Genomic DNA, 57,671 nt, shown 5'->3' on the forward strand with positions numbered 1-57,671 from the left:
ACGATTAGTTTCCCTGGGAGTCCGCCGTTTTCGCCTGACAACCCACACCCCCCCTCGATCTGGCTCGCCAGCCGACAGTGTCGACCCAGGTGCATCGAGTTGGAGTGCGCGGCGGCGAGGGCGTCGGCGGGGCGAGCGAAGCGCCCGAGCCCGGGAAACCCGATCGGATCGGTGTGATGGCCCCGTGGAACGATGGTTGCGGCCGCCCCCTGCCGCCCCCGACGATCCCGAGGAGCCTCCGTGACCCCGCCTCCTGACGCCACCGCACCTCAGGACCCCGCCGTGCCGTCGGACCCCGCGGCACCTCAGGACCCTGCCGCGCCCGCCCCCGCCGGCGCGCCCGCCCCCGTCGACCGCCGCTTCCCCGCCTCGGTCTACCGCCAGGGCGCGGAGCCCGACCCCCGCTTCAGCCTGGCCAACGAGCGCACCTTCCTCGCCTGGCTGCGCACCTCCCTCGCGATGTACGCCGGTGCATTCGCCCTCGAGGCCCTCGCCCTGCCCGCGGCGACCGGCTGGCGCCTCGCCGCGGCCGGCGTGTTCCTGGTTCTCGGCACCCTCTGCGCCCTGCAGGCTTGGTGGGGCTGGCGCGCGACCGAGCGTTCGCTGCGTCGGGCCGCCCCGCTGCCGGGACTCGGCGCGGGCGCCGTGATCGTCGTCGGCGTTGTGGTCGCGGCGGCGCTGGTGAGCATCGGGATGTGGATGTGAGCGCCCCCGCCCCGCCTCCGGCCGGCACTCCGCCGCCCGCCGCCCTGCCCTCGCCGCCCGCCGCCCGGCCCCCGTCGCCCGCCGTCTTCGACCCCGGCCTGCAGCCCGAACGGACCCTCCTCGCCTGGCGCCGCACCTGCCTCTCCTTCGCCGTCGCGAGCCTCCTGGCCATGCGTTTCACGGTCTCGCACCTGGGGCCGGTGGCCGTCGTCGGCGGGATCCTCTGCGCGGGACTGGCCGTGCTCGCCTACGTCCTCGCCGCGACGGGCTACCGCCGCACCCACGACGACCTGCACACCGCGGGCGTGCTGCTCCGCGGTGGTCTGCCGATGCTCGCCGCGACCCTCGGCGTGCTCGCCATCGGTGCGCTCTGCGCTGCCTTCCTGGTCGTGGGAGCGGTGTCCGCCGGGACCCCCTGACCCCGTCCGCCGCACCCCCGTGACCCAGCGGACACGCTGTGAGCCGCGACCTCATCTGCCCCGCCCAGGTGTCCCCGCCCCGCGCGAGTGGGTAGCATCGGCGAGGACTCGGACGGCGCCCCGGCGCCCCCGTCCCCGGCGTCGGGCCCGACCCACGGGACCGTCCCCTTGGGGGCCACCTCGTCGCCGCCCGCAGACCGCACGCTCCGCCGTCTCATCTCCCCGACGACCCGGCCCCGAGCTCCCGCCGCCCGTGGCCGACCGTCCCCCGAAGGAGTCCGCACTCATGGTCATGCCGTTCCTCAGCCGTCGTCCGATCGTCCCCGCGAAGGACGGCGCGAGCTGGCCCCACGTGATCATCCTGGGCGGCGGCTTCGCCGGGGCGCACGCCGTCGGCGCCCTGCGCGACGCCCGCGTGCGCGTGACCCTGATCGACCGCAACGTCTACAAGACCTTCCAGCCGCTGCTGTACCAGGTCGCGACCGCGGGCCTGAACCCGGGCGACGTCACCATGTTCCTGCGCGGCCTGTCGCTGAAGATCCCCAACATGCGCTACCGCCAGGGCGAGGTCGTGGGCGTGGACCCGGAGCGGAAGGTCGTCTCCCTCGACGAGGGCACCAAGGGCACCCAGGAGCTCGAGTACGACTACCTGATCGTGGCCAACGGCTGCACCACCACCTACTTCGGCACCCCGGGCGCCGAGGAGCACGCGATGCCGATGTACACCCGCTCGCAGGCCCTCGCGATCCGCGACCGTCTCTTCTCCGAGCTCGAGCGGGCCACCCGCGAGGTCACCTCGCACCACGACAAGCTGCACGTGTGCGTGGTCGGCGGCGGGCCGACGGGGGTCGAGATCGCAGGGGCGCTCGCGGACTTCCGCATGCAGGAGCTGGACATCCTCTACCCGGAGATGGACCCCGGGACGCTGCAGGTGACGATCATCCAGCGTGGCACCGAGCTGATCAAGGAGTTCCGTCCCGACTTCCGCGAGTACGCCGCGGAGGAGCTCGCCGACCGCGGCGTCGTGCTGCGCCTCGGCCACGGCGTGAAGTCCGTGGGCTACGACCATGTGATCCTCGACGACGACACGGTGCTCGAGTCCGACGTGACCATCTGGGCGGCCGGCGTCGGCGTGCCCGAGGTCGTCTCGCAGTGGGGCCTGCCCCAGGACAAGCGCGGCCGCATCCAGGTCGACGACTACCTGCAGGTCAAGGGTGTTCCGGGGGTCTACGCCGCGGGCGACATCGCCGCGCAGGACGAGGCGCTGCCGCAGCTCGCGCAGCCCGCGGTGCAGATGGGCCGCGCCGCCGCGAAGGCGATCGCCGCGGAGGTCGCCGGCACGCCGCGCCAGAAGTTCCACTACACGGACCTCGGCACGATGGCCACGATCGGCCGCCACGCCGCGATCGCCGAGATCCCGCACCTGCCGGGCCTGACGGGTTCGCTGGGCTGGGCCGCCTGGCTGGGCGTCCACGTCACCAAGATGCTCGGCCACCGCAATCAGCGCGCCGTCGCGATGAACCTGCTCTCGCTGTACGGCGGCACACGCGCCACCCACCAGCCGAACCCGGTCGTCGGCGAGGTGAACTCGCTGCGCGCCGCGCGGATGTTCGAGGAGCAGGCCGACCACCGCAAGTTCGGCCGCGGCGCCGAGGGCTGACCGCCACGGCACGCTGACCGCCACAGCGGGCAGCGCCCGATATCGGGGCCCCGGCCGGCCGTCCAGACCTCGCTCGGTCAAGGATTCTCCAAGGCCGGGTCAAGGGATCGGGGCCGATGAACAAGAACCGTCATGCCTGGTGAACTCAAGGTGACAGAACGGTCCCAGCTCGGAGACTTCCGGGCGTGTCCTGCGAGACATGGGATGGAATGACGAAGCGCACTCCGTGTGCTCCCATCTCGCTCCCAGGAGACCTCCATGTTCGAACACTCCGTCCGGCGCGTCCCGCGCCGCGCGGCCGTCGGCCTCGGTGCCGCCGCCCTCGCCCTCTCCGGCGCCCTGATCCCACTCGGCGCCGTCGCCGCCGAGCCCGGTCAGCAGGTCACGCTGATGGGCTTCAACGACTTCCACGGCGCCCTCGGCGGCGCCTCGGCCCTCGCCTGCCAGGTGGAGAGCGTGCGCGCCGAGAGCGCGACCTCTTTCCTACTCTCCGCGGGCGACAACGTCGGCGGCTCCTCCTTCGAGTCCGCCGTGCAGAACGACGAGCCGACGATCGACGTGCTCAACGCCCTCGGCGTCGACGCCTCCGCGATCGGCAACCACGAGTACGACCAGGGCCAGGACGACCTGTTCGAGCGCATCGAGCCGCGCACCGAGTTCCCGGACCTCGCCGCGAACGTCTACGACGCCTCGGGGGAGCGCGTCCACGAGGCGTACACCATCATCGAGCGCGACGGCGTGAAGGTCGCCGTGATCGGCGCCGTCACCACCAAGACCGTCGGCAAGGTCAGCCCCGCCGCGATCGAGGGCCTCACCTTCGGTGACCCGGTCGACGCGGTCAACGACGTGATCGACGAGCTGCAGGCCGAGGGGATCGAGTACGACCTCGCCGTCGCCGTCTACCACGAGGGCGCGAGCGCCGACGCCGAGTCCGGTGCCGCCCCGGCGAACACCGACCCGATCTTCGACAAGATCGTCACCGAGACCGACGCCGAGGTCGACGCGATCTTCAACGGCGACTCGCACCGCACTTACGCCTACCAGGCCGCCGTGCCCGGCGAGGACGGCGAGACCCGCGCGATCATCCAGACCGGCGCGAGCGCCGCGAACCTCGGCACCGTCACCCTCGAGCGCGACGCCGAGGGCGACTGGGACGCCGTGGCCGATCCCGAGCTGCGCTCGACCGAGGCCGAGTGCGCCACCGACACCGCCGTGACCCAGGAGGTCACCTCGATCGCCGATACCGCGATCGCGGACGCCGCCGAGGTGGGCGCCGAGCCCGTCGGCTCCGTCGCCGGGGACATCACCACCTCCTGGGACGACTCCAAGGCCGGCTACGTCGACGGCGTGCGCGTCCCGCTCGAGGAGGTCGGCAACCAGGCCACCACCAAGGGCGACAACCGCTACCGCCACTCCGCGGCCGGCAACATGCTCGCCGACTCCATGAAGTGGTACCTCGAGGACGCGGGCCTCGCCGGCGAGAACGAGGTCATCGGCTTCATGAACCCGGGCGGCATCCGCGCCGAGCTGTGGGACGCCGAGTCGACCCGCGGCGAGGGCGAGGGCGTGGTCACCTACGCCGAGGCCAACAGCATGGTGCCCTTCGGCAACACCCTGAACTCCGGTGAGGTCACCGGCGCCCAGTTCAAGCAGATGCTCGAGGAGCAGTGGCAGCGCACGGCCGACGGCGGCGGCGTCGACGAGGGCGACGAGTCCTTCCTCGCCTTCTCGGTCTCCGAGAACGTCGAGTACGTCTTCGACAGCACCCGCGGCACCGACGACCGGATCCTCGACATCCGCATCAACGGCGAGCCGATCGACCCCGACGCGACCTACACCATCGTCACCGCGAGCTTCCTCTTCGAGGGCGGCGACAACATGTGGGCCCTCTCCGAGGCGCAGAACGTCCGCGACTCCGGCGTGCTGGACCGCGACGCGTTCATCTCCTACCTCGAGGCGAACCCCGACCTCGCCCCCGACTACTCGCAGCGCCAGATCGACCTGCAGATCGTCGACGGCGGCGAGTACGACTCCGAGGCCGGCGTGGATCGCGATCCGGTGCTGCGCCTCGCGGGTCTCGAGTCGCAGAGCCTCGGCGCCCCCGAGATCACCTCGGTCACCGTCGATGCCGGCGAGTACGGCACCTTCGAGGCGCCCTACGGCGCGATCGACGGGGTGGACGGCCTCGCGGCCGACGTCACCCTCGCCGACTGGCTGTGCGTCCCCGAGGGCACCGTCGTCCCGCTGACCATCACCGCGGTCCCCGAGACCGGCACCGAGATCGTCTTCGAGATCCCGTCCTTCACCTGGACCTCGGGCGGCGCGCCGACCGACATCTGCGGCGACGATGACGACGACACCACCCCGCCCCCGAGCGACGGCGGCGACGATGACACCCCGGCCCCGAGCGATGGCGGCGACGATGACACCCCCGCCCCGAGCGACGGCGGCTCGTCGGACGACGACGCGACCGACGGCGGCTCCACCGCCGGCGGCAGCTCGACCGGCGGCTCCTCCTCGACCGGCGGCTCGTCCAACGGCCGCTCGGACCTGCCCCGCACCGGTGCGACCGTCGCCCCGCTGCTGGCGGTCGCCGGCTCCCTGTCCCTCGCGGGACTCGGCGCCCTCGGCCTGCGTCACCGGCTCTCCCGCCGCTGACCCGACCTGACGACGGAGGGGTCGCGCCCCTGCGGCGCGGCCCCTCCGTCGTGCACGGTCCCCTGTCTCCTCCCTCGACTCGCCCGCGTCGCTTCTCCCGTTCCCCAGGAGCTCTCCCCATGCCTCCCACTGTCTTCACGGCCTCCGGTCTGCGCCCGCGCCTGCTGCGCGTCGGCGCCGCGGCGGCCGCGCTCGCGCTCGGCCTCTCCCTCGCCCCGTCCCTCACCCCCGCCGCCCAGGCCGCCGTGGTCACCCCCGGCGCCGTCCAGATCCAGGAGGTGTACGGCGGCGGCGGCAACTCCGGCGCGACCTACACCCATGACTTCGTCGAGCTGGTGAACACCTCCGGCGCCGACGTCGACGTGACCGGCTGGACCCTGCAGTACTCCTCCGCTGCGGGGAGCTTCGGAGTGAACAACTCCCTGACGCTCACCGGCACCGTCCCCGCGGGCGGCACCTTTCTGATCCAGCTCGCGCAGGGCAGCGGCGGCACCGAGGCGCTGCCCGCCCCGGACGCCACCGGCACCATCGCCGCGTCCGGCACCAACGGCGCCTTCGCCCTCACCGACGCGAGCGGCACCCTCGCCTGCTCCGGCGTCACCTGCGCCGAGAACCCCGCGGTGGTCGACCTCGTCGGCTACGGCACCGCCGTGAGCTTCTCCGGCGAGGCCGCCGCCCCGGGCCTGTCCAACAGCACCTCCGCCTCGCGCATCGCCGCGACCGGCGAGAACTCCACCGACTTCGTCGCGGGCGAGCCCACCCCCACCAACTCCGGCGGCACCGGCGGCGGGGACGACGACGAGGAGGAGCCCCCCGGCGAGGCCGTCGCGGCGACGATCGCCGAGATCCAGGGCACCGGGGCGACCTCCCCGCTGGTCGGGCAGCAGGTCACCACCGAGGGCGTCGTCACCGCCGTCTACGCGACCGGCGGCCTGAACGGCTACGTGATCCAGACCGCCGGCACCGGCGGGGCGCTGGATTTCTCCACCCACACCGGCTCCACCGCCGTGTTCGTCTACTCCCGCGACACCGCCGGCCAGGTCGCGATCGGCGACTCGGTGCGGGTCACCGGCGAGGTCTCCGAGTACTACGAGTCCACGCAGGTCACCGTCGGCGCCGACGGGCTCGAGATCCTCCCCGAGAGCCTCGGCACCGTCGAGCCGCTGACCCTCGAGAGCGGCTTCCCGACCGCCGCCGAGGAGCGCGAGTCCCTCGAGCACATGCTGTACCTGCCCGGCGCCGGCGACTTCACCGTCACCGACGTCTACAACACGGGCCGCTACGGCGAGGTGGGCCTCGCGATCGGCGGCGAGCCGCTGCAGCAGGCCGGCGACATCATGCGCCCCGGCGCGGAGGCCACCGCCTACTTCGACGCGCAGGCCGACAACCTGGTGCTGCTCGACGACGGCAAGTCCACTGACTTCTCCGCGAACCCGACCCAGCCGATGAGCTGGCTGAGCACCGAGGAGCCGATCCGCGTCGGCGCCGCCATCGACTTCACCGAGCCGGTCGTCGTCGCCTACTCCTTCGACCAGTGGCGGCTGAACACCACCACCCCGTGGGAGTCCGCGGAGACCGACGGGGTCGACGTCGAGAACACCCGCCAGGACGCGCCCGAGGAGGTGGGCGGCGACCTGCAGCTCGCCACCTTCAACGTGCTGAATTACTTCACCACGCTCGGCGAGGACACCCCCGGCTGCGAGCCGTACACCAACATGCACGGCGACGGCACCAACGTGCGCGGCGGCTGCGACCTGCGCGGCGCCTGGGGCGCCGATGACCTCGAGCGCCAGCAGTCCAAGATCGTCGCGGCGATCTCCGGCACCGGCGCCGACGTGGTGGGCCTGACCGAGATCGAGAACTCGGCCCGCCTCGGCGAGGAGGCCGACGAGGCGACCGCGACCCTCGTCGCCGCCCTCAACGCGCAGGACGGCGAGGGAACCTGGGCCTACATCCCGACCGGGGAGGCTTACGCCGCCCTCGGACTGGACGGCGGCCAGGACGCCATCACGAACGCCATCATCTACAAGCCCGCGGAGGTCACCCCCGTCGGCGGCGTGCAGATCCTCGCCGACGACCCGGCCTTCGACAACGCCCGCGAGCCGATCGGCCAGGTGTTCGCCCCGCTGAGCGAGAGCGACGAGGCGGAGGGGACCGAGGAGTCCGGCGAGCCGGTGCAGGGCGAGCCCTTCTTCTTCACCATCAACCACTTCAAGTCCAAGGGCTCGGCCGACGCCGAGGATGCCGGGCTCGAGGCGGACCCGGTCCAGGGCAACTCCCGCACCTCCCGACTCCAGCAGGCCGAGGCGCTGCTGGCCTGGGGCGAGCAGACCGCGGCCGCGGCGGGCGTCGAGGACGTCTTCCACGGCGGCGACTTCAACTCCTACACCCAGGAGGAGCCGCTGCAGCTCTTCTACGCCGAGGGCTTCGTGAACCTCGGCGAGACCCACCACCCCGAAGGCTGGTCCTACAGCTACTCCGGGATGGTCGGCTCCCTCGACCACGTGCTCGCGAGCCCGTCCGCCGCCGAGCGCGTCAGCGGTGCGACCGACTGGCAGATCAACGGCGCCGAGTCCGTGATGACCCAGTACGCGCGCTACCAGAACAACGCCACCGACCTCTTCGAGTCCGGTCCGTTCGGGTCCTCTGACCACGATCCGATCATCGTGGGCATCGGCGGCGAGTTCCCCGAGGTCGAGGAGCCGGGTGAGCCGGGTGAGTGCCGCGAGAACGGCGTCGGCACCGGCAAGGGCCGCGGCCAGGAGAACGGCAAGGGCCACGGCGTCCAGAAGTGCGACCCTGACTCCGAGCACCCGGGTAAGGGCCACGGCCACGGGAACGGCCATGGGACGGGCCACGACAAGGGCAAGGGTCAGGGCCACGGGAAGGGCCGGGACCGCTCGGCCGCCTGATCCCCGGCTGATCCCCACCGGGTTCCTGTCCACCGACGGGACGTGAGCGGCCTGTGCCCTGCATATCGCAGGTCTCGGGCCGCTCACGTCCCGTTCATGGACACGGTTCCACCGCCGCCCCTCAAGACCCCTAACCCCCCACACACCCCAGGAGCCCCATGTCCGCCGCACCCGCCCTCTCCCGCCGACTCCGTCTCGGGGACGCCGTGGTGATCGGACTCGCCTCGATGATCGGGGCGGGGGCCTTCGTGTCCGTCGGCGCCGCACAGGACCTCGCGGGCGCCCTGGCTCCGCTCGCGGTGCTGATCGCCGCTGTCGTCGCCCTGTGCAATGCCACCTCGACCGCGCAGCTCGCCGCCCAGCACCCCAGCTCGGGCGGCACCTACCACTACGGCCGACTGCAGCTCGGGCCCTGGTGGGGCTTCCTCGCCGGCTGGTGCTTCGTGATCGGCAAGATCGCCTCCTGTGCAGCGATGGCCCTGGTCATCGCCGCGTACCTGGTGCCGGAGCCGTTCCAGCGACCGGTCGCGGCGGCCGTGGTGGTGCTGCTGACGGCCGTGAACCTCGTCGGCATCACCCGCACGGCCGCCCTCGCCCGGGTGCTCGTCACCGTCGCGATCGCTGCCCTGCTGCTCACCGCGGGACGACTGATCGCCGGGGTGCTCGGCCGCGGGGCAGTCGGGACGGGCGGCACGGGCGCCGAGGGCGCGGGCGAGCCGACGGGCGGCTTCCCGGAGCTCTCCGCCGTGCCGGGCCCGCTCGCGGGGCAGGCGACCGGACTGTGGGACGGCGGCCTCGCGGCCCTCGCCGGGGCGGGCTCCGGCGGGACCGTCGGCCTGCTCCTCGCACTCGCCCAGGCGGCGGCGCTGATGTTCTTCGCCTTCGCCGGGTACGCGCGCGTCGCGACCCTCGGCGAGGAGGTCGTGGATCCGCGTCGCACGATCCCGCGCGCGATCCTCGTGGCCCTCGCCGCGGTGTGTGCGCTCTACCTCGCGCTGTCGATCGTGCTGGTCCTGGTGGGGCTGGACCCCGACGGCGCCGGGTGGGGCCCCGCGCCGTTCCGGGCGGCCCTCGCCGCGGTCGGCGCGGGCGGGGTGTGGATCGTGGTCGTCACGGTCGGGGCGGTCGCCGCGGCGTCCGGTGCCCTGCTCGCCCTCGTCGCGGGGGTGTCGCGGACCGTCCTCGCGATGGCCCGGGAGCGGGACCTGCCCGCGCCGCTCGCCGCTGTCGATGCGAAGCGCTCCGTCCCGCAGCGGGCGGAGATCGTCGCGGCCGTCGTGATCCTGCTGCTCGTGCTGCTCGCCGACAGCGTCCTGGTCGCGATTGCCGCGTCCTCCTTCGGGGTGCTGCTCTACTACGCAGTCGCGAACCTCGCGGCGCTGACGCAGGAGGGGGAGTGGCGGCTGTTCCCGAAGGCGATGCAGGTCATCGGCCTGGTCGGCTGCGTGCTCCTGGTCGCCGCCCTGCCCGGCAGCACGATCGTCGCGGGTCTCGCCCTGCTCGCGGCCGGCATCGCCTACCGAGCCATCCTCCTCGCCCGCCGCTGACCCCGCCCCGGCTGCACACCCCACCGGCCCCGCCCCACTGGCCCGGCCCACTGGTCCCGCCCGCCCCGCCCCTCCACCCGACCCGCCCTCCACCCGCCCCTCCACCCGCCCCGCCCTTCCAGCTGCCCCGCCCCTCCGCCCCTCCAGCTGCCACCCGCCGCCACCCCCGCTGCTGAAACTCCGCGACAGGCGTGACCTCGACGCCGCCGGAGCCTTGAGGTCACGCCTGACGCGGTATTCCAGCAGGGCGACCGGGAGAGGGCGGGGGTGGCCGGGAAGTGGGGGGGGAGGGAGCTGAGCACCGTCCCCGCCGCCGCCCCGCACCCCGCCCACTGACCGCCCCGCACCCCGCCCACTGACCGCCCCTCCACCTGCCGCCCTCCGCCACCCCCGCTGCTGAAACTCCGCGCCAGGCGTGACCTCGACGCCGCTGGAGCCTTGAGGTCACGCCTGACGCGGTATTCCAGCAGGGCGGCCGGGAGAGGGCGGGCAGGGCGGCTGGGTGAGGGCGGGCAGGGCGGCCGGGAGAGGGCGGGCAGGTCGACCGGGTGAGGGCGGGCAGGACGGCTGGGTGAGGAGCGGAGGTGGCTGAGTGACATCCCCGCTCCGCCGGTCCGACCCAGCCCTGCCCCTCACATAAGTCTTGACTTATATGTGCTGTGTGGGGGAGCATGGCCGCATGCACGCGCTCGACGTCCTCGGCGACCCGGTGCGGCGACGGACCCTCGAGCTCCTCGCCGAGTCCGGGGAGCGCAGCGCAGGAGAGATCGGCGAAGTGGTGCAGGGGGAGTTCGGCATCAGCCAGCCGGCCGTCTCCCAGCACCTGAAGGTCCTGCGCGACCACGGCTTCGTCGAGGTCCGGGCGGAGGGCCGCCGTCGGATGTACTCGGTCGGCGCCCGCGGCCCCCGCGAGGCGAGCGACTGGCTCACCCCCTTCGAGCGCTTCTGGCTCCCGAAGCTGGACGCGCTCGGCACCGAGCTCGCCCGAGGGAAGCGCCGACGGCGCCTCGACGCGGAGCAGCCCTCCGCCGCCTCCGCCCCCGACCTTGCCCCCGCCACGAACTCCGCCCCAGCCGCCGCGGACCCGCCCGACGCCCGCAGCGCCTGACCCGCCCGACGCCCGCAGCGCCTGACCCGCCCGACGCCCGCAGCGCCTGACCGCGCCCCTGACCCCGCCCCGCCCCCAGGTCCCCGACCCGCCCCAGCCCGCCCCCCCGCCGAACCATCCCACCCACCCCCGCGGCCCTGCCGCCCACCCGAAGGAGATCCCCATGGTCGACGTCCCCGCTCAGCTCCGCTCCGTCACCCGCAGCTACCGCGTCGAGGAGCGCGACGGCGAGGAGATGCACGTCCAGTCGCTCGAGCAGACCTATCCCGCCGAGCTCGCCGACGTGTGGGAGGCGGTCACCAGCGCCGAGCGCATCCAGCGCTGGTTCCTGCCGGTCAGCGGCGACCTCCGCCTCGGCGGCCGCTACCAGTTCGAGGGCAACGCGGGCGGGGAGATCACCGTCTGCGAGCCGCCCGCCGAAGGGGCCGCCGAGTTCTCCGCGACCTGGGAGGCGATGGGCGGCGTCTCGTGGGTGACCGTGCGCCTGCAGGAGGTCGACGCCGAGCGCACCGCCTTCGAGCTCGAGCACTCCAGCCGCACCGCCGACGTCCCCGCCGAGATGTGGGAGACCTTCGGCCCGGGCGCGACGGGCGTGGGCTGGGACGGCGGCCTGCTGGGCCTGTCCCTGCACCTCGGCGGGGTCGAGGGCTCGCTCAGCCCCGCCGAGGCCGAGGCCTGGGCCGGCACCGACGAGGGCCGCTCCTTCTACCGCGGCGCGGCGGACGGCTGGGCCGTCGCCCACATCGCCTCCGGTGCCGAGGCCCCGCTCGCCGAGCGCAATGCCGACGCGACCTACGGCTTCTACACCGGGACGACTCCCGAGGCCTGAGCCCCGCGCTCCTCTCAGACCGCCCGGGCGATCACCACGTACTCGCGGCCCGGGCGGTCCGGCGCCTCGCGGATCTCCTCGACGTCGAAGCCGGTCGCCGCGAGCGTGTCCCGCAGCTCGGCCTCGTCCCGCCACCGCAGCGTGGAGGTCGAGGTGAGCACCGTGCCGTCCGCGAAGCGGAACTCGTCGGAGAAGGTCACGAGCGGCAGCGCGACCTCGACCCCCGTCGGCCGCTGGCGCACCGGGCCGATGCCCGGCACGTCGTGGAGCGTCTCCGCGGTGTCGGCCTGCCACTCCTCCCAGGCCCGGCGCCCGGGCCGACGGGTCTCGAAGACCAGCACCCCGCCCGGCCGCAGCGCACCGCGGATACCGCGCAGCGTCGCCGCCCAGGCCTCGTCGGTGACGAACACCTGCGCGACGTTCCCGGTCATCACCGCCGCATCCGCACCGAGGGGCGGCAGATCCTCGGCGGTGCCGTGCCGCCAGGTCACGGCCTCGGCATGGGGCTTCCGCCGGGCGACGTCGAGGGAGGCGAGGGCCGGGTCGACTCCCGTCACCGTGAGGCCGTCGGCGGCGAGCAGCGTGGCGAGGGCTCCGGTGCCGCAGCCGACGTCGATCACGGTGCGGGCCGAGTGCTCGGCGAGGATCGCCCGGTACGGGGGCAGGTCGTCGCGTTCGCCGTCGAACGTGTCGTAGCACGCGGCCAGGCGCGGGTCGGCGAAGATCGGGTCGGGGGAGCTCGGGGTCATGGCGCCTTTCTCAGACGAAGGAGGTCCAGGTGGTCTCGGCGTCGATCAGCCAGTGATTGCGCAGCGTGAGCGCCCGTTCGGTCGCCGCGAGCACGCCCGCGATGAGCAGGGAGATGTTCAGCCACCCCGGCAGGCTGATCGGGGACGTGAAGGTGCCGATCCGGTCCGCGACGGGCGGGATGCTCGTGATCAGCTCCGCCGCCTGGGGCAGCATCAGCACCACCCCGATCAGCAGGATCACGATCGCGAGCGCTCCGATCAGGCGGCTCGCCGCGGGATGCCGCCGCCCGAAGCGGGCGCGGCGTCCCTCGAGGGAGCGCGGATGCGGCACGAGCGTGGTCGCCTCCGCGCCGTCCTCGGGCACGAGGTGCATCCGGGTGAGGCCGTAGCCGCCCACCGCCGCTTCGATCACCCCGCCGGGCACCTCGAAGGCGACGGGGGAGTCGGCGATGTGGGTGCGGCGGCCGTCGCGATAGAGGGCGATCTTCGGATGCCGGGTGCCCTCGGCGAGCCTCCCGCCCTCGAGCTCGCTCGCGAGATGGTGCACGTCGACGACGTACAGCTCAGTACGCCCCGCCGCGGCCGAGGACGGCAACGCGAACTGGGTGCGGGTGAGGATCTGCCACCAGCGCAGTCGGCTGAGCTCGCGGCCGTCACCAGGCTTCGCGCGGCGGAGCTGTCGGGTGCGCTGCAGTCGGCGGAACATGATCCTCCTGGCATGCCTCGGAGCGGACGACGGATCGGGTCGGTCCCCTCCATCACAGCCGATCCCCGCCGCCTATACCAGTGCCATCTGTCATCGGGCGCCCGGAGCTCACCCCGCCCGGAGCTCCCGCGGCAGCTCCTCGAGCAGGCGGAGCCACAGCTCCGAGGCGGCGGGATAGCTGGGCACGGCGTGGCGGAGCACGTGCACCGGCACGCGGCCGACGATCGCGACTGTCGCCGCGTGCACCAGCTCGGCCGCCTCGGGGCCGACGAAGGTCGCTCCGCACAGCACGCCCGTGCGGGCGTCGACGACGATCTTCGCCGTGCCCGTCACGTCGTCGCGCAGCAGCGCGGTGCCGGCCGCCGCGCCATAGGGCACCTCAGCCGTGACCACGTCGACCCCCTGCCCCCGGGCCTCGCGCTCGGTGAGCCCGACGGCCGCAACCTGCGGATCCGTGAACACCACCTGCGGCACGGGCACCGCCGTCGGCCGCGGCTCGACCGCCTCGCCCGTCGCCGCCGCGCGGATCTCCTGCCCGATCACGCGGGCGCGGTACTTGCCCCAGTGCGTCAGCGGCGCCTCCCCGCTCGCGTCGCCGACGGCGTGCAGCCACGCGGGCAGCAGTCCGGCGAGCACGTTCGCGGGGGCGAGGCCGACCGCCTCGAGGCCGACGTCGTCCAGGCGCGGCCGCCGCCCGGTCGCCACCAGGATCTCGTCGGCCGTGACCTCGCGCGTCGCGTCGGCGTCCCGCACCTGCACGGCGACCCCGCCGCCGTGGATCCGGCCGAGCCCGGTGTCCTCCGCCGCCTCGCGGGAGGCGGAGACGACCTCCGCCCCGAGCTCGACCCCGATCCCGAGCGACCGCAGCGCCTCGAGGACGTGCCGTCCCGCGGCGGGCTCGAGACCGGTGAGCAGCGCCTCCCCGCGCACCAGCATCCGCACCTGCGCGCCGAGGGCGGCCATCCACGTCGCGGCCTCGACGGCGACCACGCCGCCGCCCACGATCAGCAGCTGCGCGGGCACCTCCTGCACCCCGGTGGCATCGCGCGAGGTCCAGGGCGCGAGGTCGCGCAGCGGCTCCGGCACGACGGGCACCGAGCCGGTCGCGAGGACCACCGCCCGCCGCGCCCGTACGCGCGTGCTCGTCCCGTCGGCCGTCTCGACCTCGACCTCGCGCTCGCCGACGAGCCGGCCGTGACCGCGCAGCACGCGCAGCCCGGCGCCCTCCGCCCAGGAGACCTGGCCGGCGTCGTCGTAGTGGGACACCCAGTCGTCGCGCCGGGCCAGCAGCGCCTCCGGCTCGACGTGCGGGGTGCTGATCCCCGGCAGCTGCGCGGCGGCGCGGGCGACGTCGATCGGGCGCAGCAGCGCCTTCGACGGCATGCACGCGTAGTAGGAGCATTCGCCGCCGAGCAGTTCGCGCTCGAGGATCGCGCAGGTCAGGTCGGTGCCCTCGACGGCGTACTGGGCGACGTTCTCGCCGACGGGTCCACCGCCGATCACGAGCACGTCGACGGTCGTGTCGGCAGTTTCAGGAGTCATGGCTCGACGCTACGCCCGCAGCACCTCCCGCACCACCGCCGCGGGGTCCGCGGCGTCCATCACCGCCCGCACGAGCGCCACCCCGGCCACCCCGGTCGCCGTGAGGGCGGGGACGTCGGCGGGGGTGACGTCGCCTATCGCGACGATCGGCAGGCTGGTCGCGGCGACCAGCGCCGGATAGCCGGCGACCCCCAGCGGCTCCCGGCCCGAGTCCTTCGTGGGGGTGCGGCGGAAGGGGCCCGCGCCGAGATAGTCGAGGCGGCGGGCGTCCGGCTCCGCCGCCCGCACCAGCTCGAGGGTCCCCGTGGTCAGGCCGATGATCGCGTCCTCGCCGAGCAGCGCCCGGGCGTCGGCGACGGGCAGGTCGTCCTGCCCCAGGTGCACCCCGTGGACGTGCGCGCCGCGGGCCCGGGCGGCCGCGGCGACGTCCGCCCGGTCATCGACCAGCACCCGCGTCGCCGGGCGCGCGACCTCCACGGCCTCCGCGACGGCGAGGACCAGCTCGAGCAGCGCCGCGGTGCTCGCCTGCTTCGCCCGCACCTGCACTACGCCGGCCCCCGCCGCGGCGGCCCGCGCGGCGACGTCGACGGTGCGGCGGCCTAAGCCGGAGGTGACCAGGTAGCAGCGCAGATCGAGGGGGAGGGGAGTGCGGGTCATGTCAGCGTCCGATCTCGTCGAGGGCGTCGAGCAGGTGCATCCGGAAGGAGCCGGGACCGGTGGCGCGGGTCGCCGCGACCTCCCCGGCGAGGTCCAGCCAGACGGTCGCGGCGCGGGCGGCGACGAGGGCGTCCTCGGCGACGGCGGTGCAGGCCGCAGTGAGGGCACCGAGCAGGCAGCCGGTGCCCGTGACCCGCGCGAGCAGGGCGGAGCCGCGCGCGACCCGCTCCCGTCGGCCGACGCCGGCCAGCAGGTCCACCGGCCCGGAGACGGCGACCGCGCCGCCGGTGCGCTCCGCGATCCGTGCCGCGGCCCGCTCGGCGGTCTCCGCGGCGTCGGTCGCGTCGGCGCCGCGACCCCCGGATCCCTCCCCGACCAGGGCGAGGATCTCCGAGGCGTTGCCGCGCACCACCGTCGGCCGCTCGCCGAGGAGCCGCCGCGCGAGCGGGGTGCGGACCGGCGCGATCCCGATCGCCGTCGGATCCAGCACCCAGGGTCGGGCGTCCGAGCGCGCGACCCGGACCGTCGCGGGGATCCCGTCCATCGCATCGGTCGAGAGAGTGCCGAGGTTGATGAGCAGGGCGTCGGCGAGGGTGGTGACGACGGGCGCCTCGGCGAGCGTCTCGGTCATCATCGGCCGGGCGCCCGCGGCGAGCAGACCGTCCGCGACCAGGCCCATCGACACGGTCGCCGTCAGGCAGTGCACGAGCGGCACCCGCTCGCGGACCGCCGCGAGCACCGGCCGGACGGACTCCAGCAGCGGGTCGGGAGGAGGGACCGCGCTCATCGCCGACCCCGCTCCGCGACCGTGTCGAGATCGGCGTCGAGGTCGCGCGGGGACAGTCGCGGCCCGAGCAGCGCGCCGAGCACCACGAGCGCCCCGCCGAGCACGACCATGCCGATCACCGTCCCGTCCCGGCCGAGCAGCGGCTCGAGCGCCGGCACGTAGAAGGGGTACAGCGCCGGCAGCACGAGCGAGAGGCTGTAGGCGGAGCCGTAGCCCGTCGACCGGACCGCCGCGGGGAACCGCTCGGAGAGGTACGCGGCGATCGGTCCGTAGGCGGAGACCGTCGCGACCTGCAGCAGCGCGGCGAGGAGGGCCGCCGCGGCGAGGGTCGGGGCGTGCACCGCCGCCCACCACAGCACCGGACCGAGCACGGCGGCCACCGCTCCCCAGACCACCAGCAGCCGGCGTCGGCCGACGAGGCTCGACACGTGCCCCGCGGCCGCCATCGCGAGCGCCTGCGCGATCGCGGCGACGCCCATCGCGAGCGGCACCGCCTCCGGGGAGAGGCTCGAGTCGGTCGCGAGCCGCGCCGTGAGCAGCAGCACCGTCGAGTCGGTGAGCAGCCACAGCCCCGTCATCAGCACGAACGCCTGCCAGAAGGCCGGCGCCCAGCCTCCGGCGAGCAGGCTGCGCAGGCCCGGGCGCGGGGCCGACGGGGCAGGGGCGGTGGGCGCGGGGGCCGTGGTCGTGCGGTGCAGGATCGGCGCGTCCACCACGTGCCGCCGGTAGTAGAGCATCATCCCGATCGACAGCGCGGCGCCGAGGACGAACAGCGCCCGCCAGCCCCAGACCGCGTAGTGGTCCGGTCCGAGCGCGGCGAGCAGCAGCGCGACCGCGAAGGCGATCGATGCCTGCGCCCACGGCGCCATCGACAGGATCAGCCCGCTCATCAGCCCCCGCCGGCGCGGCGCGGACCACTCCATGGCCAGCGGGATCGCCGCCGAGTACTCGCCGGCGACGAAGATCCCGCCGAGGAAGCGCAGGATCAGCACCAGGGCGACGGTGCCGGGACCGAGCAGCTCGTGCGTCGGGACGGCGGCGATCGCGAGCGCGCACGCGGCGGTCCCGGCGATCGCGACCTTCGTGGTGCGGGTGCGGCCCAGCCGGTCTGCGATCCGCCCGAACACCACCCCGCCGACGGGCCGGCCCAGCAGCATCGCGACGATGATCAGCGCCCCCGTCGACGCGGTCGCCGACGGTCCAGCGAGCACCAGCATCGCCGGGGCCAGCGCCGTGACCGGCAGGAACACGTGGATGTTGTCGATCCAGTTGCCGACCACCCCCGCTCGCAGCGCGGCCCGTCCCTCCGCGGGGAGCGTGGGGGCGGTGGGGACCGTGGCCGCGCTCATCGGCGCGCCTGCTCGAAGAACTCGAGCTCGTGCCGGCAGGCGAGGAGGAAGTCCCTCGCCGCGTCTGCCCGCACCTCGGGGCTCGCCACGGCGAGCTCCCGCTCGACGATGACGAGGGCCCCGCGCACCCCCTCGACGAAGTCCGGATCGCGGTAGGTCAGTAGCCAGTCCCGGTAGGGATGATCCGCCGGGACCTCCGGCAGTCCCGCGCCCACCTGCGCGTACAGCCAGAAGCAGGGCAGGGCCGCCGCCGCGCCGACCACGTGCGGGGAGCCGAGCGCCCGGGCGAGCAGGAAGTCGGTGTAGGCGCTGGTCACGGGGCCGACGGGGAGCGTCGCCGCCTCCGGTCGGGGGGCGAGCCAGCTGTGGTGTAACTCCATCTCGGTCTCGACGCAGGTCCGCGAGGAGGCCGACCAGAACGCACGCGCCTCGTCGTCCGGGGCGGAGGCGGCCAGTGCCGCCAGCGCCCGCGAGTACCGCTGCAGGTAGTGGGCGTCCTGCGCGAGATAGACGCTGAACTGCTCCTCCGGCAGGCTGCCGTCGACGAGGGCGGCGACGAAGCCCGAGTCGTCGATCGCGGCGGCGAGCGGCGCGCCCGCCTCCCAGAGCGCGGCGGTCCAGGGGCCGACGGGGGCGACGGCCGGGGCGGACCCGTGGGTGGGGGCGGGCCCGTCGGCTGGGGCAGGGTGGAGGTCTGCCGGCGCCTCGAGCCGGGCCGGCACCGCGTCAGGGCCGAGCCATGGTGCCGCGGATCCCGCCGCGGCGAGCCGGCGGCCGAGATGCCCGTGGTCCACGGGCCCGTTCCCGCCGCCCACCTGCAGCGCCGCGCCGTGCTGGATCGCTTCGTGCAGCCAGCGGCTCGCCCAGGCGAGCGCCGTCCGGGGGTCGTCGCCGGCGCCCAGCCGCGTGGCGAGCGCGGCGGCGAGGGAGCAGCCGGTGCCGTGCGTGCTGGTGGTGTCGACGCGGGTGGTCCGCACCGCGTGGCCCGTGCCGCCGCCGGCGGGGACCCAGGTCGTGGTGATCGCGCGGGTGTCGAGGTGTCCGGTCTTCACGACGACGGCGACACCGGTCTCGGCGGCGAAGCGCTCGGCCTGGGCGAGGGCCTCGGACTCGGTGCGCGCGGGGGCCTCGCCGGTGAGGACGGCGAGCTCGTCGAGGTTCGGGGTGATGGCGGTCGCGAGGCGGCACAGGCGCCGCATCGCCTGCTCGGCCTCGCCGGCGAGGAGGCGATCACCGCTGGTCGCGACCATGACCGGGTCGATGACGAGCACTCGCGGCGGATGCGCGCGGAGCCAGGTCTCGACGGCGTCGATGATCTCGGCGGTGCCAAGCATGCCGGTCTTGACGGCCTCGAGCTCGACATCGTCGGAGACCGCCTCGAGCTGCGCGGTGAGGACGGTGGCGGGCGGGAGGTGGATGTCGCGCACGCCGTGCGTGTTCTGCGCGACGACGGCGGTGACCGCGGCCATGCCGTAACCGCCCGCGGCGGTGATCGACTTGAGGTCCGCGGCGGTGCCGGCTCCGCCCGTCGGGTCCGTCCCGGCGATCGAGAGGACCCGGGGGAGGGCGGGTGCGGGGCGGGGGTCGGGCTGGGCCGTGCGGGCGGGCTGGGCCGTGCGGGCGTGCGGAAAGAGGGTGCGAGAATCCGAGCTCATGCGGACATCCCTTCGCTAGTACGAACTAGATCAGGTTCCACGGGTGTGATCTCAGCGCCTCGGGCGCACCCCGTGTCCAGCGGCCGAGTGTAGGGGAACGGCGCGGAGCCGCGCGGCGGCGTCTGGCTCAGGAGGCGTGCCGGACCGTCGCTCGGCCCGCCCGCCACCGCTCGTGCCGCCCACTGACCGGCCGGCTGTCGCTCCTGGCCCCCTGTACACCCGGGGTCCGACACACGAAACCCTGTCCGCCGCGACATGGGGAAAAACCCTGTGGATAACCCTGTTCTGGGGAGGAACGATTCGGCCCCCGTGGTGTTTCTCGTCGATCACCCGCCGTGGCGACGAAGTTATCCACAAATGCGAGAGCAGGGATTTCCCAGGTGGGTGATGAGGATTAGGGTGGAGGTGTTCGAGGGGGAGTTCTCGGCGCGGGTCCCGCGCCCTCCCCGACGGGGATGCAGAGGGGGTGGACGTGGTGAGCATCGTGCCGATCGACGGCTCCTCGTCGGGTTCCTCCTCCCGCGCCCCGAAGGCTGACGATGGGGCCGCGGTCGCGCCCTCGGCCGCCGGTCTGGCGCCCGTCGATCCTGACCTGCTCGCCTCTCTCCCGCTGCGCTTGCGCGCCGTCTCCGGTCGCACTCCCGGCACTCGCGAGGCCCTCCCGGCTCGCGGTGGCTGCGCAGATGATCCCCAGCTCAGCGCGGCATCACAGCGCGTCTGGGATGCCGAGCGGGCTGCCGCCCGAGCTCTCGTCAGCCAGTACCGCGCCCTCGCCGCGCTCCACGAGCTCGAGGGAGAGTACGAGGAGTGCGAGGAGGTGAACGAGGTCGACACCCTGCGCGCCGCCCTCGCCCTCCGCGTGACCCGCGGTGCCGCGGGATGGCGTCTCCGGGACGCGCACCAGGCCGTCCATCTGCTCCCGCGAGCGCTCGCTCGGCTCGACTCCGGGGAGATCTCCGCCGCCTGGTTCGAGCGGATCCTGAAAGGATCTCGAAGCCTGTCGGACGATTCCCGTCGACAGCTCGACGAGATCCTCTCCACCTGGTTCGCGGATATCACCTCGGAACGATTCTTCACCCTGCTGAAAGGTCTCATCGAGCTGCTCCGTCAGCGGGAGGATCGCCCCGATCCGGAATCCTGTCTCGAGCGGTCCGTCGAGCTGCTCCCGTCGCCGCAGCCGGGCGTCGGGATCCTGCAGATCACCGGTCCGATCCCCGACATCCTCGCCTGTTTCACGGAGCTCGACGAGACGGCCCGCGCCCTCCAGGCCGCCCAGCGCGCCGCCCTCCGCGAGGGTGCCCCGATCCCGCATGACCCGGAGGGGACGGTCCTCGAGAGCGGTCGCGCCCTGTCGCTCACGCGCCTGCGCTTCGCTCTGCTCACCTCCGCACAGCTGGACCCCGACGGTGTCGACGTGCCTGCCCCGCGCTTCCGCCTCAACATCACGATCCCGGCGCTCACGCTCCTCGGCGCGTCGGACGAGCCGGGCATGCTCGAGGGCACGACCCCGTTGCCGCCGTCGATGGCCCGCAGCCTCGCCGGCTCGGCGGATGTCTGGTACCGCGTGTTGACCGATCCCTGCAGCGGGGCCTTCCTGCCCCTGCCCGCCGAGCGGTACACGCCCACCCCGGCGATGCTCGAGCACCTGCGCTTGCGCAGCGCCCAGTGCGCTGTGCCGGGCTGCACCCGCCCCAGCTCGTGGGCGTCCGAGTGCGACCACCTCGAGGAGTGCCGCCGCGGCACCCCCGGCGCGGGCGGGCCCACCGACCTCGAGAACCTGCACCTCCTGTGCTGGCAGCACCACCTCGACAAGACCACCGGACTCCTCGACCCCGTCCGGATCCCCACCGGCCCCACCGAACCGGGCCGCACCCGCTGGCGGATCGGCGGCGCCGGAGACGCGGTGACCGTGATCGACGACCTGGACGTGGCGAGCCTGCGCATGGTCGAGGGGCTCACCGCCGCCTGGTCCAGCTTCCTCCGCGGCACTTACGCCGGGGAGCCGGCGCCGAATCCCGGGGGAGGGGAGGACGAGACACCCCCCGACTGGGACATCGCCGAGCTGCTCGACCCGCGCCCGTCGGCCGACGCTTCTCCCTGCCCCCCGCTCGAGCCCCCGCCCTACCCGCCGCTCGAGCCCCCGCTCGGGGGATGGGGCGACGCCGGGCCGCCGCCCTTCTGATCGCGCGACCCCGCGCGCCCGCGCGCGCCCGCCCTCGCTCGTCGCACCTCGCCCCTAGGCTCGGAGACATGAAGATCCTGCACACCTCGGACTGGCACCTGGGCCGCACCCTGCACAAGGTCGACCTGCACGAGCACCAGGCCGCCTTCCTCGACTGGCTCGTCGAGCTGGTCGAGGCCGAAGAGGTCGACGTGGTCGTCGTCCCCGGCGACGTCTACGACCGGGCGGTGCCCGCGGTGAGCAGCGTGACCCTCCTGGACCGGGCCCTCGCCCGCCTCGCCGCGACGGGCGCGACCGTGATCCTCACCAGCGGCAACCACGACTCGCCCGAGCGGCTCGGCTTCGGTCGCTCGCTCATGCGCGGCGGCATCCACCTCCTCACCGACCTCCCCGGCCTCGAACACCCCGTGAGTGTCGAGGACGAGCACGGCGAGGTCCTCGTCTTCGGACTGCCCTATCTCGAGCCGGACCGCGCCCGCGCCGAGCTCGCCGGCCCCGGCGGCGAGCCCCTCGCCCGCAGCCACGAGGCCGTCACCCGCGCCGCGCTCGACCGCGTCCGCGAGCGTGCCGCGACCCGCCCCGGCGCCCGCACCGTCGTCCTCGCCCACACCTTCGTCACCGGCGGCGAGGGCTCCGACTCCGAGCGAGACCTCTCCGTGGGCGGCGTCGATTCCGTGCCCGCAGGGGTCCTGGCCGGGCTCGACTACCTCGCGCTCGGCCACCTCCACGGCTGCCAGGACCTCACCGCCCTCGTCGGCGCGCCCGCCTGGTACTCCGGCTCCCCGCTCGCCTTCTCCTTCTCCGAGCGGAGCCACCGCAAGTCCGTGCTGCTCGTCGAGCTCGGCGCCCCCGGCACCACCGCCCAGGTGCGCCGGGTCGAGACCCCCGTCCCGCGCCGACTCACCGAACTGCGCGGCACCCTCGAGGAGATCCTCGCCCACCGCACCGAGCACGCCGGCGACTGGCTCAAGGCCGTCGTCACCGACCCCGCCCGCCCCGCCCACCTGCAGGAGCAGCTGCGCGAGGCCTTCCCGCACCTGCTGCTCACCGAGTACGCCCCCGAGGGCCGCGCCGCCCGCGAGGGCACCCCGGTGGTGCGCCGAGAACAGAACCCCCTCGAAGTGATGGACGAGTTCCTCGCCCATGTCACCGGCGGCGACCCCACCGACGCCGAGCACGCCGTGCTCGAGCGCGCCTACGCCGCCGTCCGCCGCGAGCAGGAGGCCTCGTGAAGCTCCACTACCTGCGCCTGACCGGCATCGGCCCCTTCGCGGGGACCGTCGAGATCGACTTCGCGGCCCTCGGCGCGAGCGGCACCTTCCTCCTCGAGGGCCCCACCGGCTCCGGCAAGTCCACCATCCTCGACGCGATCGTCTACGCGCTCTACGGGCAGGTCGCCGGCAGCGCCACGAGCGCCGACCGGATCCGCTCCCAGTTCGCCGCGCCCACCGCACCGAGCGTCGTCGACCTCGTCTTCGAGACCAGCTCCGGCCTGCACCGCGTGCGCCGCCAGCCCGAGTTCCAGCGTCCCAAGCTGCGCGGCAGCGGCACCACGAAGGAGCAGGCCAAGGCCGTCCTGTGGCGGATCGGCTCCCCGCAGGCGCTGCCCGCGGCGATCGCCGACGCCGCGGGCTCCGGGTCGGGCTCCGAGGTGATCGCGAGCCGCCTCGACGAGGTGGGACGCGAGGTGCAGCGCGCCGTCGGTCTCACCCGCGAGCAGTTCACGCAGACCGTCCTGCTCCCGCAGAACGAGTTCGCGCGCTTCCTCCGCGCCGGCACCGGGGACCGTCAGCAGGTCCTCCAGCGCGTGTTCGGCACCGAGACCTACGCGGCCGTCGAGAAGCAGCTCGAGGGCATGCGCCAGCAGGCCAAGCGCCAGGTCGAGGCCGCCCAGCAGACCCTCTCCACCGCCGTCGCCCGCTTCACCGAGGCAGCGGCCCTCGAGGACGAGGAGAGCACCGCCCTCGTCGAGCACGCCGCGGCGCTGCGGCTCGACCCCCTCGCCGAGTCGGCCGACGCGCAGCTCGCGTCCGTCGACGCCCGCGCGGAGTCCGCCCGCACCGCGGCCGATGCCGCCACCACCGCCGAGCAGACCGCGCGCATCGCGGCCGACGAGGCCGGCACCGTCCGCACCCGCCTCGAACGCCGCTACCGGCTCGACCAGCTCGCCGCCCGCCTCGAGCAGGAATCCCCCCAGGTCGAACGGGCCCGCACCGCGCTCGCGGCCGACGAGACCGCCCGCCCCGTGGTCGACCTGCTGCGCCGCCGCGACACCGCCTCCGCGGCCGCCTCCCGCGCGATCGAATCCCTCGCCGAGCTGGTCACGCGCACCCGCCCGGACCACCCCGACCTCGTCGACCTCCCCGCCGAGCAGCTCGCCGACGCCGCCTCGGAGGCGACCGCGTCCGCCGGTGCCCTGAAGGATCTCATCGACCTCGAGACCGCCCTGCCCGCGCGGGAGGAGCGGCTGGTCGCGCGGCGCGAGGACCTCGCCGGCCGGGGGGAGAAACTCGCCGCGCTCACCGCCGCGCTGGAGGAGCGCCCCGCGGCCCGCGCCGTGCTCGTCGAGCAGCGGGACACCGCGCGCGCCGCCGGGGCCACGCTGCCCGAGGCGACGCAGGCGCTCACCGTCGCCCTCGCCGTGCAGGAGGCGACCACCGCCCGCACCGCCCAGGAGCAGGCGGTCGCCGCCGCTGAGCGCTCCGCCGCGGCCTCTCTCCGGGCCGCTCGGGACACGGCCTGGACGGAGACCGATCTGCGCCGCCGCCGCTTCGCCGGGATCGCCGCCGAGCTCGCCGTCGACCTCGAGGACGGAGCCCCCTGCCCCGTCTGCGGCGCTGCCGAGCACCCCCGCCCTGCCGACCCCGCCGAGGACGCCGTCAGTCCCGAGCAGGTCGACGCCGCCGAGGCCGCCCGGCAGCGTGCCGAGCAGGAGCAGGCCCGCGACGCCCGCGACCTCGCCGTCGCCCGCGAGAAGCTCGACCGACTCCGGGAGCAGGCCGGCGAGAACACCGTCGAGACCGCCACGGCGGTCGTCGCGGCGGCGCGCACCGCCCTCGACGGGGCGACAGCCGCGAGCCGCCGCGCCGAGCAGATCGAGGCCCGGCTCACCGCCTTCGACGCCGAGACCGAGACGTCCGCCGCTGCCCGGCAGCGGGAGGCCCTCGAGGTCGAGCGGGAGGACGCCGCGATCCGCGAGGTCGCCCAAGTGCTCGCGGCCGACCGCGACCGTCTCGCGGCCGCGCGGGGGGACGACGACTCGATCTCCGCCCGCCGCCGCGCCCACACCGCCCGTGCCCGCGCCGCGACCGCCCTGCTCGACGCGCTGCGCACCCGCACCACCGCCGAGGAGCAGGCCGCCGAACTCGCCGCCGAGACCGACAGCGCCCTCGCCACCAGCGGTCTCGTCACCGCCGAGGCCGCCGGCGCCGCCGTGCTCCCCGCCGCGGAGCGCACCGCCCGGCAGAAGCAGCTCGAGACGCGCGCGGTCGAGGAGTCCCGACTCGCCGACGGCCTCGCCGAGGACGGCATCGCGGAGACCACCTCCACCGAGGAGTCCCGCGCGCAGGCCGAGGCCGCGCTCCTCGCCGCGGGGGAGCGGCTCACCGCCGCCCGCGCCGCCTCCCGCGAGGCCGCCGGGGAGGCCGCCCGGCTCCGCGGCATCGCCCAGCGCACCGCCGAGGCCCGCGGCGCGCTCACCGCCGCCTCCGCCCAGGTCCGCACCGTCAGCGAGGACGCCGGTGTGGTGGTGCGCGTGGCCGACCTCGCGACCGGCCGCTCCGCCGACGGCGACCGGGTGCAGCTCTCCACCTACGTGCTGATGTGGCGGCTCGACGCCGTGATCGACGCCGCGAACGCCCGCCTCGCCCTCTTCTCCGGCTCCGAGCTGGAGCTGCAGCGCGACACCGGTGCCCGCGGCGCGAAGAAGACCGGCCTCGACCTGCTGGTCCTCGACCGCCGCACCGATCAGGTGCGCGTCCCCGAGACCCTCTCCGGCGGCGAGACCTTCTTCGTCTCCCTCGCCCTCGCGCTCGGGCTCGCCGACATCGTCATGGGCGAGGCCGGCGGCGTGCAGATGGAGACCCTCTTCATCGACGAGGGCTTCGGATCCCTCGACCCCGAGACCCTCGAGACCGTCGTCCGCGAGATCGGGCGCCTCGCCGAGGCGGGCCGCACCGTCGGCATCGTCAGCCACGTCGGCGACATGAAAGCGCAGATCGCCGAGCAGATCCACGTGCGCCGCGGCGCCGACGACCGCTCGACGGTGACGATCACCGCCTGAGGGTCACAGCACGGAATCGGTCGGCCGGGTGTCTTCGTCCGCGTGCACGAACAGCGGCACCCGCAACCGCCGCGCGAGCGGGGCGAGGAGGACACCCACGAAAGCGCCGAGCCAGTTCGCGAGCAGGTCCTCGATGTCCGCGATCCGCACCCCGCACGGGTAGATCCCGAACGCCCCCGTGAACTGGGTGACCTCGATCAGCGCCGAGAGCATCAGCCCGATCGCCACCGACGCCGTCGCATCCAGCCGGAACACGCCGCGCAGGATCATCCCCAGCGGCACGAACAGGGCCGTGTTCAACGCGACCTGCACCACCGGGAAGCTCGTCGCGACCGCCCACCAGCTCCCGCCCGCGCGACGCAGCGCCAGCACCTCGCGCAGCGTGTGGAAGGGATCCGCCCGCAGCGCGCCGCCGGTGCGGGAGCGGCAGGTCAGCGCCACGTCATACGCCGGGGCGATCGTGAGCCCCGCGAGCGTCATGGTGTACACGCAGATCACGGCGATCGCCAGGAGCCGGTCCGGCCGGATCCGCCCGAAACGGCGCCGCTGCAGCCAGCAAGCCGGCAGCAGGGCCACGGCGAAGACTCCGAGCCCGCCCACTACGCCCACCAGGGCCAGGTTCAGCAGCTCGCTCACGGGCCGCACGGTACACAGCCCACCCGGAATACCCTCGGGAGCATGAACGCCACCCCCGCCGCCACCCCCGCCGCCCCCGCTGCTGGATCCCGCATCATCGGCACCGGCCACCACCGTCCCGACCGCATCATGACCAACGCCGACCTCGAGCAGTTGGTCGAGACCAGCGACGAGTGGATCCGCCAGCGCACCGGCATCCAGGAGCGCCGGATCGCGGCCGACGGGGTCGACGTCGGCGATCTCGCCACGCTCGCCGGGCGGGCCGCGCTCGTCGACGCCGGCGTCGATCCGGCCGAGGTCACCCAGGTCATCGTCGCCACCTGCTCCAACTACGAGCGCTCCCCGAGCGCCGCCGGCCGCGTCGCCCAGCAGCTCGGCCTGGCCGCCCCCGCGGCCTTCGACGTCGGCGCCGCCTGCTCCGGCTTCGAGCACGCCCTCGCCGTCGCCGACATGTCGATCCGCACCGGGGCGAGCACCACCAGCCTCGTGATCGGCGCCGAGAAGCTCTCCGCCGTCACCGACTACACCGACCGCACCACGTGCATCCTCACGGCCGACGGGGCGGGCGCCATGGTGCTGCGCGCCGCCGACGAGCCGGGCATCTCCCCGGTCGTGTGGGGCACCGTCCCCGAGCTCGCCGACGCCGTCACCATCAACGGCGAGGGCCCCGCGTTCGCGCAGCAGGGCCGCCAGGTGCTCGGCTGGGCGCTGCGCGAGGCACCGAAGATCTCGCAGCGGATCGTCGAGGCCTCCGGGCTCACCATGGCGGACATCGACGTCTTCGTCCCCCACCAGGCGAACCTGCGCATGATCGAGCCGCTCGCCGCCGCGCTCGGGCTCCGCGAGGACGCGATCGTCGCCGACGACATCATCACCTCCGGCAACACCTCCGCCGCCACGATCCCGCTGGCCATCTCGCGGATGCGCGAGGCCGGGCGGATCCCCTCCGGCGCGACCGCCCTGCTGGTCGGCTTCGGCGGCGGCTTCTCCTGGGCCGGCCAGGTGGTGCGCCTGCCCTGAGCGAGGGCGGCTGTCGGCGCGCCCCGGGGAGCGTCTCCCGATAGGATGGAGGAGGCCCCGGTGGCGGGGTCGCCACCCCTGAACCACTGCTGCCGACGACACCGCCCGGCCGTCCCCGTGAACGATCACGCGGACGGCCGGTCCGCACGCGGCCACCCCCAGCTCCCCGGAGGACATCCCATGGTCGACTCCTTGACCGTCCAGATCATCGTGACCGTCCTCGTGGGCCTCGCCTACGTGGTGGGCCTCGCGGGGATCATCGTGCCCGTCCTGCCGGGCACCATCACCCTCGTCATCGCGACGCTGATCTGGGCGATCGTCGTCGGCGGGGCGCCCGGCTGGGTCGCCTTCGGGATCGTCCTCGTGCTCGGCGCGGCCGGGATGGTCACCAGCTACGTCCTCACCGGGAAGAAGCTCCACGCGGCCGAGGTGCCGATGTGGCCGATCTACGTCGGCATCGCGGCGGGCGTGGTCGGCATCTTCGTGATCCCCGTCGTCGGCCTGCCCGTCGGCTTCCTGGTGGGCCTGTACGTGGCCGAGTCGCTGCGCCTGAAGGACTGGTCGCGGGGACTCAGCTCCGCCTGGGTCGCGATCAAGGCCCTCGGCACCGGGATCCTCATCGAGTTCGGCCTCGCCATGCTCTCCACCATCGTCTTCGCGCTCGCCGTCGTCTGGCACTTCGTCACCGCATGAGCCTCACCGATCACTCCCCGACCCGCCGCCCGTCCGTCCTCCTCCCCGGCCTCGCACGCCTGCTCAAGGGCTCCTGGGAGCAGAAGGGCTGGTTCTCCCTCGCCGTCCTCGGCGCGATCGCGTTCGCGCTGCTGCAGATCGCGACGAGCTCGATCATCGGCCGCGTCACCGAGGACGTGGTGGTGCCGAGCTTCGCGACGGGCGAGCCGCAGCTCGGCCTCGTCGTCGCCGGCGGCCTCGCGATCCTCGGCATCGCCGTGGCCCGCGCCGTCACCGTCATGGCCCGCCGCATCTTCGCCGCCGCCACCCAGTTCGACCTCTTCCGCCTCTACCGCGAGCGGCTCACCGCCGTCTACGCGCGCGTGCCGCTGCTGTGGCACCGCCGCCAGTCCACCGGCACCCTGCTCAGCTCCGTCTACTCGGACGTCGAGGCGACCTTCTTCGCCATGGCGCCCTTCCCCTTCGCGCTGTCCACCGTCGTGCTGCTCTTCTACGCGACGATCGTGGTCGCCGCCATCGACCCCGTGATCCTGCTGGTCATGGTCGCGCTGATCCTCGCGCTGATCGTGCTGAACGTGGCGCTGCAGCACTATGCGACCCCGCTCGCCATGTGCTCGCAGCAGCTGCGCGCCGAGGTCGCCGAGATCGCCCACGAGTCCTTCGACGGCGCGAACGTGGTGAAGTCTCTCGGCCGCGAGGACGTGGAGGAGGAGCGCTTCACCCGCTCCGCCCACCGGCTGCGGGACACCGGCATCCGCTTCGGCTACGTGCGCGGCTGGTTCGACCCCGCGATCGACGCCCTCCCGAACCTCGGCATCCTCGCGATCGCCGTCCTCGGCGCGTGGCGGATCGGCGACGGGCACCTCACCACCGGCCAGCTCGTCGAGGTGTCCTACCTGTTCACGCTGATGTCCCTGCCCATCCGCTCCTTCGGTTGGGTGCTCGGCGACCTCTCCCGCACCGTCGTCGGCGGCGGCCGTGTGCAGCAGATCCTCGATGTCGCCGAGCGCCGCGAATACGGCCCCGACGCCCTGCCCGCGGGCCCCGGCCGCTTCACCCTCGAGGACGTCTCCTTCGCCTACCACGACGACCCCGCCCAGGTGATCCTCGGCCGCGGCGGCGCGGAGCGGCCCGCCGCCGCGCGCACCTCCGAGGCCCTCTACGGCGTGACCCTCACCGCGGACCCCGTCGCCGGCACCCGCGTGCTCGCCGTCGTCGGCGCCACCGGCTCCGGGAAGTCGACCCTCGCCCTGCTCGCCGCGGGCCTGGTCCCTCCCACCTCCGGCGAGATCCGCCTCGACGGCGCCGAGCTGCGCTCCCTCACCGCCGAGGCGCTCACGGCCGACGTCGCCCTCGTGCTCCAGCAGGCCTTCGTCTTCGACGACACGGTGCGCGGGAACGTCACCCTCGGTGAGGACATCGACGAGGAGACCGTGCGCTGGGCGCTGCGCGTCGCCCAGGCCGAAGACTTCGTCGACGCCCTGCCCGAGGGTCTCGACACCGAGCTGGGGGAGCGGGGCGGGTCCCTTTCCGGCGGCCAGCGCCAGCGCATCGCCCTCGCCCGCGCCCTCGCCCGTCGGCCCCGACTGCTGATCCTCGACGACGCCACCAGCGCCTGCGACCCGAGCGTCGAGCTCGCGATCCTCGACGGGATCCGCCGCGAGATGACCGAGTCCACGCTGCTGCTGATCGCCTACCGCAAGTCGACCATCTCCCTCGCCGACCAGGTCGTCTTCCTCGACCACGGCCGGGTCGCCGCGACCGGCACGCACGAGGAGCTGCGCGCGGGGAGCGCCGGCTACCGCGCCCTCGTCGACGCCTACGACGAGGCCGCCATCTCCCACAGCCTGCTCGAGGCCTCCGGCCCGCCGCCGTCGGACGGCCCCGACCCCGCGCTCGCCGTGCCCGCCGCACGGCGCCGCACCCAGGAGCACGCCGAGGAACGGCACCGCTGCGACGACCACGAGGAGGACGACCGATGAGCACCGCCCCCGCCTCCTCCCGCCTCGGCGGGGAGACCCAGGCCGACGAGGGCGCGCTGACCACGATCCGCCGCGGCCTCGCCCTCACCCCCGAGCTGCTGCGCGGGCTGTGGATCACCCTGCTGCTCGCCGTCATCGCGACCGCCGGCAAGGTGGTCGTGCCGATCGCGGTGCAGTCCATCCTCGACCGCGGCATCATCGCGCCGGAGCGGCCCGACCTGCCCTTCGTCGCCTCCGCCGCGGGCCTCGCCGCCCTCGTCCTGCTGGTCACCGCGAGCTGCAACGTGCTCATGAACCGGCGCCTGTTCCGCCTCGCCGAGACCTCGCTCGCGACCCTGCGCACCCGCGCCTTCCGCCACATCCACGACCTCTCCCTGCTCACCCAGGGCACCGAGCAGCGCGGGGCCCTGGTCTCGCGCGTGACCAGCGACGTCGACACCGTCAGCCAGTTCATGAGCTTCGGCGGAATCATGCTCGTGGTGATGAGCTTCCAGCTGCTGCTGGCCACCGGAGTGATGGTCGCGTACTCGTGGCCGCTCGCGCTCGCCGTGTGGATCTGCTACCTGCCGATTCTGCTGATCATGGGCGCCCTGCAGAAGCGGATCCGGGCCCGCTTCCAGGAGGTCCGCACGCGGGTCGGCGGCATGCTCGGCGCCGTCTCCGAGTCCCTCGTGGGCGCCGCGACCCTGCGCGCCTACGGCACCGAGGAACGCACCCGCCGCGCCCAGCAGGAGCGGATCGGCAGGGTGCGCGACGCCCAGTTCTCGGTGCTGCGGCCGCAGTCCGCCTCGTTCTTCCTCTCGGAGACGGCCGACGGGCTCGCGACCGCCGTCGTGGTCGTGGTCGGCATCCTCCTCGGCACCGGGGCGCTCGGCCTCGACCTGCCCGGCGCCGACCTCACCGCGGGCGGCGTCATCGCCTTCGTGTTCCTCGTGTCGCTGTTCAGCCAGCCCGTCCGCATGGGCATCGAGATGCTCTCCGAAGCGCAGAACGCGGTGGCCGGCTGGCGGCGCGTGCTCGGCGTGCTCGACACCCCGGCCGACGTCGCCGACCCCGCAGGCTCCATGGACCCGCACACCGGGCGACGCTCCGATCCCGTCCCCGGCGCGACGCCGCTGCCCGACGGGCCGCTCGACATCACCGTGCGCGCGCTCCGCTACCGCTACCCGACCGGTCCCGAGGTGATCCACGGCGTCGACGTCGACATCCCCGCCCGTTCCCGCATCGCGATCGTGGGCGAGACCGGCTCCGGCAAGACCACCTTCGCCAAGCTCCTCACCCGCATGATGGACCCCGCCTCCGGGACGATCGAGGTGGGCGGCGTGCCGCTGCACCTGGTGCCCTACGCCTCGCTGCGCACGCGCGTGATCATGGTGCCGCAGGAGGGCTTCCTCTTCGACACCACCGTCGGCGGGAACCTGCGCTACGGCCGACCCGACGCCACCGAAGCGGACATGCGCCAGGCCCTCGCCGAGCTGGGGCTCGACACCTGGGCGGCCGAGCTGCCCGACGGCCTCGACACCCCCGTCGGCCAGCGCGGCGAGTCACTCAGCGCGGGGGAGCGGCAGCTCGTGGCGCTCGCCCGCGCCTATCTCGCCGACCCCGACGTGATCGTCCTCGACGAGGCGACAAGCGCCGTCGACCCCGCGGCGGACGTCCGCCTCGCCCAGGCCATCGACGGCCTCGCCCGCGGCCGCACCACCATCACTATCGCGCACCGCCTCTCCACCGCCGAGCGGGCCGACCGGATCATGGTCCTGGACGGCGGGCACCTCGTCGAGCACGGCACCCACGCCGAGCTCGTCGCCCTCCCCGGCGGGATCTACGCGGGACTCCACCGCTCCTGGGTCGCGCACCGGGAAGCGCGGTGAGCCCGGGGCCGGAGGCAGTGCCCCCGATCTCCTCCCGCGACGCCCCGCGCTTCGGCAGCGCCGAGCGCAAGAGCGTGCTGGCCGGGGCGTTCGCCGAGCAGGGCGAGGACTACGACCGGCTCCGGCCCGGCTACCCCGCGCCGGCGCTCGACGAGATGCTCGCCGCCCTCCCCGCTCCGGTCGACCGGGCCGACGGGGCCGAGAGAACGCGGCGCGCGATCGACCTCGGGGCGGGGACCGGGAAGCTGTCCTGGGCGCTCGCCGAGCGGGGGCTCGAGGTCACCGCTGTCGACACGAGCGCGGCGATGCTCGAGACCGCCCGCCGACGCGGCCCCGAGGGACGGCTGCGGACGCACCTCGCCCCGGCCGAGGCGACCGGGCTGCCCGCGGCATCGGCCGAGCTGGTCACCGTCGCCCAGGCCTGGCACTGGTTCGACGCCCCGGCGGCGTCGGCCGAGACCGTGCGGCTGCTCGCGCCCGGTGGCGTGCTCGTCCTGGTCTGGAACATGCTCGACGTGACGATCCCCTGGGTGCACCGCCTCAGCCGCATCATGCACGCGGGCGACATCCACCGGGAGGATTTCGAGCCCGAGGTCGGCGCGGGACTGCGCCGGATCCACCGCGCCGCCCACGTGTGGGAGGACCCGATGCCCACCCAGGACGTCATCGACCTCGCCCGCACCCGCAGCTACGTCATCACCGCCCCCGAGGAGCGGCGCGCCAAGGTGCTCGCGAACCTCGACTGGTACCTCCACGACCACCTCGGCCACCCGCGCGGAGCCACCGTCGGCGTGCCCTACCGGACCGACCTGTTCCTGTACCGGGTGGAGTGAGCGGGGCGCGTCACTCCGCCGCGTCGGGGGCGATGGACATGTCGGTGATGCGCCAGCGCTCGCCGTCCCAGGCGACCTGCGCGATGAGCTGCCCGGAGACCGCCTCGAGCTCGTTGGCCTGCAGCGTGGGGTCGTCCACCAGGATCGACGCCTCCTGCGAGAAGTCCGCCGTGACCTCGCCCGTCGCGGGCGGTTCCCCGGTGCCGGTGAAGGTCGTCCCGTGCACCGTGAACTCGCCGTCCACGAGGTAGCCGCCCTGCGCGGCGAGAGTCTCCGCATTGGCGAGGAAGGTCGTGCAGACGGAGCAGTTCGGATCCACCGAGTTCTCCCACACGGAGATGTCGCCGCTGCTCATCATGTACGCATAGGACTCGAGCACGTAGGTGAGCGTGGCCTCGGCCCCCGCCGCGCTCTGCTCCGTCATCCCGGCCGGCTCCTCCGGACGGGGCAGCTCGGGGCGGATCGGCTGCTCGGCGGGATCCACCGTCGGCCGCTCCTCGGCGATCACCGACGGCGTGTCCTCGGCGGCCTCGTCCCCGCCGCCGAGCACCCCGCCGAGCCCCATCACCCCGACGGGGATGAGGAGCACGAGAGCGAGCACGACGAGCAGGATGCGCTGAGCGGGACGGTTCACGGCGACCACGGTAGAGCACCGCCCCGGACACCTGCCGAAAACCTGAGGACCTTCCCACGATGGAGGACTACCCTGCTCCGGTGTGCGCGGCCGGTCGGCCGGCGCCCCGGAAGGAGCATCGTGACCCTGCTGCGTCTGGCGCTGCGCGCCGTGAGGCCCTACTGGCTCTGGATCGCCCTCGTGGTGCTCTTCCAGATCGGCGGCGTCGTGGCAGCGCTCTATCTGCCCACGCTCAACGCCGACATCATCGACGACGGCGTCGCCCAAGCGGATGTCGACGTCATCTGGGAGCTCGGCCGGCTGATGCTGCTGATCTCGCTGGGGAACATCATCGCGCTGATCGCCGCGAACTACTTCGCCGCCCGCTCGGCGATGCGCGTCGGGCAGGACCTGCGCTCGCAGGTCTTCGACCGGGTCTCCTCGTTCTCCCCGCGGGAGATGGCGGAGTTCGGCACGCCCTCCCTCGTCACCCGGTCCACGAACGACGTCCAGCAGGTCCAGATGCTGGTGTTCTTCACCCTCAACATGCTGGTCCAGGCCCCGGTGACCGGCATCGGCGGCGTGGTCCTGGCACTGCGGGTCGAGCCGGGGATGGCGTGGCTGATCGCCGTGATGGTGCCGGTCATGCTGATCGCCGTCGGCACCCTCATCCTGCGGGCCGCCCCGCTGTTCAAGCAGATGCAGGGTCGGATCGACGACATCAACGGCGTGCTGCGCGAGCAGATCACCGGCATCCGCGTGCTTCGCGCCTTCGTGCGCGAGGACCGCGAGCGGGAGCGCTACGGCGAGGTCAACCACGAGCTGACCGAGCTGAACCGCCGCATCGGCCTGCTGATGATCCTCATCAACCCGATCATCATGTTCCTGCTGAACATCTCCAGCGTGCTGGTGCTGCTGGTCGCCGCGCCGCGCATCGACGCCGGCCAGATGGAGGTCGGCTCGATCACCGCCTTCATCGCCTACCTGATGCAGATCCTCATCGCGGTGATGATGGCGACCTTCATGACGATGATGATCCCGCGCGCGATGGTCTCCGCCGAGCGCATCAGCGCCGTGCTCGGCACCGAGACCTCCGTCGTCCAGCGCACCGACGGGGTGCGCGAGATCGAGGGACCGATCGAGCTCAGCTTCGACAGCGTCTCCTTCACCTACCCCGGCGCCGAGCGGCCCGTCCTCGAGGACATCTCCTTCACCGCCCGCGCGGGGCAGACCGTCGCGATCATCGGCGGCACCGGCGCCGGCAAGACCACCCTGCTGAACCTCGTCCCGCGGCTCATGGACGCGACCGAGGGGCGGGTGCTGCTGAACGGCCACGACGTGCGCGATCTCGACGCCCGCGTGCTCTGGGACCGCGTGGGCCTCGTCCCGCAGCGGCCCTACCTGTTCTCCGGCACCGTCGCGAGCAACCTCCGCTTCGGCCGCCCGGACGCCGACGAGCAGGAGCTGTGGCACGCCCTCACCGTCGCCCAGGGCCGCGACTTCGTGGCCGCCATGCCGCAGCAATTGGACTCCCCGATCGCGCAGGGCGGCACCAACGTCTCCGGCGGCCAGCGCCAGCGGCTGTGCATCGCCCGGGCCCTCGCGGCGAAGCCCTCGCTGTTTCTCTTCGACGACTCCTTCAGCGCGCTCGACCTCACCACCGATGCGCGGCTGCGCGCGGCGCTGGCCCCCGAGACGGAGGACGCGCTCGTGCTGATCGTCGCCCAGCGCGTCACCACCATCGTCGGCGCCGACCTGATCCTGGTGCTCGACAACGGCCGGGTCGTCGCCCAGGGCACCCACCCCGAGCTCCTCGAGAGCTCCGAGACATACCGCGAGATCGTGCGCTCCCAGGGCGTCGAGGAGGAGGTCGCGTGATGAGCACCGACGAGACGACCCCCGTCGAGACCAGCCCTGCCGACGAGATCGCCGCGGAGAAGGACGCCCAGCGCGGGCTGCGCCCCGGCCAGTCCGCGAAGAACTTCTGGCCCTCCGCGAAGCGGCTGCTCGGCGAGATGGGGCCCGAGCGGCCCTACCTCCTCGCCGCGATCGGCCTCGGCGTCATCTCCGTGGTGCTGTCCGTGGTGGGACCGAAGATTCTCGGCCGCGCCACCGACCTCATCTTCACCGGCCTGATCTCCCGCACCCTCCCCGCGGGCGCCGACCCCGAGCAGGTCATCGCCCAGCTGCGCGCCGAGGGCCAGGAGCAGTACGCGGACATGCTCTCCGGCATGACCCTCACCCCCGGGCAGGGCATCGACTTCTCGGCGCTGCACCAGGTGCTGCTGCTCGCGGTGCTGCTGTACATCGTCTCGGCCCTGTTCATGTGGCTGCAGGGCCTCGCGCTGAACCGGATCCTGGTGCGGATGGTCTCCCGCCTGCGCCGCGAGGTCGAGGAGAAGCTGCACCGACTGCCGCTGGCCTACTTCGACCGGATGAAGCGCGGCGAGATCCTCTCCCGCGTCACCAACGACATCGACAACATCCAGAACACCCTCATGAACACCGTGACGGGCCTCGTGAACTCGATCCTCACGGTGCTCGGCGTGCTGATCATGATGGTCACCATCTCGTGGCAGCTCTCGCTCATCGCGCTCGCCGTGATCCCGGTGGCGCTGCTGGTCACCGGGCTCGTCGGCTCCCGCAGCCAGAAGCTGTTCGCGCAGCAGTGGGACGCGACAGGCGTGGTCAACGCCGAGGTGGAGGAGGCGTACACCGGCCACTCGCTGGTGACCGTCTTCGGCCGCCGCGAGCAGGTCGGCGCCCGCTTCGAGGAGCGCAACGACCGGCTGTTCCGCGCCACGTTCGGCGCGCAGTTCGTGTCCTCGCTGATCATGCCGCTGATGATGTTCGTGGGGAACGTCAGCTACGTCGTCATCGCGATCGTCGGCGGGCTGCGGATCGTCTCCGGGCAGATGACCCTCGGCGACGTGCAGGCCTTCATCCAGTACTCGCGCCAGTTCACGCAGCCGCTCTCGCAGGTCGCGTCGATGGCGACCATGCTGCAGTCCGGCGTGGCGAGCGCCGAGCGGGTCTTCGAGCTGCTCGACGCCGACGAGCAGGAGGCGGAGACCGAGGTGCCGGGCGCCGCCGCGACGATCGGCGAGGGCCGGGTCGAGTTCGAGCACGTCCGCTTCTCCTACAGCCCCGAGCGGGAGCTGATCCGCGACCTCTCGCTCGTCGCGGACCCGGGGCACACGGTCGCGATCGTCGGGCCGACGGGGGCGGGCAAGACCACCCTGGTGAACCTCGTGATGCGCTTCTACGAGGTCGACGGCGGCCGGATCACGATCGACGGGACCGACATCCGCGACCTCACGCGCGCCCAGCTGCGCGAGCGCACCGGCATGGTCCTCCAGGACACGTGGCTGTTCAAGGGCTCCCTGCGGGAGAACATCCGCTACGGCCGGCTGGACGCGACCGACGCGGAAGTGCTCGAGGCGGCCCGCGCGACCCACGTCGACGACTTCGCGCGGCAGCTCCCCGAGGGCTACGACACGATCGTCGACGACGACGAGTCCACGCTCTCCGCGGGCGAGAAGCAGCTGGTCACGATCGCCCGCGCGTTCTTGGCCCGGCCCAGTCTGCTGATCCTCGACGAGGCCACCAGCTCGGTCGACACCCGCACCGAGGTGCTCGTGCAGCAGGCCATGAACCGGCTGCGCGAGGGCCGCACCAGCTTCGTCATCGCCCACCGCCTCTCCACCATCCGCGACGCGGACCTGATCCTGGTGATGGAGTCCGGGGACATCGTGGAGCAGGGCACCCACGAGCAGCTGCTCGAGGCCGACGGCGCCTATGCGCGGCTGTACCGCTCGCAGTTCGAGGGCGCGAGCGTGGACCTGGACGCGGAGGAGGAGCTCGCGGGAGGGGCACAGGCGGCGGACTGACGCTCGCCGCGCGAAGAGTCCCGGTGAGGTCCACACCTCACGGATTTCTCAGTCATTCACAAGAGTGCATAAGCTTCCATCCGTGACTCGCACCCAGCCCCGTCGACGCACCCTGCTGCGCGCGCTGCCGGTCGCCCTCGGCGGAGCGGCCTTCGCGCCCACGCTCGCCGCCTGCACCGACGCGTCCGTCCGCCTCGACGCGGAGACGAACGCGATCCCCGAGATCGACCTCAGCGGGATCGAGGAGCAGGCCGATCTCGCCGCCCTCGTCCCCGCCCAGATCCGCGAGCGCGGCGAGCTCGTCAACGGCGCCGCGCTGAACTACGCGCCCGGGGAGTTCGTCGGCTCCGACGGGGAGGCCGTCGGCTACGACATGGACATCCTCGCCGCCATCGGCAAGGTCCTGGGGCTCGCCACCCGCACCGAGTCCGCGGTGTTCGCGCAGATCATCCCGTCGATCGGCGCGAAGTACGACGTGGGCATCTCGAGCTTCACCATCAACCCAGAACGGCTCGAGCAGGTCTCGATGGTGTCCTACTTCGCCGCGGGCATGAGCTACGCCGTCCGGCGGGGCAACCCCTACGACATCACCCCGCCCGACCTCTGCGGCAGCCGCGTCGCCCACCAGGTCGGCACCTACATGGACGACGTCGTCGTCGAGCGCGACGCGGAGTGCCGCGACGGTGGCGGAGCCGGGATCATCGACCAGCCCTACGTCGGCAACGCCGACGCCGCGACCGCGGTCGCGGGTGGCAAGGCCGACGTCCTCATCGGCGACTCGCCCGTCGTCGCCTACGCCGTGGACCGCTCCCGCGACACCCTCGAGCAGGTGGGCGAGATCGAGGACGCGGCCCTCAACGGCATCGTCGTCGCCAAGGACCAGCCCGAGCTGGCCGAGGCGATCCGCGGCGCCGTCCAGCACCTGATCGACACCGGTGCCCTCCGCGAGATCCTCGCGGCCTGGGGCAACGAGAACGGCATGATCGAGACCTCGGAAGTGGACCCGCAGCAGTGAGCACCGCACAGACCTCGCCCCCCGTCGGCCGCGACGCCGACCCGATCCCGGGACGGATCCGCGCCAAGCGGCCGCCGCGCCCCGGCACCTGGATCAGCGCCGTGATCGTCGGCCTGCTCGCCCTCGCGCTGGTGAACTTCCTGGTCACGAACCCGGTCTTCGACTGGGGCACCGTCGCCGCCTACATCCTCGACGTGAAGGTGGTGCAGGGCGTCGGCTGGACGCTGCTGATCACGGTGCTCTCGATGGTGCTGGGCACCGTCATCGCCCTCGCCACGGCGATCGCGCGCCGCAGCGAGAACCCCGTGCTGCGCGGCGTGAGCTGGGCGTACATCTTCGTCTTCCGCGGCACCCCGGTGTACACCCAGCTTGTGTTCTGGGGCCTGTTCACCGTGATCGTCCCCAAGATCGCGCTCGGCGTCCCCTTCGGGCCGGAGCTCTTCGCCCTCGAGACCCGCGACTACTTCCCCGCCTTCTGGGCGGCGGTGGTGGGGCTCGGCCTCAACGAGGGCGCCTATCTCGCCGAGATCTTCCGCTCCGGCCTGAACTCCGTCGACAAGGGCCAGACCGAGGCGTCCAAGGCGCTCGGCATGCGGCCCGGCCGGATCCTGCGGAGGATCATCCTCCCGCAGGCCATGCGGGTGATCGTGCCGCCGCTCGGGAACGAGACCATCGGCATGCTGAAGACGACCTCGCTCGTGCTCGCGGTGCCCTTCACCCTCGACCTCACCTTCGCCACCAACGCGATCGCCAACAAGCTGTACGCGCCGATCCCGCTGCTGCTCGTCGCCGCGATCTGGTATCTCGCGATCACCTCGGTGCTGATGGTGGGGCAGCACTTCCTCGAGCGGTACTTCGGCCGCGGCTTCGATGACCGCCCCGGCGCCCCCGCGACCGGCCGCCGCTCCCGCCAGGCCGCCGTGAACCGCGCCGGCACGACCCCCAAGGACTCCCTCCCGGAGGTGGAGCTGTGATGACGACCGAGGACACCACGGACGGCGCGGCCGCCCCCGCCCTGATCCGCCTCGAGGGCATCCACAAGGCCTTCGGCGACCTGCACGTGCTCCAGGGCTGCGATCTCTCCGTCGCCGCCGGGGAGGTCGCCGTGCTCATCGGGCCCTCCGGCTCCGGCAAGTCCACCCTGCTGCGCTGCATCAACCAGCTCGAGGAGCCGACCGCCGGGCGGGTGCTCATCGACGGGGTCGTGCAGGGCTACGAGGCCGAGCCGCTGCCCGACGGTCGCTGGCAGAAGCTCAGCTCGGCGCGCATCGCCCAGCAGCGCTCCCGCATCGGCATGGTGTTCCAGCGCTTCCACCTGTTCCCGCACATGACGGCGCTGCAGAACGTCATGGAGGCACCGGTGCAGGTGCGGGCCCGCAGCACCGCTCAGGCTCGCGAAGCGGCCCTCGGCCTGCTCGAGCGGGTGGGCCTCGCGGACCGCGCCGACCACTACCCCGCGGAGCTCTCCGGCGGCCAGCAGCAGCGGGTGGCGATCGCCCGGGCGCTGGCGATGGAGCCCGAGCTGATGCTCTTCGACGAGCCCACCTCCGCCCTGGACCCCGAGCTGGTAGCCGAGGTGCTCGCCGTGCTGAAGGAACTCGCCGAGGGCGGCATGACCATGATCGTGGTGACCCACGAGATGGGCTTCGCCCGCGAGGTCGCCGACCGGGTCGTGTTCATGGACGAGGGCCGGATCCTCGAGCAGGGCACCCCGGAGCAGGTCATCGACCACCCGCAGTCGGACCGCCTGAAGGGCTTCCTCGCCTCGGTGCTGTGAGTGGTGGGGTTGGGTGGGCCCGCCCATCCCGCCCCTCCCCGCGCCACCTGCCCCGCCCACCCGTCGGCCCCCGCCCCACCAGCCTCACCCTGCCCCCGCCTCACCCGTCTGCCCCCACCCCGCCCCCGCCCCACCCGCCGCTCCACCCTGCCCCCGCCCGCTGCGGACCGGGCGGGCCGGCAGATCAGGCGGCGGCCAGGCGCTGACCGGCCAGCGCCCGGACCTTGGCCCGGCCGAACGGCCCGACCTCCCGGATCGCGGCGAGGATCTTCCGCTGCGTGCGGGGCCAGTCGAGCCAGACCTGCTGGTAACTGATGCGCAGGACCTGCAGCCCGAGGGACGTCGCCGTGAGGTCGCGGGCGCGGTCCGCCTCGAAGACCTCCTGCGCGGTGTGGGGCCTGCGACCGTCGATCTCCAGGAAGATCCCGCCGACGTAGGCGTCGAGGTACCCGACACCGTCGAGGTACACCTGCTGCTCGACGGTGAATCCGCGGCGCCGCAGCCAGCGCACGACCCGGGTCTCCGATCCCGAGTCGCTCGCGGTCGAGAGGCGGCCGATCCGGGAGCGGACGGCGGCGGGGGCGGCGGTCAGCAGCGCCGTCACCTCCACGGGGCCGAGCAGGCCCTGCGCCATCGCGGACTCGAGGAGGATCGCCGCCGTCTCGCCGTCCTGGCAGCGCATCGCGTGCTCGAGGGCGAGGGGGAGCGAGGCCACCGGGTCCGGCTCGGGCCAGCCGCGGTGCGGCGTGGGATGCCCGGCCATCCTCGACGGGGTGCTGCGGGAGTCCTGGTACCGATAGACGTGCAGGCGGGAGATCGACTGGCCGGGACGGGCCGAGCTGTCGCCGTGCGGAGTCCACAGGCCGTGCATCGGGGTCACGCTGATGCAGGTCAGGCGATGGCCGTGGCGGAGCGGCGCGATCGTCCGGGGCTCGGCACCGTCGAAGGCATACCACCCTCGGGCGACGCGGCGGAGGATGCCGTCGCGGACCGCCGCCCGGATCGAGGCATCGGTCTCGCCGTGGGCCAGCATCTCCGTCCGGCTGATCAGCCCGGTGTCGGCGGAGGAGAGGTGGAGGATGCGGCGGGGTGCCCGGACGGGACGGAGCCGGGGCCGGGCATCAGCGGGCAGGATCAGGTCACTCGACGAGTACATCCGCTCACCGTGCCGGGACCGGCCGCTCAGCGCCTTCGGGGCGGAGGAGTTGGGGACGGAGGCGGGGTGGGGAGGAACGGTCCAGTGAAGAGGGTGGCTCTGGCTCTGGCTCTGGCTCTGGCTCTGGCTGGCGGCTGAAAGACCGCGCCAGGCGTGACCTCGAGGCCTCTGAAGGCTTGAGGTCACGCCTGGCGCGGAGTTCCAGCAGGGGACCGCGAGATCCCCCGTGCAGACCGTCAGGCGGCGGGGATCTCGAACTCGCCGCGGAACTCCGGGATCGAGGTGTCCTCGCCGAGGATCTCGGTCTCCGGCCGGATGTAGGCGCCCTTGAGGGTCTCACCGGTCTGCTCGAGGTAGATCGGGATGAAGCCGGTGGCCTCGCCATCGCGTCGGGGCGCGCCGTCGAAGTACTCGAAGCCCGCCGCCGTCACCTCGTCATCCGCGGTGGAGGCGTAGTTGACCTCCTCGCCGCCGCCGTCGAGGACGAAGTCCTGCTGGCTCACGACGCCGCCGTACTGTTCCCCGGGGACCACCTTCACCTCGAGGTAGATCATCTCCCCGTCGGGGTTGTCGTTGGCCAGGTAGTACTCGGTGGGCATGTTCCGCGAGGCGGAGACGATGGTGACGACGTCGCCGGTGTCGGGGTCGGTGAGCTCGGTGCCGATCTCGATGACCGTCCCCTCGGCGACGGCCCCGGCGCCGGACGCGCTCTCCTCGGACTCCTCGCCCGCAGCCTCACTGGACTCGGACCCCTCCGCCGCGGCCTCCTCAGACTCCGCCTCGGACTCTCCCTCGGCCTCCGCGCCCTCACCCTCGGCCGCGGGCTCCTGCTCGACGCCCTGCTCCGGCTGCTGCTCGGGCTCCTCGTCGGTGGCGCCGCAGGCGGTCAGGGCGAGCACGGCGGTGGCGGCGAGGGCGGCGCCTCGGGCGATGATCGAACGGGACATGGTGTCCTCCTCCAGTGGTCGGTCATCTGAGCCTAGGTGGCATCTGCCCAGGTCGCGATGGGGAGGACTACCCACCGGCGCGGCCCGGTCCGCAGCAGGGCAGTGCCGAGCCGAGGCAGGGTGGCGCGGGATCCGCAGCTGCTGGAACTCCGCGCCCTGCGTGACCTCAACCCCGCTCAGGGCGTGAGGTCACGCCTGACGCGGAGTTTCAGCAGGGGGGGCGGCGGGGAGGGCGGGACGAAACCGGCGCGCCCCGCCCCCGCCATCACCACTCCAGGATCTGCCAGCGCTTCTTCTTGGCGACGGCGTACAGGCCGAGGTCGGGGGAGACCGCCGCCGGGGTGCCGACGAGGTCGAGCCAGGCGGCGTCGGCGTGGGAGTCGCCGTAGCCGTAGGAGGCGCCGAGGTCGGTCCCGGTCTGGGCGGCGTACTTCCGCAGCCAGTTGGCGCGGGCCTCGTCCACGACCGGCGGGGTCGCGAGATAGCCGGTCATCACACCGCCCGCGTCCTCGTCCATGTGGGTGGCGATGACCTCGTCGAACAGCTCGGCGAGCGGCTCGACGAGCACGTCGAGCGCGCCGGTGACGAGCACGGTGCGGTGGCCCGCGGCGCGGTGCCGCTCGAGGGTCTCGAGGGCCTCGGGGCGGATCGAGGCGCGGATCCGGCGCCCCGCCTCGCCGCGCATCAGCTCGCGCAGCTCCTCGGCGCGGAAGCCCTTGTAGCGGCGGTTGACCAGGCGGATCAGCTCGGAGCGGTCCCGCTTCTCGGCGCGCAGGTAGCCCGGCACGGCGGTGAGCAGGCCGCCCAGCTCGGCGGGCCAGGTGCGGCGCGGCCGGGTCGCCCGGACCACCGCGATGTACTGCTGCACGATGTTGGTGGCGAGCACGGTGCCGTCGAGGTCGAAGACGGCGAGGGCGTCGGAGCGCTCGGCGAGCGGCTTCGCGGGACGCTCGGCGCGGCGCTTCTGCGCGGACTTCGCGCGCGAGTAGGCCTTGGTCAGCTCGGTGACCGCCGGCAGGTGCTGCTGCTGGAAGTAGTCCGTCCAGTCGATCGCGGTGACGTCGAACTCGTGCGTCGCGAGGAACTCGGCGGGCAGCGAGGCGCGCAGCGCCCGGGTGTTCGCGTCGTCGAAGACCATCTCCGTCTTCGTGTAGTGGCGGTACAGCTCGATGTACTTGCGCAGGGTCGACAGGCCCGAGGTCGCGCGGTGCAGGCTCGAGGTCCACTCCCGGGTGCGGCGGGTCGCCGGCAGGTAGGCGACGGCGGCGGAGCCGAGCTTCGCGGAGAGCTCCTTGGCGCGGAAGCGCTGCTCGACCATCTCCACCGCGGGGAAGGACCACTCCGGCACGGCGATCGGCCGGCCCTTGTCGTCCTCGAGGGGGTGCTCGAGGAAGTACTGGCGCACCGCGGTGACCATCTCGTGGAAGGGCAGCGGGTTCGACGCGCCGGAGACCACCTGGAAGTAGGCGTCGTCCCCGCGGCGGTCGACCCCCTGGGTGGCGAGGGCGACGATCACGTTGACCACGTGGTCCACGGGGATCACGTCGAGGATCGAGTCGGCGAGGCCCGGGAACTCGGGCAGCACGCCGCGGCCGTACGCCATGATCAGCGGGTCGGCGACCTTGTATCCGTCGATCCAGCCGGGGTACGGCTTCTGCATCGCGGACTCGATGATCGAGGGGCGCACGAAGGAGACGCGGTGGCCGTTGCCGGCCCACATCTCCTCGGCGACCTGCTCGGCCATGGCCTTGGTGAAGGTGTAGATGTCGGTCCAGCCGACGGACTGGGCGCGGGTGCGGCCGAAGTCGACCAGGCGCTCGTCGACCCAGGCTCGGCGCGCCTCCTCGGAGGCGGCGGCGACGGCCTTGGGCCCCATGCGCCCGTCGCGCAGGGTCGCGGAACGGATCCGCGAGCGCAGAGTCTCCGGCCGACGGGACTCCGCGTCGACCCGCTCGCGGGCGGCGAGCGCGGCCTCGTACTCGGCGCGCCAGTCGACGTCGGCGTTGAGCGAGCCCTCCTGGCGGAGGCCCTTGGAGATGCCGCCGACGTACGCGGTGGACACGTGGATCACGTGCGGGTCCTGGCCGGAGTCGAGCAGCGCCTGGTACAGGTTGCGGGCACCGCCGACGTTGGTGCGGAAGGCCTCGTCGATGGGCGGGTCGAAGGACACCGAGGACGCGGAGTGGATCACCACGTCGAGCGGGACCTCGATCGCGGGCATGTCGGTGAGGTCGCCCTCGAGCACCTCGACGCGCGCGTCGAAGATCTCCTGCAGTGCGGCCTTCCCGTCGACGGCGGTCGCGCCGTCCTCCTCGCCGTCCTCTGCGCCGCCCGCCGTCGACAGCTCCTCGGCCCAGGAGGAGAAGACGGGCTTGCGCAGCAGCTGCTCGAGGCGCTTGCGGCCGGTGACGGAGCCCTTGGGGCGCACCACCGCGAGGACGCGGACGTCCTCGGTGGTCTCGAGCAGGGAGCGCAGCACGGCCTGGCCGAGGAAGCCGGTGACGCCGGTGAGGAGGATCCGACGCTCCCCGCGCGGTGCGCCTCCGGCGGTCGTCGTCGGAGCGGCAGGGGCGGGGGTGTTCGACATGGATTCCCTCGGTGGACGGGTGATGGAGAGCTGTCGCGCGAGCGGGTCCCGCGGGCGCGTCCCGCGTGGCGGGAGCGGGGTGGGGGATGGCCCCACCTGGGGCGTCACCTGCGCTGGTCAGGGCGGCGCTAGTGTATCGTAGCCGCCATGCACAGGGCCCTGATCACAGGCGGCACCGCGGGCATCGGGGCCGCATTCGCCAGAGCATTCGCACGTCGTGGCACCGCGCTGGTGCTGGTCGCACGGGATGCCGACCGCCTCGCCGAGAGCGCCGCACAGCTGCGCGCCGAGCACGGTGTCGAGGTCGAGACGATCGTGGCGGATCTCGCGGACCGCGCGGCCCAGCAGCGCGTCGCCGATCGGATCGAGGCGAGCGCCGATCCCGTCGACGTGCTCGTCAACAACGCGGGCTTCTCGGTGCGGGCGGGGCTGCTGGACGAGGACATCTCCGCGCACGATCTCGGCTTCGAGGTGATGATCCGCGCGGTCCTCAAGCTCGGCGGCGCCGCCGGCCGCGCCATGCGGGACCGCGGCCACGGATGGATCATCAACGTCGGCTCGGTCTCCGCGCTCGTCACCCAGAACAACTACTCGGCCATCAAGGCGTGGGTGGGCAACTACTCCGAGTCCCTCGGGGTGCAGCTCTCCGGCACCGGTGTGCAGGTCACGGCGCTCATGCCCGGATGGGTGCGCACCGAGTTCCACTCGCGCGCCGGCATCAAGGGCTCCTCGATCCCGGGCGTGCTGTGGCTCGACGCCGATCGCCTCGTCGAGGACTGCCTGAAGGATGTCGCCCGGGGCCGCCCGGTCTCGATCCCCTCGACGCGCTGGAAGCTGATCTCCGCCGTGCTGCGCACCACGCCCCGCGGCCTGGTCGCACGGCTCAGCGCGCTGCTCAGCCACCGCCGCAACCGGGAGCGCTGATCCGGTGAGCACGCCCGCGAACGATCCCGGCCGTCGCCTGATCCGCTCCCTCTCGGAGCGGTCCCGCGGGGAGGGATGGGAGGCACCCGAGGGCGACCTCGCCAAGTACCGCTCGCGCTGGCGCTCGGCGCTGCGCTTCGTGCTGCAGCGGGGCGTGTTCCGCCTCGTGGTCCGCTCGGCGATCACGCCCAGCACCGTCGTGCACCGCCGCGTGAAGACGGTCCGCGGGCCGTTCGTGCTGGTCGCGAACCATTCCAGCCACACGGATGCGCCGATGCTCGCCCAGGGCCTGCCCTGGGCGCAGGCGCGCTTCCTCTCCACCGGCGTCGCCGCGGACTACTTCTTTCGGGTCTGGTACCGGCGGTTCTTCGTCCGCGCGCTGTTCAACGCCTTCCCCATCGACCGTGACGGCTCGCGGAAGAACTCCGGCTTCTCGCGCCGCCTGCTGCGCTCGGGGGTGCCGATTCTGGTCTTCCCCGAGGGCGGGCGCCAGCAGACCGGCCGCATGGCCGACTTCAAGCCCGGCGGGGCCGCGCTCGCGATCTCCGTCGGCGTGCCCGTGATCCCCGCCGCGATGGTCGGCGCCCACGAGGCCATGCCCAAGGGGCGCAGCTGGCCCCTGCCCGGCCGCCCGCCCGTCGGCGTGGTGTTCGGGGAGCCGATGCTCGCCGAGGAGGGCGAGTCGGCCGTCGCGTTCATGGGCCGCATCCGCGAGCGGGTGCAGACCCTGTACGACGAGAACTACGAGACGATCCTGGGGCGCCCGCTGCCGGGGGACGAGGAGTCCGCATGAGCAACACCACCGCCGCCGACGTCAAGCGTCACAAGTGGTGGGGGTGGGGGCTCGACGACGTCTCCTTCTCCGTCGAGAACCGTCCCGCCTTCGTCGAGCTCGCGCAGCGCGAGGTCGGCGTCGACCTGATCCACGCCCCCGCCGTCGCCGAGCCGGATCTCTCCGCCTTCGACGTCCCCGCCTCCCGCCTGCCGGATCCGGCGCGCGAGGCGCTGGTCGCGGCGCTCGGCGAGACCGAGGTGCGCACCGACGACGAGTTCCGCGTGCTGCACTCCTTCGGCCGCTCCCTGCCGGACCTCTTCCGGGTGCGCACGGGCGACTTCGGGCGCCTCGTCGACGCGATCGTCTACCCCGGCAGCGAGGAGGACATCGCCGCGGTGCTGCGCATCGTCCTCGAGCAGGACCTGGTGCTGATCCCCTACGGCGGCGGGTCCTGCATCTCCGGCTCCGTCACCCCGGACCTCGCCGAGGAGCGCCCGGTGGTGACCATGAACCTGGGCCGGATGAACCGGATCCTCGAGATCGACGACACCTCGGGCCTGGCCCGCATCCAGCCGGGCATGTACGGCCCGGACATGGAGGAGCAGCTGCAGGAGCAGGGCTGGACCGTCGGCCATTTCCCGGACTCCTTCACCTACTCGACCGTCGGCGGCTGGGCGGCGACCCGCTCCTCGGGCATGCAGTCCGACAAGTACGGGGACATCGAGGACATCGTGCGGGGCCTGCGCATGGTCCACCCCGACGGCGTCGCCGTCACCAAGCCCATCCCGGGCCGCGACTCGGGGCCCAGCGTCCACGAGATGATCCTCGGCTCGGAGGGTCGCCTCGGCGTGATCAGCGAGGTCACGGTGCAGGTGCACCGCCGCACCCCGGTCCGCCAGGTGATCGGCTACATGTACCCCGACTGGGAGCACGGCATCCGCGGGATGCACGCGATCGCGCGCAGCACGGACGTCTCCCCGACCTTCACCCGCCTCTCCGACGGGCCGGAGACCAAGTTCTCCCTCGCCCTGTCGAGCAAGACCCCCACCACGACGAAGGCGAAGGTCTCCGCCAAGGTGCAGGACGGCATCTTCGCGTACCTCCGCTCGCAGGGCTGGGACACCTCCGAGGAGATGTGCCTGAGCTACGTCTGCTTCGAGGGGTCCAAGGCGTCCGTCGAGCAGCAGAAGGCGATCGTGAAGAAGATCGTCAAGGCGAACGGCGGTGTGACCCTCGGCGCGAGCGTCGGCAAGGTGTACGACCAGAAGAAGTTCGACACCCCCTACCTGCGCGACTTCCTGCTGAACCACCGCGTGTTCGGCGACGTCTGCGACACCGGTGCGACCTGGGGCTCGATCAACGAGGTCCACGCAAAGGTCTACGAGGCCTTCGAGCGGACCCAGGCCGAGCAGGACCTGCCCGGCTTCATGTTCTGCCACATGTCGCACAGCTACCACGCCGGCGCCTGCCTCTACTTCACGTTCGCCTTCCCGTACTCCTCCGAGGAGCAGGCGCTCGAGCAGTACTACCGGGCCAAGAGCGCGGTGCAGCAGACCTTCGTGGACCTCGGCTCGACCGTCTCCCACCATCACGCCGTGGGGATCGAGCACCGGCCGTGGATCGAGCAGGATCTCGGACCCGTCGGCCGGAAGATGGTCGAGGGTCTCTTCGCCGCCACCGACCCGGGACGGAACCTGAACCCGGGCAAGGTCGTCGAGGGCTGAGGTCCCCGTGGGCGAGGTGCACGTGCTGCGGCACGGGGAGTCGACCGCGAACGTCGAGGGCGTGATCGTCTCCCTGCCGGGGGCGCGCGCCCTGCAGGAGGTGGGGCTGACCCCGCGCGGTCGGTCCCAGGTGCACGAGTGCGCCGAAGAGGCCCGAGCCGCCGGCTTCGACGCCTCCACGATCGTGGTGACGAGCGACTTCGCCCGCGCCCGGGAGACCGCCGAGGTGTTCGCGGCCGGGCTCGGCGCGGGGGCTCCGCGGGTGGACGAGCGGCTGCGCGAGCGCGGCTTCGGCGTCCACGACGAGGGTCCGACGACGGCCTACGAGGCCGTGTGGGCGCTCGACGCCGCGCGCGCGGAGCAGAGCGGCTCGGTCGAGCCGGTCGAGTCCGTCGCAGCACGGGTCGGCGAGGCGCTCCGCGCGGCCGACGAGCTCGCCGCCGACGGCTACGGCCACCGCGTGGTGCTGGTCGCGCACGGCGACGTGCTGCAGATCGCGCTCGCGCTCGGGGCCGGCCGGGACCCGCACGAGCACCGGGACCAGCCGCATCTGGTCAATGCCGAGCTGCGCCGCCTGGGCGACGCTCGACCGCCTCATGGAGGAGTCGCATGAACCAGCCCCGCGGTGACCAGCTGATCCTCACCCTCCGCGGCGACGGCGCGTCGACGCGCGCCCTGCTCGCGGACTTCTTCACCGAGCGCGGCTGGACCCTCGCGCGCGAGGACGGCACGCGGATCGACTACGAGCGCGGCAGCCGCGGACGCACCATCCTGCTCGGCGCCCTCGCGGGCGGGGCCTTCCACCTCACGGCCCAGCTCGAGGTGCGCGAGGGCGACCATGCGACGGACGTCGTCTACCGCTGGGGCCCGGGCGCGGGCCTGGTGCTCGGCGGGACGATGGGCCGCCAGCGGGCGATGCGCGTCCACGGCGAGACCGCGCAGGCGCTCCGCGAGCGGACCGAGCGGGACGGCCTGCTCGAGCGCTCCCGCACCAGCTGAGCGCGGGGGAGAGGGGCAGGTTCCCTCGCCATTGAGGGAACCTGCGGACGACCATAGCCCCGCGGATATGAGGCGTCGGTCACGCCTTGGTCACGGTTCCTCTACCCCCTGGTAACCCGTCGGCGGTCATGGTGATCGGGTGATGATCACGCGGCGATCCTCTGCTGACGCGCGACCCCCCGCGCCCCTACGATGGGCCGGACCCAACGCATCGGGAACGTTCCCGGCGCGGAGCACAGACCTCTGGAGGACTGGAATGACGGCGAGCAAGGATGCGCCGCTGCGCATCACCGTGTACGGCGAGAACCGCCACGAGAAGGTCGACCCCCGGGTGCAGGAGATCTACCCCGAGGGCATGCACACCACCATCGCGCAGGGCCTGACCCGCGTGCTCGCCGAGGACGGCGTCGCCGCCGAGGTGCGCATCGCCCTGCTCGACGACATCGAGGAGTCCCTCTCCGAGGAGGTCCTCGCCGAGACCGACGTGCTGACCTGGTGGGGGCACATGGCGCACGAGGACGTGCCCGACGCGGTCGTCGAGCGCGTCGTGCGCCGCGTCCACGAGGGCATGGGCCTGCTGCCCCTGCACTCCGCCCACTACTCGAAGGTCTTCAAGACCCTCATGGGCACTACCTGCAATCTGCTGTGGCGCAACGAGGGCGAGGAGGAGCGGGTGTGGACCGTCAACGGCTCCCACCCGATCGCCCGCGGCGTCCCGCATCCCCTGATCGTCCCCGCCCAGGAGATGTACGGCGAGATGTTCGACATCCCCGCCCCGGACGAGCTGGTGTTCGTCAGCTCCTTCACGGGCGGCGAGGTGTTCCGCTCGGGCTGCGTGTTCCGTCGCGGCAAGGGCAAGGTGTTCTACTTCAGCCCCGGCGACCAGGAGTACCCCGTCTACCACCAGGCGGAGATCCAGCGGGTGCTCGCCAACGCGGCGGTGTGGGCGCGCCCCGAGGAGCGCGAGGCCGCGCCGATCAAGATCGCCAACGCGCCCCGCGACTGGTTCCGCGGCGACGAGGCCGATGGGGTCACGCGTGTCATCTGAGCTGCGCACCGCCCCTGAGCCCCGCATCGCCGATCCGAACGCCGCGCTCGCCGGCGCCGCCGATGCCGCCCCGCTGCGGGCCGTCGTCGTCGGCGCCGGCGGGATGGGGCAGTGGTGGTCCCGGGTGATCGCCGCGAGCCCCGTCACCGAGCTGGTGGGCGTCGCCGACCTCGCCGAGGACCTCCCGGAGAAGGCGATCGCCCAGTCCGGCGTCGCCGACCCGTCGGCCGTGGCCGTCGGCACCGACGGCGTGGACCTCGCCGTCGAGCTCGGCGCGGACATCCTCATCAACCCGACGGTGCCGGTCGCGCACCATCCGGTGACCGTCAAGGCGCTCCACGCGGGGATCCCGGTGCTCGGCGAGAAGCCGGTCACGGAGACCCTGCCGGAGGCGCTGAGCCTCATGGCGCATGCGGAGCTGACCGGGGTGCCCTTCATGGTGTCCCAGTCGCGCCGCTTCTTCCCGCAGGTGCGGGAGCTCAAGCGCTTCGTCTCAGCTCACGGTCCGACGGCCCTGACCAGCGCCTTCTTCTCCCTGTTCACGGAGATGGAGGGCTTCCGCCGCACCCAGCAGCATCCGCTGCTGCGCGACATGGGCATCCACGCCTTCGACACGGCCCGCTACATCACCGGCACCGATCCGGTCGCGGTCACCGCGATCGGCGCGAGCCCGCAGTGGAGCGTGTACGCCGGGGACGCGACCGTGACCTGCACCTTCGAGATGGCCGACGGGGAGGGCACCTCGTCCCTCTTCGTCTACAACGGCTCGTGGAACGCGCGCGGGCTGCCGACCTTCTGGAACAGCGACTGGCGGATCGGGGCCGAGCACGGCTCGGCCACCTGGGACGGCCGCGGCACCCCGCAGCTGGGCACCGAGGACGAGGCGGAGACCGTCGCGCTGCAGGCCGCGATCGACCAGGCGATGCAGACCCCGGAGCCGGACCAGATCGACGCCTCGATCATCGAGTTCGTGACCTCCCTGCGCGAGGGCCGGACCCCGATGTGCGCGGTGCACGAGAACATCCTCAGCTTCGCGATGGTCGAGGCCGCGGTGGCCTCGGTGGAGCGGGGCGGGCGGGTCGTGATCGACGAGCTGCTCGAGGAGGCCCGCACCGAGGCCGTCGCCGCGGAGGCGGACCCCGAGGCGCGGGAGATCCTGCAGGGCTGGAGCTCCGTGCGGGAGGCGATCGCCGCCCGCCGCTGAGCCGGCCTCAGTCGGCGGGAACGGGCCGGATCAGCGCCCGGTCCAGGTGGGGGAGCCGGTCGTGGAGCGCCGCGTCGACTGCGGCGGCCACGGCCGCTCCCTCGCGCAGGCTCGCGGCGGGGTCCACCAGGATCTCCAGCTCCGCTTCGAGCCGGTGCCCGGTCCAGCGGGCGCGGGCGGCACGCACCTCGCGCACCCCCGCGACACCCCGGGCGGACTGCTCGAGGCGGTCGAGCACGTCCGGCTCGATCCCATCCATGAGGCGCCGGACCACGGTGCGCATCGAGGAGATCAGCACGGCGACCACGACCGCCGCGATCAGCAGCCCGATCAGCGGGTCCGCCCACGGCAGGCCGAGCCAGGCGCCGATCACGCCGAGCGCGACGGCGATCGAGGTCAGGGCGTCGGTGCGGGCGTGCTGCCCCTCGGCGATGAGGGCGGCGGAGCCGATGCGCCGACCCGCCCGGATCCGGTAGATCGCGACGAGCTCGTTCCCGGCCGCGCCGACCAGTGCCGCCGCGAGCACCCAGGGGCGATGGGTCATCTCCGTCGGGTCGAGGAGCCCGCGCACGGACTCCGCCACGATCAGCGCCGCCGAGAGCGCGATCATCGCCCCGATCAGCAGGCCGACGAGGTCCTCCGCGCGCCGGAAGCCGTGGCTGTAGCGGCGGGTGGCCGCGCGCCGGCCGAGGCGGAACGCGATGATCAGCGGGATCGTCGTGGCGAGATGGCCGAGGTTGTGGACGGTGTCGGCGAGGAGCGCGACGGAGCCGCTGAGCAGCACGATCACGATCTGCAGGGCCGCGGTCGCGCCCATGCCGGCGAGGCTGATCCAGGCGGCGCGGATGCCGACGGCGCTGGCCTCCTCGGCGGTGCGGATCGCCTCGCCGTGGTCGTGGCTGTGCGGGGTCAGCGCGTGGCGCAGGCGGCCGAGCGGGCCGTGATGATGGTCGTGGTCGTGGTCGTGGTCGTGGTCGTGGTCGTGGTCGTGGTCGTGGTCGTGGTCGTGGTCGTGGTCGTGGTCGTGTGGCGGAGCCATGGCGCGAATGTATCTGCGCAGACATGCAGATAGCAAGATAAGGCTAGGGTGTGGCCATGCACGTGAGGCCCCGCCGCGACGTCCCCGACGACGAGCACGCCCGGATCGCGGCGAGCACCTTCCACATGCTCTCGGATCCGACCCGGGTGAAGCTGCTGTGGGCCCTGTTCGGCGCCGAGCACAGCGTGAACGCGCTCGCGGAGGCGGTGGGCGCGACGCCCGCCGCGGTGAGCCAGCACCTCGCCAAGCTGCGCCTCGCAGGGCTCGTCTCGAGCCGTCGCGAGGGCACCTTCGCCTTCTACCGCGCCACCGACGAGCACGTGCGGCGCCTCCTGACCGAGACCCTCTCCCATGCGGAGCACGTCACCGGTGTCGCGGAGGGCGACGACCCGCACGGGTACTGAGCCGCGGCCTCTCGGCGGGGGAGGGGCTCAGCGGACGCCGTCGAGGGCGGCCTCGTCGCGGGAGGCGGCCTCGAGGGCCTCCGCCTCGGCGTCGAGGGCGGCGCGCTCGCGGCGATGGGCGCGGATCGACCAGGCGACGGCCGCGGCCCAGACGACGGCCACGGCGATCAGCGCCGCCGAGACGACCGCGGGAGCGGCGCCGACGAGGTCGCTGCGCAGGATGGTCCGCGTGTTCGTCAGCACGATCACGCCGCCGACGGCGGAGCCGAGCACCCGCGCGGGCACGAGGCGCACGAGCCAGGCCGCGATGGGGGCGGCGATCAGGCCGCCGACCAGCAGGGCCAGGACCCAGGCCAGGTCGATGCCGGCGGTGCCGAGGCCGATCAGGAAGCCGAGCGAGGCGGCGACCGAGACCACGAACTCGCTGGTGTCGATCGAGCCGACCACCTTGCGCGGCTCGATGCGGCCGCTCGCGAGCAGCGCCGGAGTGCCGACGGGACCCCAGCCGCCGCCGCCCGTGGCATCCATGAAGCCGCCCACCAGACCCAGCGGGGTGAGGAAGCGCCGGCGCAGCGGCTTGCCCATGTTGCGGCGGTCGATGCCCTTCACGGTGAAGCGCAGCAGCACGTACACGCCGAGGGCGAGCAGGATGCCGCTCATGAGTGGGGCGGCGACCTCGGTGGAGAGGTTCGCGAGGAAGGTCGCGCCGAGGAAGGCGCCGATCCCGCCCGGCAGCGCGATGCGCCGCACGACCTTCCAGTCCACGTTGCCGAAGCGCCAGTGCGAGGCGCCCGAGGCGAGGGTGGTACCGATCTCGGCCAGGTGCACGGTCGCGGAGGCGGAGGCGGGGTTGGTGCCGATCGCGAGGAGCAGCGTGGTGGAGGTGACCCCGTAGGCCATGCCCAGGCTGCCGTCGACGAGCTGGGCCGCGAGACCGACCAGGGCGAGCAGGACGAGTCGTCTCATGGCGCGACTCCTTCCGAGAGGGATGCGGACCGTCCGCACGAAGGAAGTTAATCCGACCGGAATGGTCGGAATCAAGTCCCCAGGTCATCGTGAGACATATGGAGTGCGCGAAGTGGAACTTATGCGCTCAGCGGTTCTGCCATGCCTCCTCGGCGGCGGTCAGCGCGCGGACCGAACGCGGCAGGTCGTGGGCCACGAGGTCCGCGAGGGTGACCTGCTCGAGGACGTTGCGCACGCTCGCCCGCAGGGCGACCCAGACCTCGGGGAGGTCCTCGGCGGGGCCGGTGTACTCGAGCTGGTGCGGGCGCTCCCCGCGCACGTACACGAGGGGGCCGTCGACCGCCCGGATCACGTCGGCCACGGTGATCTCGGCGCCGGGACGGGCCAGCACGTATCCGCCGCCCGCACCGCGACGACTGGTGACCAGGCCCTGGCGGCGCAGATCCCCGAGGATCCCCTCGAGGAAGCGGGCGGGCACGTCCTGGGCGAGGGCGAGGGCGTCCGCGGCGGTGGTGCGGCCTTCCTCCGCGGCGGCGAGCTGCGCGGCGGCGCGCACCGCGTAGTCGGCCTTGGCCGAGATCCTCATGGCGGCCCCTCCTCCGGTCGGGGGAGCCCGACGACGGGTCGACGTGCGATCGACGAACGGGAAGAGCCCCGGCCCGACTCTCGTCGGACCGGGGCTCCCGTGGTGCGCCCGGAGGGATTCGAACCCCCAACCTTCTGATCCGTAGTCAGATGCTCTATCCGTTAAGCTACGGGCGCCTGCCGGTCAAACCGACCTCACCGATACTAGTACCTCGGCTGGTCGGACGCCAATCCGGGACCCATGACCCTGCTCACACGAGTGGGAGAGGTCCGGCGGCGCACCGGCCCCGGACTCACCAACCCGGGTTCTGGTTCTGACCGGGCTGCTGATTCTGGCCGTACTGCTGGTTGTGGCCGGGAGGCTGGTTCCACGGCTGCTGACCCTGCTGACCCTGCTGACCCTGCTGACCCGGCTGGCCCCAGGGCTGCTGCGGTGCCGGCGGGGCGAGGGGCGGCGAGGACTGGCCCCACTGCTGGCCCTGGCCCTGCTGCGGGGCCGGGGGCGGGGACTGCCCGAAGGCGGGGCTCTGCGGCGCCGACGGGGCCATCGGGGCGGCCGGGACGCCGCCGTAGCCGCCGGGGGCGCCCGGGGTGCCGGAGCCACCCTTCTTGCGGCTGCGCATCACGAAGAAGATGACTGCGGCGATCGCCAGCAGCAGCAGGAAGCCGAGCACGACCACGACGATGACGATGATCAGCCAGCCGAAGCCGCCGCCGGCCTCGGCGGTGATGTCCACGCCCTGGGTGAAGTCGATGATGTCGGTGTAGGTGACGGTGTTGCCGTCGATCGTCCCGCCGCGGGACTCGATGACGTCGCCGGGGAAGGTGAAGGAGACGCGGAACTCGAAGTCGTCGATCGCATCGCCGAACACCAGCTCGAGGTCCTCCTGGGAGAGCCCCGCGGAGTCGCCCATGTCGATCGTCAGGTGGATCTCACCGTCCTCCTCGGTCACGGAGAACTCGGAGCCCAGCTGGGACATGTCCACCGCGCCCGAGGCGCGGCAGCCCCACAGGCCGTCCTCCTCGTAGGCCTCGACCTCGACGGCCTCGGCGCCGGGGGCGAACTCGCCGTCCTCGGTGTCCGCGCACATCTCCTCGGCGGAGGAGTAGGTGCCCTCGAGATAGGTCGGATCGACCGCCATGTCGAAGCTGAGCGTCATGCTCTCGGCCGAGGTGACCTCGAAGTCGGCGGTGAAGCTGCCGCAGCCGGCCAGCACCAGCAGCAGTGGCAGGACGAGGACGGCTGCCAGACGGCGCCGCACCGAGTTGGTGGTCATGGTCTCCCCCGGGGATCATGCGGTGTGCAGGTCAGCGCCCACCGTGATGTGGGGCACTCGCACAGGATACCCGTCGGGGGATCGCCGGGCCGCGGAGCCGGGGGAGGGCTACTTCCAGAACATGAACATGCCGCCGCCGACCATCAGCGCGCCAAAGCCCACCGCGAGGTTCCAGTCGCCGATCGGCAGGGGCAGCTGCCCCGAGGTCAGGTAGAAGGTGACCAGGTAGCACAGTCCCAGCAGCAGGAAGGTGAGGGCGGCCGGCACCAGCCAGCGCGGGTTCTGGGTGACCGTGGCGACGCGGCGCGGGCCGCGCCGGCTCTCCTGGGCCGCGGCCTTCTTCGCACCGGTGCGGGTGGAGTCCTTCGCCTTCTCGGCGACTTCGCCGCCGCGGGGGCGGTCGGCGGAGTCCTTGGCGCCGGCCTTCTTCGCGCCCGCCTTCTTCCCTGCGGCGCCCTTCGTCGAGACAGGGTCCTTGCCGCCGGCGCGGGAGGGGCCGTCCTTCGCGCTCTTCGCGCCCTGGGAGCTCTTCGCGCTCTTCTCGTCCGCGGCGTCCTTCTCGTCCGCCTCGTCCACCTCAGCGAGCTCGTCGAGATCCGTCTCCTCCGCCGGGGACTCCACGGGGGCGGCCTTCGCCGTGCTCGCGGGGCGCCTCTTCGCGGACTTGCCGCGGGCGGACGACTTCCTCGTGCTCCTGGCCATGAAAACGGTGCTCCTCGGGGGCGGCCGGACGCGCGGCGCTCCGCGCGGGTCCACGGGTGCGGACTGTGGCCTAGGGTAATGGTGGTTCACCGAGGGCGCGACGCGAGGAGGGGCCCATGGCGCAGGACGCGGACCGGGACGGCCCGGACCCGACGAGGCGCACCCCGCGCCCCGGGCGCCTCGGCGTCGCCCTGGTCATGGTGCTGTGCGGCGTCCTCTTCGCGACCACCGGCCGGCTCTCGGGCGGCGGCTCGATCCGCGACGAGTCCGGGGACGTCGCCGGGGTGCTGCGTGAGCGAGGACGCACCATCGAGCGGCTCACCGAGGACAACGCGGACAAGCGCGCCGAGATCGAGTCCCTGCGCGAGGACTCGGGCGGCGCCTCCGTGCAGCAGCGCACCGAGCGGGTCGGCGACGCCGTCGGCCTCAGCGAGGTCTCCGGACCGGCCCTGCGCATCACCCTCACCGACGCGCCCGAGGGGGCGATCGGCACCCAGGAGGGCCTCGAGCCGGACGATCTCGTGGTCCACCAGCAGGACATGGAGGCGTACATCAACGCGCTCTGGGCCGGCGGGGCGGAGGCGATGATGCTGCAGGACCAGAGGGTGGTCAACGGATCCGCCTTCCGCTGCGCGGGCAATACGCTCCTGCTCGAGGGGCGCGTCTACTCGCCGCCCTTCGTGATCACCGTGATCGGACCGACCGACCAGATGCTCGCGGCCCTCGACCAGGCGCCCGGGGTGCAGGTGTACCGGGAGTGGGTGGACTACGTGGGCCTCGGCGAGAAGGTCGAGACCCTCGAGACCGCGACCCTCCCGGCCTTCGAGGGGTCCCTCACGCTCGACTCGGCGAGAGCAGGCTGAATGACCCGCGGGACCCATCGCGCCTCCCGCCGCCGCGGCGGTGCCGCCTCGACCATCGTCGGCGTGCTCGGCGAGCTGCTGCTCACCGCCGGGGCGTTGCTGGCCCTGTTCCTTCTCTGGCAGCTGTGGTGGACCGACGTCCTCGCCGGCCGCGAGCAGGACGGCATCCTCACGGGCCTCGAGGAGCAGTGGGGCGGGGTCGACGAGCAGCAGATCGCGCCGCGCCAGGAGGGCCCGCCGCCGGTCCCCGCGACGCCCGCGGACACGATGGTCTTCGGCGCCCTGCACGTGCCGGCCTTCGACCGCGAGAGCGTCCCGCTCGCCGAGGGCGTGAGCCTCGAGGAGGTACTCAACGTCAAGGGCGTGGGCCACTACCCCGAGACCGCGCTGCCCG

The 57,671-nt window shown here is 73.2% G+C and carries 48 protein-coding genes, 1 tRNA gene and 1 riboswitch (1 of these 50 running past the window's edge); of the genes, 31 read left to right on the forward strand and 18 right to left on the reverse strand.

Annotated features, from left to right (window positions below):
- Window positions 1-411 precede the first annotated feature (411 nt).
- The 8 genes from V1258_RS05565 (at window position 412) to V1258_RS05600 (ending at window position 11,838) form a co-directional block, all read left to right on the forward strand.
- Window positions 412-705, forward strand: coding sequence for a YidH family protein (locus V1258_RS05565; protein ID WP_329748900.1), 294 nt, complete (start codon window positions 412-414; stop codon window positions 703-705).
- On the forward strand, window positions 702-1,124 hold the full coding sequence (locus V1258_RS05570; protein WP_329748738.1) for a DUF202 domain-containing protein: 423 nt from the start codon (window positions 702-704) through the stop codon (window positions 1,122-1,124). The genes V1258_RS05565 and V1258_RS05570 overlap by 4 nt, the downstream gene beginning before the upstream one ends.
- Window positions 1,125-1,410: 286 nt before the next feature.
- Window positions 1,411-2,784: an NAD(P)/FAD-dependent oxidoreductase gene (locus V1258_RS05575; protein ID WP_329748739.1), complete on the forward strand. Its 1,374-nt coding sequence runs from the start codon at window positions 1,411-1,413 to the stop codon at window positions 2,782-2,784.
- Between the two features lie 258 nt (window positions 2,785-3,042).
- Window positions 3,043-5,442, forward strand: a complete 2,400-nt coding sequence (locus V1258_RS05580) for a 5'-nucleotidase C-terminal domain-containing protein (protein WP_329748740.1) — start codon at window positions 3,043-3,045, stop codon at window positions 5,440-5,442.
- Between the two features lie 119 nt (window positions 5,443-5,561).
- Window positions 5,562-8,354 (forward strand): ExeM/NucH family extracellular endonuclease, encoded by a 2,793-nt coding sequence (locus V1258_RS05585; RefSeq protein WP_329748741.1) that lies wholly within the window; start codon window positions 5,562-5,564, stop codon window positions 8,352-8,354.
- Between the two features lie 158 nt (window positions 8,355-8,512).
- Window positions 8,513-9,901, forward strand: a complete 1,389-nt coding sequence (locus tag V1258_RS05590; RefSeq protein WP_329748742.1) for an APC family permease — start codon at window positions 8,513-8,515, stop codon at window positions 9,899-9,901.
- 679 nt (window positions 9,902-10,580) lie between these two features.
- The gene (locus V1258_RS05595) at window positions 10,581-11,009 is read left to right on the forward strand and encodes an ArsR/SmtB family transcription factor (RefSeq protein ID WP_329748743.1); all 429 of its coding nucleotides are present in this window, start codon (window positions 10,581-10,583) and stop codon (window positions 11,007-11,009) included.
- A gap of 163 nt (window positions 11,010-11,172) precedes the next feature.
- Window positions 11,173-11,838, forward strand: coding sequence for an SRPBCC domain-containing protein (locus tag V1258_RS05600; RefSeq protein ID WP_329748744.1), 666 nt, complete (start codon window positions 11,173-11,175; stop codon window positions 11,836-11,838).
- Between the two features lie 14 nt (window positions 11,839-11,852).
- Here V1258_RS05600 and V1258_RS05605 read toward each other — a convergent pair whose 3' ends face one another.
- From V1258_RS05605 to V1258_RS05635, 7 genes are all read right to left on the reverse strand, one after another.
- Window positions 11,853-12,587 carry a class I SAM-dependent methyltransferase gene (locus V1258_RS05605; RefSeq protein WP_329748745.1) on the reverse strand — a complete coding sequence of 245 codons (735 nt, stop codon included), beginning with the start codon at window positions 12,585-12,587 and terminating at the stop codon, window positions 11,853-11,855.
- 10 nt (window positions 12,588-12,597) lie between these two features.
- A complete protein-coding gene (locus V1258_RS05610) occupies window positions 12,598-13,293 on the reverse strand; it encodes a hypothetical protein (RefSeq protein WP_329748746.1) in 696 nt (231 codons plus the stop codon).
- Between the two features lie 108 nt (window positions 13,294-13,401).
- Window positions 13,402-14,835 (reverse strand): dihydrolipoyl dehydrogenase family protein, encoded by a 1,434-nt coding sequence (locus V1258_RS05615; RefSeq protein WP_329748747.1) that lies wholly within the window; start codon window positions 14,833-14,835, stop codon window positions 13,402-13,404.
- Between the two features lie 9 nt (window positions 14,836-14,844).
- Window positions 14,845-15,492, reverse strand: coding sequence for a thiamine phosphate synthase (locus V1258_RS05620; RefSeq protein WP_329748748.1), 648 nt, complete (start codon window positions 15,490-15,492; stop codon window positions 14,845-14,847).
- Window position 15,493: 1 nt separating this feature from the next.
- Complete coding sequence (gene thiM / locus V1258_RS05625; protein ID WP_329748749.1) at window positions 15,494-16,279, reverse strand: hydroxyethylthiazole kinase; 786 nt, start codon at window positions 16,277-16,279, stop codon at window positions 15,494-15,496.
- Window positions 16,276-17,628 (reverse strand): MFS transporter, encoded by a 1,353-nt coding sequence (locus V1258_RS05630; protein WP_329748750.1) that lies wholly within the window; start codon window positions 17,626-17,628, stop codon window positions 16,276-16,278. The genes thiM and V1258_RS05630 overlap by 4 nt, the downstream gene beginning before the upstream one ends.
- Window positions 17,625-19,283: a bifunctional hydroxymethylpyrimidine kinase/phosphomethylpyrimidine kinase gene (locus tag V1258_RS05635; RefSeq protein WP_329748751.1), complete on the reverse strand. Its 1,659-nt coding sequence runs from the start codon at window positions 19,281-19,283 to the stop codon at window positions 17,625-17,627. The genes V1258_RS05630 and V1258_RS05635 overlap by 4 nt, the downstream gene beginning before the upstream one ends.
- Window positions 19,274-19,366: riboswitch (TPP riboswitch) on the reverse strand. It overlaps the preceding gene by 10 nt.
- A 392-nt stretch (window positions 19,367-19,758) precedes the next feature.
- Here V1258_RS05635 and V1258_RS05640 point away from each other — a divergent pair.
- The 3 genes from V1258_RS05640 (at window position 19,759) to V1258_RS05650 (ending at window position 25,747) form a co-directional block, all read left to right on the forward strand.
- The gene (locus V1258_RS05640) at window positions 19,759-21,465 is read left to right on the forward strand and encodes an HNH endonuclease signature motif containing protein (RefSeq protein WP_329748752.1); all 1,707 of its coding nucleotides are present in this window, start codon (window positions 19,759-19,761) and stop codon (window positions 21,463-21,465) included.
- A gap of 68 nt (window positions 21,466-21,533) precedes the next feature.
- Window positions 21,534-22,697, forward strand: coding sequence for an exonuclease SbcCD subunit D (locus V1258_RS05645; protein WP_329748753.1), 1,164 nt, complete (start codon window positions 21,534-21,536; stop codon window positions 22,695-22,697).
- Window positions 22,694-25,747 carry an SMC family ATPase gene (locus V1258_RS05650; RefSeq protein ID WP_329748754.1) on the forward strand — a complete coding sequence of 1,018 codons (3,054 nt, stop codon included), beginning with the start codon at window positions 22,694-22,696 and terminating at the stop codon, window positions 25,745-25,747. Before V1258_RS05645 ends, V1258_RS05650 begins: the two co-directional genes overlap by 4 nt.
- A gap of 3 nt (window positions 25,748-25,750) precedes the next feature.
- Here the strand turns inward: V1258_RS05650 and V1258_RS05655 are convergent, their stop codons facing one another.
- Window positions 25,751-26,383 carry a VanZ family protein gene (locus V1258_RS05655; protein WP_329748755.1) on the reverse strand — a complete coding sequence of 211 codons (633 nt, stop codon included), beginning with the start codon at window positions 26,381-26,383 and terminating at the stop codon, window positions 25,751-25,753.
- Window positions 26,384-26,425: 42 nt separating this feature from the next.
- On the opposite strand from V1258_RS05655, the gene V1258_RS05660 reads away from it, so the two are divergent.
- From V1258_RS05660 to V1258_RS05680, 5 genes are all read left to right on the forward strand, one after another.
- Window positions 26,426-27,403 carry a beta-ketoacyl-ACP synthase III gene (locus V1258_RS05660; protein WP_329748756.1) on the forward strand — a complete coding sequence of 326 codons (978 nt, stop codon included), beginning with the start codon at window positions 26,426-26,428 and terminating at the stop codon, window positions 27,401-27,403.
- A 180-nt stretch (window positions 27,404-27,583) separates the two neighbouring features.
- A complete protein-coding gene (locus V1258_RS05665; protein ID WP_329748757.1) occupies window positions 27,584-28,096 on the forward strand; it encodes a DUF456 domain-containing protein in 513 nt (170 codons plus the stop codon).
- Window positions 28,093-30,078 (forward strand): ABC transporter ATP-binding protein, encoded by a 1,986-nt coding sequence (locus tag V1258_RS05670; RefSeq protein ID WP_329748758.1) that lies wholly within the window; start codon window positions 28,093-28,095, stop codon window positions 30,076-30,078. The genes V1258_RS05665 and V1258_RS05670 overlap by 4 nt, the downstream gene beginning before the upstream one ends.
- A complete protein-coding gene (locus tag V1258_RS05675) occupies window positions 30,075-31,949 on the forward strand; it encodes an ABC transporter ATP-binding protein (RefSeq protein ID WP_329748759.1) in 1,875 nt (624 codons plus the stop codon). The genes V1258_RS05670 and V1258_RS05675 overlap by 4 nt, the downstream gene beginning before the upstream one ends.
- A 17-nt stretch (window positions 31,950-31,966) precedes the next feature.
- Complete coding sequence (locus V1258_RS05680) at window positions 31,967-32,782, forward strand: class I SAM-dependent methyltransferase (protein ID WP_329746336.1); 816 nt, start codon at window positions 31,967-31,969, stop codon at window positions 32,780-32,782.
- Between the two features lie 10 nt (window positions 32,783-32,792).
- Here the strand turns inward: V1258_RS05680 and V1258_RS05685 are convergent, their stop codons facing one another.
- Window positions 32,793-33,416: a DUF6318 family protein gene (locus V1258_RS05685; protein WP_329746337.1), complete on the reverse strand. Its 624-nt coding sequence runs from the start codon at window positions 33,414-33,416 to the stop codon at window positions 32,793-32,795.
- 120 nt (window positions 33,417-33,536) lie between these two features.
- Here V1258_RS05685 and V1258_RS05690 point away from each other — a divergent pair, with 120 nt between their 5' ends.
- The 5 genes from V1258_RS05690 to V1258_RS05710 all read left to right on the forward strand — a co-directional run bounded on the left by V1258_RS05690 (window position 33,537) and on the right by V1258_RS05710 (window position 40,077).
- Complete coding sequence (locus V1258_RS05690) at window positions 33,537-35,273, forward strand: ABC transporter ATP-binding protein (RefSeq protein ID WP_329746338.1); 1,737 nt, start codon at window positions 33,537-33,539, stop codon at window positions 35,271-35,273.
- Window positions 35,273-37,285, forward strand: coding sequence for an ABC transporter ATP-binding protein (locus V1258_RS05695; RefSeq protein ID WP_329748760.1), 2,013 nt, complete (start codon window positions 35,273-35,275; stop codon window positions 37,283-37,285). The genes V1258_RS05690 and V1258_RS05695 overlap by 1 nt, the downstream gene beginning before the upstream one ends.
- An 82-nt stretch (window positions 37,286-37,367) precedes the next feature.
- Window positions 37,368-38,300 (forward strand): ABC transporter substrate-binding protein, encoded by a 933-nt coding sequence (locus tag V1258_RS05700; protein ID WP_329748761.1) that lies wholly within the window; start codon window positions 37,368-37,370, stop codon window positions 38,298-38,300.
- Window positions 38,297-39,274, forward strand: coding sequence for an amino acid ABC transporter permease (locus V1258_RS05705; protein WP_329748762.1), 978 nt, complete (start codon window positions 38,297-38,299; stop codon window positions 39,272-39,274). The genes V1258_RS05700 and V1258_RS05705 overlap by 4 nt, the downstream gene beginning before the upstream one ends.
- Window positions 39,274-40,077 (forward strand): amino acid ABC transporter ATP-binding protein, encoded by an 804-nt coding sequence (locus V1258_RS05710; RefSeq protein ID WP_329748763.1) that lies wholly within the window; start codon window positions 39,274-39,276, stop codon window positions 40,075-40,077. Before V1258_RS05705 ends, V1258_RS05710 begins: the two co-directional genes overlap by 1 nt.
- Window positions 40,078-40,261: 184 nt before the next feature.
- Here V1258_RS05710 and V1258_RS05715 read toward each other — a convergent pair whose 3' ends face one another.
- The 3 genes from V1258_RS05715 to V1258_RS05725 form a co-directional block, all read right to left on the reverse strand.
- On the reverse strand, window positions 40,262-41,233 hold the full coding sequence (locus tag V1258_RS05715) for a hypothetical protein (RefSeq protein ID WP_329748764.1): 972 nt from the start codon (window positions 41,231-41,233) through the stop codon (window positions 40,262-40,264).
- A 236-nt stretch (window positions 41,234-41,469) separates the two neighbouring features.
- The gene (locus V1258_RS05720; RefSeq protein WP_329748765.1) at window positions 41,470-42,180 is read right to left on the reverse strand and encodes a hypothetical protein; all 711 of its coding nucleotides are present in this window, start codon (window positions 42,178-42,180) and stop codon (window positions 41,470-41,472) included.
- Between the two features lie 265 nt (window positions 42,181-42,445).
- The gene (locus V1258_RS05725) at window positions 42,446-44,767 is read right to left on the reverse strand and encodes an HAD-IB family hydrolase (protein WP_329748766.1); all 2,322 of its coding nucleotides are present in this window, start codon (window positions 44,765-44,767) and stop codon (window positions 42,446-42,448) included.
- 147 nt (window positions 44,768-44,914) lie between these two features.
- Here V1258_RS05725 and V1258_RS05730 point away from each other — a divergent pair, with 147 nt between their 5' ends.
- From V1258_RS05730 to V1258_RS05760, 7 genes are all read left to right on the forward strand, one after another.
- Window positions 44,915-45,691 (forward strand): SDR family NAD(P)-dependent oxidoreductase, encoded by a 777-nt coding sequence (locus V1258_RS05730; protein ID WP_329748767.1) that lies wholly within the window; start codon window positions 44,915-44,917, stop codon window positions 45,689-45,691.
- A gap of 4 nt (window positions 45,692-45,695) precedes the next feature.
- Window positions 45,696-46,484, forward strand: coding sequence for a lysophospholipid acyltransferase family protein (locus tag V1258_RS05735; RefSeq protein WP_329748768.1), 789 nt, complete (start codon window positions 45,696-45,698; stop codon window positions 46,482-46,484).
- On the forward strand, window positions 46,481-48,190 hold the full coding sequence (locus V1258_RS05740; protein ID WP_329748769.1) for an FAD-binding oxidoreductase: 1,710 nt from the start codon (window positions 46,481-46,483) through the stop codon (window positions 48,188-48,190). Before V1258_RS05735 ends, V1258_RS05740 begins: the two co-directional genes overlap by 4 nt.
- Before the next feature lie 7 nt (window positions 48,191-48,197).
- Window positions 48,198-48,803, forward strand: a complete 606-nt coding sequence (locus tag V1258_RS05745) for a histidine phosphatase family protein (protein WP_329748770.1) — start codon at window positions 48,198-48,200, stop codon at window positions 48,801-48,803.
- Entirely contained in the window at window positions 48,800-49,189 is a 390-nt protein-coding gene (locus tag V1258_RS05750) for a hypothetical protein (protein ID WP_329748771.1), read from the forward strand. Before V1258_RS05745 ends, V1258_RS05750 begins: the two co-directional genes overlap by 4 nt.
- 256 nt (window positions 49,190-49,445) lie before the next feature.
- Window positions 49,446-50,237, forward strand: a complete 792-nt coding sequence (locus V1258_RS05755) for a ThuA domain-containing protein (RefSeq protein WP_329748772.1) — start codon at window positions 49,446-49,448, stop codon at window positions 50,235-50,237.
- The gene (locus tag V1258_RS05760; RefSeq protein WP_329748773.1) at window positions 50,227-51,441 is read left to right on the forward strand and encodes a Gfo/Idh/MocA family protein; all 1,215 of its coding nucleotides are present in this window, start codon (window positions 50,227-50,229) and stop codon (window positions 51,439-51,441) included. The genes V1258_RS05755 and V1258_RS05760 overlap by 11 nt, the downstream gene beginning before the upstream one ends.
- Window positions 51,442-51,448: 7 nt before the next feature.
- Here V1258_RS05760 and V1258_RS05765 read toward each other — a convergent pair whose 3' ends face one another.
- Window positions 51,449-52,480 carry a cation diffusion facilitator family transporter gene (locus tag V1258_RS05765; RefSeq protein WP_329748774.1) on the reverse strand — a complete coding sequence of 344 codons (1,032 nt, stop codon included), beginning with the start codon at window positions 52,478-52,480 and terminating at the stop codon, window positions 51,449-51,451.
- A gap of 56 nt (window positions 52,481-52,536) precedes the next feature.
- Here V1258_RS05765 and V1258_RS05770 point away from each other — a divergent pair, with 56 nt between their 5' ends.
- A complete protein-coding gene (locus tag V1258_RS05770) occupies window positions 52,537-52,884 on the forward strand; it encodes an ArsR/SmtB family transcription factor (protein ID WP_329746354.1) in 348 nt (115 codons plus the stop codon).
- A gap of 27 nt (window positions 52,885-52,911) precedes the next feature.
- Here the strand turns inward: V1258_RS05770 and V1258_RS05775 are convergent, their stop codons facing one another.
- The 5 genes from V1258_RS05775 to V1258_RS05795 form a co-directional block, all read right to left on the reverse strand.
- Entirely contained in the window at window positions 52,912-53,850 is a 939-nt protein-coding gene (locus V1258_RS05775; protein ID WP_329746355.1) for a sulfite exporter TauE/SafE family protein, read from the reverse strand.
- Between the two features lie 127 nt (window positions 53,851-53,977).
- A complete protein-coding gene (locus V1258_RS05780) occupies window positions 53,978-54,436 on the reverse strand; it encodes an RrF2 family transcriptional regulator (protein WP_329746356.1) in 459 nt (152 codons plus the stop codon).
- A gap of 100 nt (window positions 54,437-54,536) precedes the next feature.
- Window positions 54,537-54,612 (reverse strand) — tRNA-Arg (locus V1258_RS05785).
- Window positions 54,613-54,728: 116 nt separating this feature from the next.
- On the reverse strand, window positions 54,729-55,712 hold the full coding sequence (locus V1258_RS05790; RefSeq protein WP_329748775.1) for an LppM family (lipo)protein: 984 nt from the start codon (window positions 55,710-55,712) through the stop codon (window positions 54,729-54,731).
- A 108-nt stretch (window positions 55,713-55,820) separates the two neighbouring features.
- Window positions 55,821-56,414 (reverse strand): cell division protein CrgA, encoded by a 594-nt coding sequence (locus V1258_RS05795; RefSeq protein WP_329746358.1) that lies wholly within the window; start codon window positions 56,412-56,414, stop codon window positions 55,821-55,823.
- A 116-nt stretch (window positions 56,415-56,530) separates the two neighbouring features.
- On the opposite strand from V1258_RS05795, the gene V1258_RS05800 reads away from it, so the two are divergent.
- Both V1258_RS05800 and V1258_RS05805 read left to right on the forward strand, forming a co-directional pair.
- Entirely contained in the window at window positions 56,531-57,277 is a 747-nt protein-coding gene (locus V1258_RS05800) for a DUF881 domain-containing protein (RefSeq protein ID WP_329746359.1), read from the forward strand.
- Window positions 57,278-57,671 carry the 5' portion of a class E sortase gene (locus V1258_RS05805; RefSeq protein WP_329746360.1) on the forward strand. 341 nt of this gene lie beyond the right edge of the window, so only the first 394 of its 735 coding nucleotides appear in the window; it begins with the start codon at window positions 57,278-57,280; its stop codon lies beyond the right edge, outside the window.

Origin of the sequence: Brachybacterium sp. J153, from assembly GCF_036311905.1 — a bacterium.
In the GTDB taxonomy this organism is placed as follows: Bacteria; Actinomycetota; Actinomycetes; order Actinomycetales; family Dermabacteraceae; genus Brachybacterium.

Coding starts and splice junctions, on each gene's coding strand:
- V1258_RS05775 (WP_329746355.1), bottom strand. CDS start 53,850: ATGAGACGACTCGTCCTGCTCGCCCTGGTCGGTCTCGCGGCCCAGCTC.
- V1258_RS05605 (WP_329748745.1), bottom strand. CDS start 12,587: ATGACCCCGAGCTCCCCCGACCCGATCTTCGCCGACCCGCGCCTGGCC.
- V1258_RS05765 (WP_329748774.1), bottom strand. CDS start 52,480: ATGGCTCCGCCACACGACCACGACCACGACCACGACCACGACCACGAC.
- V1258_RS05770 (WP_329746354.1), top strand. CDS start 52,537: ATGCACGTGAGGCCCCGCCGCGACGTCCCCGACGACGAGCACGCCCGG.
- V1258_RS05645 (WP_329748753.1), top strand. CDS start 21,534: ATGAAGATCCTGCACACCTCGGACTGGCACCTGGGCCGCACCCTGCAC.
- V1258_RS05800 (WP_329746359.1), top strand. CDS start 56,531: ATGGCGCAGGACGCGGACCGGGACGGCCCGGACCCGACGAGGCGCACC.
- V1258_RS05670 (WP_329748758.1), top strand. CDS start 28,093: ATGAGCCTCACCGATCACTCCCCGACCCGCCGCCCGTCCGTCCTCCTC.
- V1258_RS05725 (WP_329748766.1), bottom strand. CDS start 44,767: ATGTCGAACACCCCCGCCCCTGCCGCTCCGACGACGACCGCCGGAGGC.
- V1258_RS05710 (WP_329748763.1), top strand. CDS start 39,274: ATGACGACCGAGGACACCACGGACGGCGCGGCCGCCCCCGCCCTGATC.
- V1258_RS05610 (WP_329748746.1), bottom strand. CDS start 13,293: ATGTTCCGCCGACTGCAGCGCACCCGACAGCTCCGCCGCGCGAAGCCT.
- V1258_RS05660 (WP_329748756.1), top strand. CDS start 26,426: ATGAACGCCACCCCCGCCGCCACCCCCGCCGCCCCCGCTGCTGGATCC.
- V1258_RS05580 (WP_329748740.1), top strand. CDS start 3,043: ATGTTCGAACACTCCGTCCGGCGCGTCCCGCGCCGCGCGGCCGTCGGC.
- V1258_RS05695 (WP_329748760.1), top strand. CDS start 35,273: ATGAGCACCGACGAGACGACCCCCGTCGAGACCAGCCCTGCCGACGAG.
- V1258_RS05780 (WP_329746356.1), bottom strand. CDS start 54,436: ATGAGGATCTCGGCCAAGGCCGACTACGCGGTGCGCGCCGCCGCGCAG.
- V1258_RS05600 (WP_329748744.1), top strand. CDS start 11,173: ATGGTCGACGTCCCCGCTCAGCTCCGCTCCGTCACCCGCAGCTACCGC.
- V1258_RS05590 (WP_329748742.1), top strand. CDS start 8,513: ATGTCCGCCGCACCCGCCCTCTCCCGCCGACTCCGTCTCGGGGACGCC.
- V1258_RS05795 (WP_329746358.1), bottom strand. CDS start 56,414: ATGGCCAGGAGCACGAGGAAGTCGTCCGCCCGCGGCAAGTCCGCGAAG.
- V1258_RS05615 (WP_329748747.1), bottom strand. CDS start 14,835: ATGACTCCTGAAACTGCCGACACGACCGTCGACGTGCTCGTGATCGGC.
- V1258_RS05620 (WP_329748748.1), bottom strand. CDS start 15,492: ATGACCCGCACTCCCCTCCCCCTCGATCTGCGCTGCTACCTGGTCACC.
- V1258_RS05750 (WP_329748771.1), top strand. CDS start 48,800: ATGAACCAGCCCCGCGGTGACCAGCTGATCCTCACCCTCCGCGGCGAC.
- V1258_RS05630 (WP_329748750.1), bottom strand. CDS start 17,628: ATGAGCGCGGCCACGGTCCCCACCGCCCCCACGCTCCCCGCGGAGGGA.
- V1258_RS05635 (WP_329748751.1), bottom strand. CDS start 19,283: ATGAGCTCGGATTCTCGCACCCTCTTTCCGCACGCCCGCACGGCCCAG.
- V1258_RS05720 (WP_329748765.1), bottom strand. CDS start 42,180: ATGTCCCGTTCGATCATCGCCCGAGGCGCCGCCCTCGCCGCCACCGCC.
- V1258_RS05665 (WP_329748757.1), top strand. CDS start 27,584: ATGGTCGACTCCTTGACCGTCCAGATCATCGTGACCGTCCTCGTGGGC.
- V1258_RS05790 (WP_329748775.1), bottom strand. CDS start 55,712: ATGACCACCAACTCGGTGCGGCGCCGTCTGGCAGCCGTCCTCGTCCTG.
- V1258_RS05730 (WP_329748767.1), top strand. CDS start 44,915: ATGCACAGGGCCCTGATCACAGGCGGCACCGCGGGCATCGGGGCCGCA.
- V1258_RS05675 (WP_329748759.1), top strand. CDS start 30,075: ATGAGCACCGCCCCCGCCTCCTCCCGCCTCGGCGGGGAGACCCAGGCC.
- V1258_RS05595 (WP_329748743.1), top strand. CDS start 10,581: ATGCACGCGCTCGACGTCCTCGGCGACCCGGTGCGGCGACGGACCCTC.
- V1258_RS05755 (WP_329748772.1), top strand. CDS start 49,446: ATGACGGCGAGCAAGGATGCGCCGCTGCGCATCACCGTGTACGGCGAG.
- V1258_RS05575 (WP_329748739.1), top strand. CDS start 1,411: ATGGTCATGCCGTTCCTCAGCCGTCGTCCGATCGTCCCCGCGAAGGAC.
- V1258_RS05715 (WP_329748764.1), bottom strand. CDS start 41,233: ATGTACTCGTCGAGTGACCTGATCCTGCCCGCTGATGCCCGGCCCCGG.
- thiM (WP_329748749.1), bottom strand. CDS start 16,279: ATGAGCGCGGTCCCTCCTCCCGACCCGCTGCTGGAGTCCGTCCGGCCG.
- V1258_RS05585 (WP_329748741.1), top strand. CDS start 5,562: ATGCCTCCCACTGTCTTCACGGCCTCCGGTCTGCGCCCGCGCCTGCTG.
- V1258_RS05740 (WP_329748769.1), top strand. CDS start 46,481: ATGAGCAACACCACCGCCGCCGACGTCAAGCGTCACAAGTGGTGGGGG.